The organism is Sphingomonas sp. CFBP 13733 (assembly GCF_014841795.1).
In the GTDB taxonomy this organism is placed as follows: Bacteria; Pseudomonadota; Alphaproteobacteria; order Sphingomonadales; family Sphingomonadaceae; genus Sphingomonas; species Sphingomonas aerolata.
On sequence record NZ_JACYUP010000003.1, the window covers coordinates 560,342 to 617,188 of the forward strand.

52 protein-coding genes and 1 tRNA gene (2 of these 53 only partly in view) are annotated in these 56,847 nt (G+C 67.4%); 22 read left to right on the top strand and 31 right to left on the bottom strand.

Translation table 11 applies throughout. From position 1 onward, the window contains the following. The 5 genes from dnaQ to IFT71_RS11280 form a co-directional block, all read right to left on the bottom strand. Positions 1-644: the 5' portion of a DNA polymerase III subunit epsilon gene (gene dnaQ / locus IFT71_RS11260; RefSeq protein WP_192069677.1), read on the bottom strand. Its footprint begins 49 nt before the window's first position; the window shows 644 of its 693 coding nt (coding positions 1-644); the start codon lies at positions 642-644; the stop codon falls past the left edge of the window. Between the two features lie 7 nt (positions 645-651). Beyond that, positions 652-1,239, bottom strand: a complete 588-nt coding sequence (gene coaE / locus IFT71_RS11265) for a dephospho-CoA kinase (protein ID WP_192140846.1) — start codon at positions 1,237-1,239, stop codon at positions 652-654. After that, positions 1,236-2,051, bottom strand: a complete 816-nt coding sequence (locus IFT71_RS11270; RefSeq protein ID WP_192140848.1) for a shikimate dehydrogenase family protein — start codon at positions 2,049-2,051, stop codon at positions 1,236-1,238. Before IFT71_RS11270 ends, coaE begins: the two co-directional genes overlap by 4 nt. A 127-nt stretch (positions 2,052-2,178) precedes the next feature. Continuing rightward, positions 2,179-2,772, bottom strand: coding sequence for a Maf family protein (locus tag IFT71_RS11275; protein ID WP_192140850.1), 594 nt, complete (start codon positions 2,770-2,772; stop codon positions 2,179-2,181). After that, the gene (locus IFT71_RS11280) at positions 2,769-3,584 is read right to left on the bottom strand and encodes a pyruvate, water dikinase regulatory protein (protein ID WP_031440906.1); all 816 of its coding nucleotides are present in this window, start codon (positions 3,582-3,584) and stop codon (positions 2,769-2,771) included. Before IFT71_RS11280 ends, IFT71_RS11275 begins: the two co-directional genes overlap by 4 nt. Before the next feature lie 349 nt (positions 3,585-3,933). Here IFT71_RS11280 and hemE point away from each other — a divergent pair, with 349 nt between their 5' ends. The 4 genes from hemE to IFT71_RS11300 all read left to right on the top strand — a co-directional run bounded on the left by hemE (position 3,934) and on the right by IFT71_RS11300 (position 7,907). Continuing rightward, positions 3,934-4,962 carry a uroporphyrinogen decarboxylase gene (gene hemE / locus IFT71_RS11285; RefSeq protein WP_192140852.1) on the top strand — a complete coding sequence of 343 codons (1,029 nt, stop codon included), beginning with the start codon at positions 3,934-3,936 and terminating at the stop codon, positions 4,960-4,962. Next, the gene (locus IFT71_RS11290; protein ID WP_031440904.1) at positions 4,959-5,420 is read left to right on the top strand and encodes a CopD family protein; all 462 of its coding nucleotides are present in this window, start codon (positions 4,959-4,961) and stop codon (positions 5,418-5,420) included. Before hemE ends, IFT71_RS11290 begins: the two co-directional genes overlap by 4 nt. 273 nt (positions 5,421-5,693) lie before the next feature. Then, complete coding sequence (gene rho / locus IFT71_RS11295) at positions 5,694-6,950, top strand: transcription termination factor Rho (RefSeq protein WP_031395107.1); 1,257 nt, start codon at positions 5,694-5,696, stop codon at positions 6,948-6,950. A 237-nt stretch (positions 6,951-7,187) separates the two neighbouring features. Continuing rightward, positions 7,188-7,907, top strand: a complete 720-nt coding sequence (locus IFT71_RS11300) for a TerC family protein (RefSeq protein ID WP_031395108.1) — start codon at positions 7,188-7,190, stop codon at positions 7,905-7,907. An 87-nt stretch (positions 7,908-7,994) separates the two neighbouring features. On the opposite strand, the gene IFT71_RS11305 is transcribed toward IFT71_RS11300, so the two are convergent. The 3 genes from IFT71_RS11305 to IFT71_RS11315 are packed head-to-tail and all read right to left on the bottom strand — an operon-like array spanning position 7,995 to position 9,366. Then, entirely contained in the window at positions 7,995-8,198 is a 204-nt protein-coding gene (locus tag IFT71_RS11305; RefSeq protein ID WP_192140854.1) for a hypothetical protein, read from the bottom strand. Continuing rightward, a complete protein-coding gene (locus IFT71_RS11310; protein ID WP_192140856.1) occupies positions 8,195-8,896 on the bottom strand; it encodes a dienelactone hydrolase family protein in 702 nt (233 codons plus the stop codon). The genes IFT71_RS11305 and IFT71_RS11310 overlap by 4 nt, the downstream gene beginning before the upstream one ends. Beyond that, on the bottom strand, positions 8,893-9,366 hold the full coding sequence (locus IFT71_RS11315) for a methylated-DNA--[protein]-cysteine S-methyltransferase (RefSeq protein WP_192141258.1): 474 nt from the start codon (positions 9,364-9,366) through the stop codon (positions 8,893-8,895). Before IFT71_RS11315 ends, IFT71_RS11310 begins: the two co-directional genes overlap by 4 nt. A gap of 56 nt (positions 9,367-9,422) precedes the next feature. Here IFT71_RS11315 and IFT71_RS11320 point away from each other — a divergent pair, with 56 nt between their 5' ends. Genes IFT71_RS11320 through IFT71_RS11345 form a run of 6 tightly spaced genes read left to right on the top strand, consistent with a single transcriptional unit; the run spans position 9,423 to position 15,174 of the window. Further along, entirely contained in the window at positions 9,423-9,677 is a 255-nt protein-coding gene (locus tag IFT71_RS11320) for a DUF6489 family protein (RefSeq protein WP_031440901.1), read from the top strand. Between the two features lie 8 nt (positions 9,678-9,685). Then, positions 9,686-10,966 (top strand): tRNA uridine-5-carboxymethylaminomethyl(34) synthesis GTPase MnmE, encoded by a 1,281-nt coding sequence (mnmE, locus tag IFT71_RS11325; RefSeq protein WP_192140858.1) that lies wholly within the window; start codon positions 9,686-9,688, stop codon positions 10,964-10,966. Between the two features lie 54 nt (positions 10,967-11,020). Further along, a complete protein-coding gene (gene mnmG / locus IFT71_RS11330; RefSeq protein ID WP_192140860.1) occupies positions 11,021-12,856 on the top strand; it encodes a tRNA uridine-5-carboxymethylaminomethyl(34) synthesis enzyme MnmG in 1,836 nt (611 codons plus the stop codon). Further along, positions 12,853-13,473: a 16S rRNA (guanine(527)-N(7))-methyltransferase RsmG gene (locus tag IFT71_RS11335; RefSeq protein ID WP_192140862.1), complete on the top strand. Its 621-nt coding sequence runs from the start codon at positions 12,853-12,855 to the stop codon at positions 13,471-13,473. Before mnmG ends, IFT71_RS11335 begins: the two co-directional genes overlap by 4 nt. Then, entirely contained in the window at positions 13,470-14,252 is a 783-nt protein-coding gene (locus IFT71_RS11340; RefSeq protein WP_031396158.1) for a ParA family protein, read from the top strand. Before IFT71_RS11335 ends, IFT71_RS11340 begins: the two co-directional genes overlap by 4 nt. Positions 14,253-14,262: 10 nt before the next feature. Next, positions 14,263-15,174: a ParB/RepB/Spo0J family partition protein gene (locus IFT71_RS11345; RefSeq protein WP_192140864.1), complete on the top strand. Its 912-nt coding sequence runs from the start codon at positions 14,263-14,265 to the stop codon at positions 15,172-15,174. Positions 15,175-15,245: 71 nt separating this feature from the next. Here the strand turns inward: IFT71_RS11345 and holA are convergent, their stop codons facing one another. Genes holA through IFT71_RS11365 form a run of 4 tightly spaced genes read right to left on the bottom strand, consistent with a single transcriptional unit; the run spans position 15,246 to position 19,732 of the window. Further along, positions 15,246-16,265, bottom strand: a complete 1,020-nt coding sequence (gene holA / locus IFT71_RS11350) for a DNA polymerase III subunit delta (RefSeq protein WP_192140866.1) — start codon at positions 16,263-16,265, stop codon at positions 15,246-15,248. After that, positions 16,262-16,780, bottom strand: a complete 519-nt coding sequence (lptE, locus tag IFT71_RS11355; protein WP_031396161.1) for an LPS assembly lipoprotein LptE — start codon at positions 16,778-16,780, stop codon at positions 16,262-16,264. The genes holA and lptE overlap by 4 nt, the downstream gene beginning before the upstream one ends. Then, on the bottom strand, positions 16,777-19,290 hold the full coding sequence (leuS, locus tag IFT71_RS11360) for a leucine--tRNA ligase (protein WP_192140873.1): 2,514 nt from the start codon (positions 19,288-19,290) through the stop codon (positions 16,777-16,779). Before leuS ends, lptE begins: the two co-directional genes overlap by 4 nt. A 10-nt stretch (positions 19,291-19,300) precedes the next feature. Further along, positions 19,301-19,732 carry a DUF3576 domain-containing protein gene (locus tag IFT71_RS11365; RefSeq protein WP_031396163.1) on the bottom strand — a complete coding sequence of 144 codons (432 nt, stop codon included), beginning with the start codon at positions 19,730-19,732 and terminating at the stop codon, positions 19,301-19,303. A 247-nt stretch (positions 19,733-19,979) separates the two neighbouring features. Here IFT71_RS11365 and IFT71_RS11370 point away from each other — a divergent pair, with 247 nt between their 5' ends. After that, on the top strand, positions 19,980-20,690 hold the full coding sequence (locus IFT71_RS11370; RefSeq protein WP_234387526.1) for a hypothetical protein: 711 nt from the start codon (positions 19,980-19,982) through the stop codon (positions 20,688-20,690). 43 nt (positions 20,691-20,733) lie between these two features. Here the strand turns inward: IFT71_RS11370 and IFT71_RS11375 are convergent, their stop codons facing one another. Further along, positions 20,734-21,246 (bottom strand): thiamine phosphate synthase, encoded by a 513-nt coding sequence (locus IFT71_RS11375; RefSeq protein WP_192140875.1) that lies wholly within the window; start codon positions 21,244-21,246, stop codon positions 20,734-20,736. 40 nt (positions 21,247-21,286) lie between these two features. Here IFT71_RS11375 and IFT71_RS11380 point away from each other — a divergent pair, with 40 nt between their 5' ends. Beyond that, entirely contained in the window at positions 21,287-21,967 is a 681-nt protein-coding gene (locus IFT71_RS11380; protein ID WP_192141259.1) for a YggS family pyridoxal phosphate-dependent enzyme, read from the top strand. Beyond that, positions 21,964-22,647 (top strand): HAD family hydrolase, encoded by a 684-nt coding sequence (locus tag IFT71_RS11385; RefSeq protein ID WP_192140877.1) that lies wholly within the window; start codon positions 21,964-21,966, stop codon positions 22,645-22,647. The genes IFT71_RS11380 and IFT71_RS11385 overlap by 4 nt, the downstream gene beginning before the upstream one ends. Here the strand turns inward: IFT71_RS11385 and IFT71_RS11390 are convergent. From IFT71_RS11390 to IFT71_RS11410, 5 genes are all read right to left on the bottom strand, one after another. After that, positions 22,644-23,156, bottom strand: a complete 513-nt coding sequence (locus IFT71_RS11390; RefSeq protein ID WP_192140879.1) for a YdcF family protein — start codon at positions 23,154-23,156, stop codon at positions 22,644-22,646. The genes IFT71_RS11385 and IFT71_RS11390 overlap by 4 nt on opposite strands. Then, a complete protein-coding gene (gene ribA / locus IFT71_RS11395; protein WP_244654872.1) occupies positions 23,153-24,208 on the bottom strand; it encodes a GTP cyclohydrolase II in 1,056 nt (351 codons plus the stop codon). The genes IFT71_RS11390 and ribA overlap by 4 nt, the downstream gene beginning before the upstream one ends. Further along, a complete protein-coding gene (locus IFT71_RS11400; protein ID WP_192140880.1) occupies positions 24,205-24,987 on the bottom strand; it encodes an exodeoxyribonuclease III in 783 nt (260 codons plus the stop codon). Before IFT71_RS11400 ends, ribA begins: the two co-directional genes overlap by 4 nt. A gap of 261 nt (positions 24,988-25,248) precedes the next feature. Beyond that, positions 25,249-25,869 carry a LolA family protein gene (locus IFT71_RS11405; protein WP_031395416.1) on the bottom strand — a complete coding sequence of 207 codons (621 nt, stop codon included), beginning with the start codon at positions 25,867-25,869 and terminating at the stop codon, positions 25,249-25,251. Positions 25,870-26,079: 210 nt separating this feature from the next. Then, complete coding sequence (locus IFT71_RS11410) at positions 26,080-28,395, bottom strand: DNA translocase FtsK (protein WP_056406624.1); 2,316 nt, start codon at positions 28,393-28,395, stop codon at positions 26,080-26,082. Positions 28,396-28,538: 143 nt separating this feature from the next. Here IFT71_RS11410 and IFT71_RS11415 point away from each other — a divergent pair, with 143 nt between their 5' ends. Next, a complete protein-coding gene (locus tag IFT71_RS11415) occupies positions 28,539-29,753 on the top strand; it encodes a UbiH/UbiF/VisC/COQ6 family ubiquinone biosynthesis hydroxylase (RefSeq protein WP_192140881.1) in 1,215 nt (404 codons plus the stop codon). Here IFT71_RS11415 and IFT71_RS11420 read toward each other — a convergent pair. The 7 genes from IFT71_RS11420 to IFT71_RS21455 all read right to left on the bottom strand — a co-directional run bounded on the left by IFT71_RS11420 (position 29,735) and on the right by IFT71_RS21455 (position 37,798). Then, on the bottom strand, positions 29,735-30,367 hold the full coding sequence (locus tag IFT71_RS11420; RefSeq protein ID WP_192140882.1) for a DUF2238 domain-containing protein: 633 nt from the start codon (positions 30,365-30,367) through the stop codon (positions 29,735-29,737). The two genes, IFT71_RS11415 and IFT71_RS11420, sit on opposite strands and share 19 nt — an antisense overlap. Then, the gene (locus tag IFT71_RS11425; protein ID WP_192140883.1) at positions 30,367-30,555 is read right to left on the bottom strand and encodes a Trm112 family protein; all 189 of its coding nucleotides are present in this window, start codon (positions 30,553-30,555) and stop codon (positions 30,367-30,369) included. Before IFT71_RS11425 ends, IFT71_RS11420 begins: the two co-directional genes overlap by 1 nt. Further along, positions 30,552-31,154 (bottom strand): LON peptidase substrate-binding domain-containing protein, encoded by a 603-nt coding sequence (locus tag IFT71_RS11430; protein WP_031395355.1) that lies wholly within the window; start codon positions 31,152-31,154, stop codon positions 30,552-30,554. The genes IFT71_RS11425 and IFT71_RS11430 overlap by 4 nt, the downstream gene beginning before the upstream one ends. Next, complete coding sequence (locus IFT71_RS11435; RefSeq protein WP_056673149.1) at positions 31,151-32,047, bottom strand: tetratricopeptide repeat protein; 897 nt, start codon at positions 32,045-32,047, stop codon at positions 31,151-31,153. The genes IFT71_RS11430 and IFT71_RS11435 overlap by 4 nt, the downstream gene beginning before the upstream one ends. Before the next feature lie 88 nt (positions 32,048-32,135). Next, on the bottom strand, positions 32,136-35,519 hold the full coding sequence (locus IFT71_RS11440) for an error-prone DNA polymerase (RefSeq protein WP_342212638.1): 3,384 nt from the start codon (positions 35,517-35,519) through the stop codon (positions 32,136-32,138). Positions 35,520-35,526: 7 nt separating this feature from the next. Continuing rightward, positions 35,527-37,032 carry a Y-family DNA polymerase gene (locus tag IFT71_RS11445; RefSeq protein WP_244654910.1) on the bottom strand — a complete coding sequence of 502 codons (1,506 nt, stop codon included), beginning with the start codon at positions 37,030-37,032 and terminating at the stop codon, positions 35,527-35,529. Further along, the gene (locus IFT71_RS21455; RefSeq protein WP_031395349.1) at positions 37,001-37,798 is read right to left on the bottom strand and encodes an ImuA family protein; all 798 of its coding nucleotides are present in this window, start codon (positions 37,796-37,798) and stop codon (positions 37,001-37,003) included. The genes IFT71_RS11445 and IFT71_RS21455 overlap by 32 nt, the downstream gene beginning before the upstream one ends. Before the next feature lie 163 nt (positions 37,799-37,961). Here IFT71_RS21455 and IFT71_RS11450 point away from each other — a divergent pair. After that, positions 37,962-38,036, top strand: a tRNA-Gly gene (locus IFT71_RS11450). 238 nt (positions 38,037-38,274) lie between these two features. Further along, entirely contained in the window at positions 38,275-39,786 is a 1,512-nt protein-coding gene (locus IFT71_RS11455) for a globin-coupled sensor protein (RefSeq protein ID WP_192141266.1), read from the top strand. Between the two features lie 54 nt (positions 39,787-39,840). Here IFT71_RS11455 and IFT71_RS11460 read toward each other — a convergent pair whose 3' ends face one another. Continuing rightward, on the bottom strand, positions 39,841-41,487 hold the full coding sequence (locus IFT71_RS11460; protein WP_192140884.1) for a uroporphyrinogen-III synthase: 1,647 nt from the start codon (positions 41,485-41,487) through the stop codon (positions 39,841-39,843). After that, positions 41,484-42,392 (bottom strand): hydroxymethylbilane synthase, encoded by a 909-nt coding sequence (gene hemC, locus IFT71_RS11465; protein WP_056406608.1) that lies wholly within the window; start codon positions 42,390-42,392, stop codon positions 41,484-41,486. Before hemC ends, IFT71_RS11460 begins: the two co-directional genes overlap by 4 nt. A gap of 75 nt (positions 42,393-42,467) precedes the next feature. Here hemC and tsaD point away from each other — a divergent pair, with 75 nt between their 5' ends. Continuing rightward, on the top strand, positions 42,468-43,496 hold the full coding sequence (gene tsaD, locus IFT71_RS11470) for a tRNA (adenosine(37)-N6)-threonylcarbamoyltransferase complex transferase subunit TsaD (RefSeq protein ID WP_192140886.1): 1,029 nt from the start codon (positions 42,468-42,470) through the stop codon (positions 43,494-43,496). After that, complete coding sequence (locus IFT71_RS11475) at positions 43,493-44,470, top strand: NAD(P)H-dependent glycerol-3-phosphate dehydrogenase (protein ID WP_192140888.1); 978 nt, start codon at positions 43,493-43,495, stop codon at positions 44,468-44,470. Before tsaD ends, IFT71_RS11475 begins: the two co-directional genes overlap by 4 nt. Before the next feature lie 45 nt (positions 44,471-44,515). Here IFT71_RS11475 and IFT71_RS11480 read toward each other — a convergent pair whose 3' ends face one another. Further along, positions 44,516-46,345, bottom strand: a complete 1,830-nt coding sequence (locus IFT71_RS11480) for an AsmA family protein (RefSeq protein ID WP_342212640.1) — start codon at positions 46,343-46,345, stop codon at positions 44,516-44,518. Positions 46,346-46,587: 242 nt separating this feature from the next. Further along, on the bottom strand, positions 46,588-46,746 hold the full coding sequence (locus IFT71_RS11485; RefSeq protein ID WP_081874308.1) for a DUF1674 domain-containing protein: 159 nt from the start codon (positions 46,744-46,746) through the stop codon (positions 46,588-46,590). A 102-nt stretch (positions 46,747-46,848) separates the two neighbouring features. On the opposite strand from IFT71_RS11485, the gene IFT71_RS11490 reads away from it, so the two are divergent. The 4 genes from IFT71_RS11490 to purH all read left to right on the top strand — a co-directional run bounded on the left by IFT71_RS11490 (position 46,849) and on the right by purH (position 52,447). Continuing rightward, positions 46,849-48,126, top strand: coding sequence for an RsmB/NOP family class I SAM-dependent RNA methyltransferase (locus IFT71_RS11490; RefSeq protein ID WP_192140893.1), 1,278 nt, complete (start codon positions 46,849-46,851; stop codon positions 48,124-48,126). Positions 48,127-48,199: 73 nt separating this feature from the next. Beyond that, positions 48,200-48,859 carry a ribulose-phosphate 3-epimerase gene (gene rpe, locus IFT71_RS11495; RefSeq protein ID WP_031396295.1) on the top strand — a complete coding sequence of 220 codons (660 nt, stop codon included), beginning with the start codon at positions 48,200-48,202 and terminating at the stop codon, positions 48,857-48,859. Between the two features lie 29 nt (positions 48,860-48,888). Continuing rightward, positions 48,889-50,592, top strand: coding sequence for a heparinase II/III family protein (locus IFT71_RS11500; protein WP_192141268.1), 1,704 nt, complete (start codon positions 48,889-48,891; stop codon positions 50,590-50,592). A gap of 292 nt (positions 50,593-50,884) precedes the next feature. Beyond that, entirely contained in the window at positions 50,885-52,447 is a 1,563-nt protein-coding gene (gene purH, locus IFT71_RS11505; RefSeq protein WP_192098125.1) for a bifunctional phosphoribosylaminoimidazolecarboxamide formyltransferase/IMP cyclohydrolase, read from the top strand. A gap of 33 nt (positions 52,448-52,480) precedes the next feature. Here purH and IFT71_RS11510 read toward each other — a convergent pair whose 3' ends face one another. After that, positions 52,481-53,998: a lipopolysaccharide biosynthesis protein gene (locus IFT71_RS11510; protein ID WP_107931126.1), complete on the bottom strand. Its 1,518-nt coding sequence runs from the start codon at positions 53,996-53,998 to the stop codon at positions 52,481-52,483. Positions 53,999-54,116: 118 nt separating this feature from the next. Next, positions 54,117-56,847, bottom strand: the 3' portion of a protein-coding gene (gene polA / locus IFT71_RS11515) for a DNA polymerase I (RefSeq protein ID WP_192140895.1). The gene runs 44 nt beyond the window's last position; only the last 2,731 of its 2,775 coding nucleotides appear in the window; the start codon falls outside the window, past its right edge; its stop codon occupies positions 54,117-54,119.

Sequence of the window (56,847 nt, forward strand, 5' to 3'; positions counted from 1 at the left end):
AACGCGGCATGGGCCGCAAGGTCTCCCTCGCTGACCGTGAAAACACGTGGTTGCCGAACGACACGAGGCGTCGGTGCGACGACCGGAGTCGCAGCGGTGACGGTCCGCTCGCTGAGCAGGCCGAGACCGATCTGGCGACCACCCAACAGCTCGACATAGACCTGCGCCAGAAGCTGCGCGTCGAGCAGCGCGCCGTGGAGAACGCGGTGACTCCGATCGATCCCGAACCGCGAACACAGTGCGTCAAGCGAGTGCTTCGCGCCCGGATGACGGCTGCGGGCGATCTGCAGCGTATCGATCATCCGGTTCAGGTGAATGATCGGCCGTCCGCATTTGACGAGTTCGCCGTTGAGAAACGAGAAATCGAAGCTCGCATTATGCGCGATCATCGGCGCATCGCCGACGAAATCGAGCAGGTCCGCCACGCCCTCGCCGAACCGCGGCTTGTCGGCGAGAAACGCCTGGCTCAGCCCGTGGACGTTGAACGCCTCGACCGGCATGTCACGTTCGGGATGGTAATAGGCGTGAAAGGTGCGCCCGGTCTCGACCCGGTTGACCATCTCGACACAGCCGATCTCGACCATGCGATCGCCACCGGAAAAGCTGAGGCCGGTAGTTTCGGTATCGAAGACGATCTCACGCATCCGGCTGTTATCGGCGCTCACGTCCCGTCACGCAAGCGATCACCGCACGAACCTGCGCGCGGGTTTCGTCGAAACTCGTGTCGGTGCGAATGACATGATCGGCACGCGCGCGTTTCTCGGAATCGGGTGTCTGGCGGGCGAGGATTGCGGCGAAACGCTCGGCTGTCATGCCGGGGCGGGCAAGCACGCGGGCCCGCTGGACATCGGCGGCGGCGGTCACGACGACGATGCAGTCAACGCGCGCGTCACCGCCGGTTTCGAACAACAGCGGCACGTCGAACACGACCAGTGCGCCGGCATGAGAATAGAGAAACGCCTGACGCTCCTCACCGACCGCGGGATGCACGATCGCCTCGAGACGGCGGATCGCGGCGTCGTCGCCGAACACCGCCGCACCCAATCTTGCGCGGTCGACGGCACCGTCATGGACAGTGCCGGGAAACGCGGCGCCGATCGGGTCGACGAGTCGGCCGCCGATACTCTGCAGCTTGTGGACCGTCGCATCGGCGTCGAAGACGGGGACGCCTTCCTCCGCGAACATCGCGGCGACCGCGGATTTGCCCATGCCGATCGATCCGGTAAGCCCGACGATCATGCGGTGAGCAGCGCGCGCAAGGCCTCGTCGCGGTCCCGCGGAGGTTCCACGTGGAACAAAATCTCGAACGCGACCGCCGCCTGGCCGATGAGCATTTCGAGCCCGTCGACGGTTTCGAGATCGCGCGCGCGGGCGGCCTTGAGCAGTCCGGTCTCGAGCGGCGAATAGACGATGTCATAGACGAGCGAGTCGGGATCGAGCGCGCCGAGATCGAGGTCGAGGGGCGGCTGACCGGCCATGCCGAGGATGCTCGCATTGACCAGCAGCCGCGACGGCGGGACCGCCGGACCGATCGGCAACGCCTGTCCCTTGAGCCCGAATGTCGACAGCAACGCCGCCGCCTTGAGGGGATTGCGGTTGAGGATCGTCACCGGACCGACGCCCATACGCGACAGCGCAAACAGGATCGCGCGCGCTGCGCCGCCCGCACCGATCACGGTGACGGGCTGGCCGGCGATATCGAGATCATCGATCGGCGCCCAGAACCCCGCAGCATCGGTATTCGTACCGATGCAGTCGCCGGTGGAGTTGCGGAAGACGGTATTGATCGCGCCGATCGAACCCCGGACGTCGCCGGGGTCGGACACGTGGTCGAGCGCCGCCAGCTTGTGCGGCATGGTGATATTGCACCCCCGCCATGCGGGATCGCTCTTTCGCTCAGCGAAATAGGCGGGAAGCTCTTCCGCGGTGACGTGCTTGTGCCGGTACTCAGCGTCGATCCCGAGCGCGTCGAGCCAGAAGCCGTGGATCAGTGGCGATTTCGATTGTGCGATCGGATCGCCGATCACTTCGGCATAGGGGCGAGGGGTCATTCAGAACTCCATAAGATCCCGGGGCTGGCTGGCCGGCGTTCGACGCCGCCCACCGCGCATCGATCGCGTGTAATCGATACCACCGGGATTGCCAGACGGACGCCGATCGCCGTCAGCGGCCCGCACGCTAAGCGGGGAGTGCACCGCGGGTCCGGAGAAAATCGAGCACGTTGAGCAGCGGCATGCCGAGCACGGTGAACTGGCTGCCGTCGATCTTCGTGAAGAGCTGTGCGCCCGGACCCTCGATCCGGTAACAGCCGACGCACCCCGCGATCGCGGGCCACTCGGCATCGAGATAGGTTTCGATGAACGCGTCGGACAGCGGCCGGACATGCATCCGCGCGCGTTCGACATGGCGCCACACCGGTCGGCCATTCTCCGCGATGACCGCCGCGCTCCACAGGTCATGATGCGTGCCCGACATCCGTCGCAGATGCGCGGCCGCGTCATCGCGATCGACCGGTTTGTCGAGGATCGTGCCGTCCTCCAGCGCGACGAGCGAGTCGCTGCCGAGGACGAGATGCCCCGGCATCCGCGTCGAGACCTTCGTTGCCTTGAGTTCGGCAAGCGCATCGGCCAGATCGCGCGGTGACAGCGCGACCAGGGCCGCCTTGGCCGCATCCTCGTCGACACCTGCAAAGGTCGCATCGAACGCGACGCCCGCCGCAGTGAGCATCGCGCGACGCGACGCACTCTGCGAGGCGAGGATCACGAGGCTCATGCCTCGGGCCGGCGCTGGTTGCACAGCGCGATGATCGCCGCCGCGGTTTCCTCGATCGACCGCCGTGTCACGTCGATCACCGGCCAGCCATTGTCCGCGAACATCCGCCGCGCAAAGGCGAGTTCGCGCATCACGGCCTCTTCCTCGACATAGGAGGTGTCCGGTGCCTGGTGCAGCGACAGCAGCCGGTTGCGGCGCACCTGGATCAGCCGGTCGGCGCTGGTCGTCAGCCCCACGATCAGCGGCTTCCGCAAGGCGTAGAGGATCTTCGGCGGCGGGCTTTCGACGACGATCGGGATATTGGCAGTCTTGTAGCCGCGATTGGCGAGGTAGATCGAGGTCGGCGTCTTCGACGAGCGCGAGACGCCGGCGAGGACGATGTCAGCCTCCTCCCATTCTTCCCACGCGATCCCGTCGTCATGCGCGATCGTCCACTGGATCGCGTCGACGCGCGCGAAATAGGCGGCGTCGAGGACGTGCTGACGACCCGGCCGCGCCTTGGCCTGCTGACCCAGCAGTCCTGACAGTGCATCGTTGACCGGATCGAGCGGCGCGACCGCGGGCAGCCCGAGTGCGAGGCAGCGTTGTTCGAGGATCCGCCGCGTCGCGGGGTTCACCAGCGTGAAGATCACTAGCCCGGGATTCTGCGCGACCTCCTGCAGGATGCGTTCGAGATGCGCCTCCGTGCGGACCATCGGCCAGAAATGGCGGACCGTCTCGACATCGTCATATTGCGCGAGCGCGGCCTTGGCGATGTTCTCCAGCGTCTCGCCCGTCGAGTCCGACAGCAGGTGAAGATGGAGCCGTATCATAGGTCGCATAGCCCTGCCGCGAGGGGCCATCGGGATGAATCTGTGGATAACATGCGGATAAGGGCTAGCGTAACTCATGCCTCCCGCCAAGCGGGCCGGTCGCTGTGGATAAGTCACCTTTTATCCACAAGGCCGCGCACAGCCCGAAAAGTTATCCACAGGCTGTGGGTTGCGGGAACGGTTGAATCGAATCAGCGCGTTTGTAAGGGTATCCAGAGGTCAAACTGTTGGCATTTCCGGGATCACCGCATAAGTCCCGTGATCAACCGCCCAACCACTGCAACAACCTCTTTCTTGAATCTTCTTATAGTAGAAGAAGGGTGCTCCGCTGACCGATCCGACCCCCAATATGCCGACTTTCAAGCCGCTTCTGGCGACATTGCGCGGCAACCGTCAGGCGACTCCGCCGCTGTGGTTGATGCGCCAGGCCGGGCGCTATCTTCCCGAATATCGCGCGCTCAGAGCGGAAAAGGGCGGGTTCCTCGCGCTCGCGACCGATCCCGAGGCCGCAGCCGAGGTGACGCTGCAACCGATCCGCCGGTTCGGCTTCGACGGCTCGATCCTGTTCTCGGACATCCTGATGATTCCCTGGGCGCTGGGGCAGGATCTGAGCTTCGGGGTGGGCGAGGGGCCGCGGCTCGAACCCGCGCTGGTCGATCATGCGCTCGATCGCCTGCAGTCGGTGCCGGAGCGGCTGGAGCCGGTCTACGAGACCGTCGCACGGGTCGCCGAGGCCTTGCCGGCCGAGACGACGTTCCTGGGCTTTGCGGGCTCTCCCTGGACGGTTGCGACCTATATGGTGGCGGGCAAGGGCAGCAAGGATCAGGGCGAGACGCGACGTTTCGCCTATCGCGATCCGGCGGCCTTCGGAGCGATCATCGACGCGATCGCCGACAACACTGTCGAGTATCTCGTCCGCCAGATCGAGGCAGGAGTCGATGCGGTCCAGTTGTTCGACAGCTGGTCGGGATCGCTGTCGCCCGCGCAGTTCGAACGCTGGGTGATTGCGCCGACCGCGCGGATCATCGACGAACTCCATGCGCGCTGCCCCGGCGTGCCGGTGATCGGCTTTCCGAAGGGGGCAGGGGGCAAGCTTCCCGCCTATGCGCGCGAGACGGGTGCCGATGCGATCGGGCTCGACGAGACGGTCGATCCGGTCTGGGCGCACGCGTCGCTGCCTGCCGACCTGCCGGTGCAGGGCAATCTCGATCCGCTCGCGCTGATCGCGGGCGGTGCGGACCTCGATGCGGCGATCGACCGGATTCTCGGGGCATTCGGTGATCGTCCGCACGTCTTCAATCTGGGGCACGGTATCCTGCCCGACACGCCGATCGCGCATGTCGAGCAACTGATCGCCCGCGTCAGGAGCACGACATGAGCGGTTTTCTCGGGGCGGCCTATGATTGGGTGAAGGCCGCACACCTGATCTTTGTGATCTTCTGGATGGCGGGGCTGTTCATGCTACCGCGCTATCTCGTCTATCATCAGGAAGCGCTGGCCGCGGGCAATGCAGCCGAGGCGGCGAGCTGGATCGAGCGCGAGGGCAAGATCCGGAAGATCATCCTGACGCCGGCGATGATCGTCGTCTGGGTGCTGGGACTCGCGCTCGCGCTCAACCTCGGGCTGGCGGACGGCGCGCCGGGGCTGGGGTGGCTGCATCTCAAGCTGCTGCTGGTGTTCCTGCTGACGGGCTATCATGGCTGGACGGTCGGCTACGCCAAGAAGCTCGCGGCGGGGAAGCCGACGCTGACGGGCAAGCAGTTGCGGATGCTCAATGAGATTCCTGCGCTGGCGGTGACGCTCATCGTCGTGCTGGTGATCGTCAAGCCGTTCTGACTCCCCACGTCATCCTGGACTTGATCCAGGATCCAGAGCGGCGGAGGACACCGTTTGTGGCTCTGGATCCTGGGTCGAGCCCCAGATGGCGGTCGAGGCGGTCGCCCCGTCACCGCTTGACTAACCGCCCCCCCAATTCTACCTCAATTCCCAGCACGGCCTCCTGGCGTCCTGCCCGGTCGTGTGGTCCTGCCTGTTCGGCTCGCCCAGTTCCGCTTTCCAGCGCACCCGCAGACCGAACCTGTTCCCGTTGATCGCTATCCGGAAATCCCCATGCATCTCAAAGACCTGAAGAAGAAGAAGCCCGCCGAGCTGGTCCAGCTGGCCGAGGAACTGGGGGTCGAGAGCGCCTCGACGCTGCGCAAGCAGGACCTGTTGTTCGCGATCCTGAAGGTGCAGGCAGACAATGGCGACCAGATCATGGGACTTGGCACGATCGAAGTGCTGCCCGATGGTTTCGGCTTCCTGCGCTCGCCCGAGTCCAACTATCTCGCCGGGCCCGACGATATCTATATCTCGCCGAACCAGGTGCGGAAGTTCGGCCTGCGTACCGGTGACACGGTCGAGGGCGAAATCCGCGGGCCGAAGGACGGCGAGCGCTATTTCTCGCTGGTGAAGCTAACGGCCGTCAATTTCGACGATCCCGACGTCGTCCGCCACCGCGTCAATTTCGACAATCTCACGCCGCTCTACCCCGAGAGCAAGCTGACGCTCGATCCCGCCGACCCGACCGTCAAGGACAAGTCGGCGCGTGTGATCGACATCGTGTCGCCGCAGGGCAAGGGCCAGCGCACGCTGATCGTCGCCCCGCCGCGCGTCGGTAAGACGGTCATGTTGCAGAACATGGCCAAGGCGATCACCGACAACCACCCTGAGGTGTTCCTGATCGTCCTGCTGATCGACGAGCGTCCCGAGGAAGTCACCGACATGCAGCGCAGCGTGAAGGGCGAGGTCGTCAGCTCGACGTTCGACGAACCCGCGCAGCGCCACGTCCAGGTCGCCGAGATGGTGATCGAAAAGGCCAAGCGCCTGGTCGAGCACAAGAAGGACGTGGTGATCCTGCTCGACTCGATCACGCGTCTGGGTCGTGCCTACAACACCGTCGTGCCGTCGTCGGGCAAGGTCCTGACCGGTGGTGTCGATGCAAACGCACTGCAGCGTCCGAAGCGCTTCTTCGGTGCGGCACGCAACATCGAGGAGGGCGGCTCGCTCTCGATTATCGCGACCGCGCTGATCGACACGGGCAGCCGCATGGACGAGGTGATCTTCGAGGAATTCAAGGGCACCGGCAACTCGGAAATCGTGCTCGACCGCAAGGTCGCGGACAAGCGCATCTTCCCGGCGCTCGACGTCGGCAAGTCGGGCACGCGCAAGGAAGAGCTGCTGGTCGACAAGGCCAAGCTCTCCAAGATGTGGGTGCTGCGTCGTATCCTCATGCAGATGGGCACGATCGACGCGATGGAGTTCCTGCTCGACAAGATGAAGGATTCGAAGACCAACGAGAATTTCTTCGACAGCATGAATCAATAACCGAGGGCGGCCTGCGCCAAGCTGGCGCAGGACTCGCACCGGTTCGGCCGGCGGGGCAGCGCCCCGACCGACGACATGGGCGAAGCCCATGTCCGGCCCAGTACACCGACCCAAAATGCGGCACGCGAGAGCAATGGCTTTCGTGTGCCGCTTTGCTATGAAACCCATTGAAATCCGCCATCTCCGCACGTCGGTGGTGGCCCGTCACCGGGAGCTGACATCTTGAGTATCATCGCCATGCTGGCCACCGCCGCATCGGGAGTAACCGGACCCGGTTCACCGCTGGAAATCTGGCAGCACATCGTCGCCGACTTCTCCAATCTCGGCGACCCGAAGGCGCTGGCCGCGTTCGGATCGGTCCTGATGATCGACCTCGTCCTTGCCGGCGACAATGCGATCGTCGTCGGCGCGCTCGCCGCGGGGCTTCCCGCCGACCAGCGCAAGAAGGTCATCCTGATCGGCATCGGTGCGGCGCTCGTCCTGCGCATCTTCTTCGCGCTGATCGTGACGTGGCTGATGGGGATCGTCGGGCTGATCTTCGCGGGCGGCCTGCTGCTGCTGTGGGTCAGCTGGAAGTTCTGGCGTGAAATCCGCGAGGGTGCACAGAATGCCGGCTCCGAGGAAATCGAGGGCGACGAACGCTCGGGGATCAAGTCGTCCAAGGGCTTTGCCAGCGCCGCCTGGGCGGTCGCGGTCGCCGACGTGTCGATGAGCCTCGACAACGTGCTCGCGGTTGCAGGCGCGGCGCGCGAGCATCCCGGCATCCTCGTCATCGGCCTGTTGCTGTCGGTCGCGATGATGGGTCTGGCGGCGAACTTCATCGCGCGGATCATCAACCGCTATCGCTGGATCGCCTATATCGGCCTGGCGGTGATCCTCGTGGTCGCGGTGAAGATGATCTACGAGGGCTGGACCGGTACCGGCGAAACGCTCGGGATCGTCTCGCTGCTCGGCTGATCGGGGCAGCGTCCGGATAAGAAAAAGGCCTCGCCGGGATCGTCCGGCGAGGCTTTTTTTTTGGCGAGGGGGGCGCGTTCGGAGGGATCAGCGGCGGATGATCTTGCCGTTGAACATCCCGGGAATGTCGACCTCGGCACCCTTGGCAAGATAGATCTTCCCGGTCACCATTCCTGAGACGCGCAGCCGGCAATTCAGACCCACGCGGACCTTTCCAGTGACCATCCCGCTAATGTCGGTATCCTCGATGATGTCGAGCGGGCCGGTCATCATGCCCGAAATCGTCTTCACCCCAGATGCTCGGCAAAGAATGCCGCGGTGCGTTCGTCCGCCAGCTTGGCCGATGCATCCGACCGGCGCTCGCCGAACTCGGTCGCGAAGCCGTGATCCTCGCCTGCATAATCGTAGATCGTGACCTTGGGGTGATCGTCGAGCCCGGCGTGCATCGCCGCCTGCGCGTCCTTGTCGACGAAATGATCCTCCTCGGGGACGTGGAGCAGCACGGGGTTTGCGACCGCGTGCTTCTCGCCAAGCAGCCCGTCGATCCCTACGCCGTAATAGCCGACGCTCGCATCGATGTCGGTGCGCGCCGCGGTCATGAAGGCGAGGCGGCCACCGAGGCAATAGCCGACCGCGCCGACCTTGGCGCCGTCACCAAGTTCGCCGCGCGCGGCGCGGATCGTCGCCTCGATATCGGCGATACCCTTGTCCTGGTCGAACTGGCCCATGAGTTCGAGCGCGCGATCGAATTCGGGCTTCACGTCCGGGTCGAGCTCGATGCCCGGCTCCAGCCGCCAGAACAGGTCAGGGGCGATCGCGAGATAGCCGGCCTCGGCGAGCGTGTCGCACTTGCGGCGGATGCCGGCATTCACGCCGAAGATCTCCTGGATCACGACGATCGCGGCCTTGGGCGTGCCGGCGGGGACCGCGCGATAGGCGGTGAAGCTGCCGTCGCCCGCGAGCGTCGGGATGGTGGTGGTGTTGGTCATAGCAATCCTCCTTGCGGCCGTTCGAGATCGAGCAGCCGGGATTTTGTGATCGGGCCTTGGCCTGCGGAATACGCACCAAGCCCGCCCCCGGCTCCGAGAATTCGGTGGCAGGGGACGACGATCGGAAACGGATTGCGCGCACAGGCCTGGCCGATCGCACGCGGGCTGGACCGGATCGCCTGCGCGAGATCGCCATAGCTGGCGGTCCGGCCGTAAGGGACCGCAACGATCGCCTGGCGCAGCGCGTCGCCGCGGGGCGTCAGCGATGGCGCGAGCGGAAGGTCGAAGACGGTGAGACGGCCGGCAAAATACGCGTCGAGCTGGCGAAGCGCTTCGCGGATCACCGGGTTCATGGTCGCCTCGACGATGCCGTCCCGGTCGATCGCGATCGCGTCGATCCGGTCGGTGCTGCCGGTCACGCGGATCAGCCCGATAGGCGTTGCGATCGAGGCGGCATCCCGCGCATACATTGCCACGCTATGCCGTGCCCCGCCGTGCGGCTCAAGCGCCACCGAAAGGGCCGTCCATGAAGATGAACATCGAAATCGAATGCACGCCCGAAGAGGCCCGCCGCGCGGTCGGCCTGCCCGACCTGACGCCGATCCATGACCGCTATGTCGCGATGATGATCGAGGCGATGCCCGGGCTCGGCGACGGGGCGATGCAGCCCGAGATGATCGAGACGATGATGCGCGGGTGGCAGCCGATGGGCGAGGCGGGGATGGCGTTCTGGAAACGGATGTTCGACGGCGCGACGCAGACGGGCAAAACGGGCGGTTGAGTAACAGAATGACGACGATCTTTGCGGTGTCGAGCGGGCGCCCGCCCGCGGCGATCGCGGTGGTGCGGATATCGGGCCCGGGGGCGTTTGCGGCAGCGGTCGCGCTCGCCGGGCCGCTTCCTGCCGCGCGGCATGCCAGTTTGCGTGCTCTGCGTGATGCCAGCGGGACGATGCTCGATCGCGCATTGGTGATCGTCTTTCCAGGCCCGACCACCGCGACGGGTGAGGATCTCGTCGAGCTCCACTGTCACGGGGGGCGGGCGGTCATCGCCGCGGTCGAACGCACGCTTACGGCGATGACCGGGTTACGACTGGCCGAGCCGGGCGAATTTACCCGCCGCGCGCTTGGTAACGGACGGATCGACCTGACCCAGGCCGAAGGGCTTGCGGATCTGCTCGAGGCCGAAACCGAGGCGCAGCGTGTTGCCGCGATCACCGCGACCGAGGGGCGGGTGAGCCAGGCGGTGCGCGGCTGGATGGACGCGGTCGCGATGCTGTCCGCACGGATCGAGGCGATGCTCGACTTTGCCGACGAGGATGACGTGACGAGCGATGCGGCGGCCTTCGACGCGGTGCTCGCCGATCTCGCAGCGCTGGCGGCTGAGATCGAGACGGTGGTGGCGAGCCCCCCGGTCGAGCGACTGAAAGACGGCCTTCGCGTCGTGATCGGCGGCCCCCCCAACAGCGGCAAATCGACCTTGCTCAATCTGATGGGGGAGCGCGATGCCGCGATCGTATCGCCGATCTCGGGGACAACGCGTGACCGCATTGATGTCCCTGTTATGCGCAACGGGGTCGCTTATGTCCTGACTGATACCGCGGGTCTGATCGATACGCTTGATCCGATCGAGGCGATCGGCGTTGCCCGGGCGGAGAGCGCGATGGCTACGGCGGACCTGCTGCTGTGGCTGGCTGACACGGCGCCGCCACGCGAGGATGCGATCTGGGTTCACGCCCGAGCCGATCTGCCGGGGCGGGACGGGGGCGTCCCGCCCGGTCGGATGATTGCCTTCTCGCAAAGCGATCAGGCATCGCTCGATCGGCTCTGGGCCATAGTTCATGATCGCGCAGTTGCTCTGCTTCCGTGCAATGACGATCTGGCGCTCAAGGCGGACCAGCGCCTACGCTGCGAGCGGGCTGCGGCGACACTGCGTGCGGCGGGCACGGACCCGCTAATCGTTGCGGAGCATCTTCGCGAAGCCCGCACCGGGCTCGCTGCGGTGCTGGGTCTCGACGCGACCGGAGAGATGCTCGACGCACTGTTCGGCCGGTTCTGCATCGGCAAATGATGTTCCACGTGGAACAACTTTGACGCGATCGTTGCGTCGCTCTACGGCGATTACATGTTCGATGTAGTGGTGGTTGGCGGTGGCCATGCCGGGACCGAAGCCGCAGCCGCGGCAGCGCGGAGGGGCGCGCGTACCGCGCTGGTGTCGTTCGACGCGCGCCAGATCGGCGCGATGTCATGCAACCCGGCGATAGGCGGGCTGGGCAAGGGCCATATGGTCCGCGAGGTCGATGCCTTTGACGGGCTGATCGGACGCGCTGCCGATGCCGCGGCGATCCATCACCGGATGCTCAATCGGAGCAAGGGATCCGCGGTCCAGGGGCCCAGGATCCAGGCGGACCGCCGGCTCTATGCGGCGGCGATCCAGGCACAGCTGGCGGCGACGCCGAACCTGTCGATCATCGCAGGCGAGGTCAGCGCGCTGCATCTGGACGGTGATCGCGTCGCGGGTGTCGTGCTCGCCGACGGCGCCGTGGTCGCCGCCCGTGCGGTGGTGCTGGCGACCGGAACGTTTCTGGGCGGGCGGATCTTCCGTGGCGACGACCGCGAGGAAGGGGGCCGGATCGGCGAGCGTGCGGCGAAGCCACTGGCGGACCAGCTCCGCGCGCGTGCGCTGCCCATGGCGCGGCTGAAGACCGGGACTCCGCCACGGCTCGACGGGCGGACGATCAACTGGGGCGCGCTTGCCGAGCAGCCCTCCGATCCCGAGCCATGGACGATGTCGCCGATGACGACCGACCGTATCCTGCCGCAGGTCGCCTGTGCGATCACGCGGACGACGGACGAGACGCATGCGATCATCCGCGCCGCGTTCCACCGATCGCCGCTGTTCACCGGCGCGATCGAGGCGGCGGGGCCGCGCTATTGTCCGTCGATCGAGGACAAGGTTTCCCGCTTCGGTGACCGCGACGGCCATCAGCTGTTCCTCGAACCCGAGGGTCTCGACGACCCAACGATCTATCCCAATGGTCTGTCGACGTCCTTGCCAGTCGAGGTGCAGGCGGCGATGCTCGCGAGCATTCCCGGGCTTGAGCGTGTCGTGATGACGATGCCGGGCTATGCCGTCGAATATGATTATATCGATCCGCGCGCGCTCGATACGCGGTTGGCGCTTCCCGCGATCGACGGCGTGTTCTGCGCCGGCCAGCTCAACGGGACCACCGGCTATGAAGAGGCGGCGGGGCAGGGGCTGGTCGCTGGCCTGAACGCGGCGGCGCATGCCTGTGATCTGGCACCGGTGATCCTCGACCGCGCGTCGAGCTATCTCGGCGTGATGATCGACGACCTTGTCCTGCAAGGCGTTACCGAGCCGTACCGGATGCTGACCGCGCGTGCCGAGTTCCGGCTGTCGCTGCGCGCGGACAATGCCGAGACGCGGCTGGGCGGGATTGCGGAGGTGGCGGGTTGCCTCGGCACCGCGCGGCTCGCCCATCAACGCGCGCGTGGCGAAGACCGGGCCCGGTTCCGATCCGCACTGCACGGCGAACGGACCGCGACGGAGATCGCGGATCAGGGCGTGGCGGTCGGCCGCGATGGCGCGCGGCGGACGGCGTTTGACTGGTTGCGCTTCGAGGGCGTGAAGCTCGCGCATGTCGCGCCTGATGCGGCGATCGGGATCCCGGCAGCGGTGGTCGACGAGGTCGTCGAGGATGCGCGCTACGCCCCCTATATCGAACGGCAGGCGCAGGAGGTCGCGCGGTTGCGGGCGGACGAGGCGATCCTGTTACCCCAGGATCTTGCCTATGATCGGGTCCCCGGTCTGTCGAACGAGATGATCGACCGATTGAGTGCGGCACGACCGCTCTCTCTGGCCGCTGCGGCACGCATCCGGGGCATCACGCCCGCGGCGCTGTCTGCGGTGCTTCTCCATACGAAACGAGTGCCGGCATGACCGAAGACGAAGCACGGACCTGGGTCCTCGAGCGGTTTGGCCCCGTCGCGACCGAGCGGGTTGCGGCGTTCGTCGCGATGGTCGTCGAGGAAGCCGCGCATCAGAATTTGATCGCGCCTTCGACGATCCCGACGATCTGGGAGCGGCACGTCGTCGACTCGCTTCAGCTGGTTGCACTCGCGGGCCCTGAAACAGATGCGATGCGCTGGCTCGACATCGGGACCGGAGGTGGATTTCCCGGCATGGTCGTTGCGCTGGTCCGCGACGGGCCGGTCGATCTTGTCGAACCACGCCGGCGTCGCGCGGACTTTCTCCAGCTTTGTGTCGCTAGGCTCGGGCTCGGCGAGCAGGTCCGGGTGCATCCGACCAAGGTCGAGTCCGTCACTGCAACGGCGCGGATCATTTCGGCGCGCGCCGTCGCCTCGCTCGAAAACCTTTTGCGTGGCGCGGCGCACTGCGCCACAACAGAGACGCGGTGGCTATTGCCTCGGGGGCGTCTCGATGAGGCAGAGATCACCGCGCTTCAGAAGCCTTGGCACTTTGTGTTCCACGTGGAACAAAGCGTCACGAACCCGGAGTCGTCTATCGTGGTTCTGGATCGAGTCCGCGCGCGATGATCACCATCGCGGTCGCCAATCAGAAGGGTGGGGTGGGCAAGACCACCAGTGCCATCAATCTCGCGACCGCATTGGCGGCGACGGGAATGCGGGTGCTGCTGGTCGATATCGACCCGCAGGGCAACGCCTCGACCGGTCTTGGCATCGGCCATGCGCAACGCGTCAAATCAAGCTATGACGTCCTCATCGGCGAAGCGACGATCGACCAGGCCGTGGTGCACAGCCGCGTGCCCCGGCTCGACGTGATCCCCGCGACGGTCGATCTGTCGGGGGCGGAAATCGAGCTCGTCGAATTCGATGCGCGGACGCATCGGCTCGATCGTGCGATGCAGGACTCGACCGGGCATTGGGATATCGCGCTGATCGATTGTCCGCCTTCGCTCGGGTTGCTGACGATCAATGCGATGGTTGCAGCGGATGCGCTGCTCGTGCCGCTCCAGTGCGAATTCTTCGCGCTCGAAGGCCTGTCGCAGTTGCTCAGCACGGTCGAGCGTATCCGTCAGCGGTTCAACCCCGGCCTGTCGATCCTCGGCGTCGCGCTGACAATGTATGACCGCCGCAACCGGCTAACCGATCAGGTCTCGGCGGATGTCCGCGCGGTGCTGGGCAAGGTCGTGTTCGAAACGGTCATACCGCGCAACGTACGGCTGTCGGAAGCGCCCAGTCACGGACTTCCGGCGCTGATCTACGACCATCGCTGCAGCGGATCGCAGGCGTATATCGCGCTTGCTCGCGAGATGATCGGTCGGCTTCCGGTATCGGCACGAGCAGCCGCGTGAGGGTATTGGCATGAGTGAAGGTACCAAGCGCGGCCGGCCGGGGCTCGGCCGCGGGCTGAACGCGCTGCTCGGCGAGATGGCCCGTGAGGCGCCGGTCAACGCCAGCGGCGACGCGCCGACCCATAGCGGCGTGCGCATGCTGCCGGTCAGTTCGCTGTCGCCGCATCCGGACCAGCCCCGCCGGCATTTCGACGAGGCTATGCTAAGCGAGCTTGCCGCCTCGATCGCGGCGCGCGGATTGATCCAGCCGATCATCGTGCGGCCGCACGGGCATGATTATCAGATCGTCGCGGGTGAGCGCCGTTGGCGCGCGGCGCAACGGGCGCGACTGCACGAGGTCCCGGTCGTCGTCCGCGACTTCGACGACGCCGAGACGCTCGAAATTGCGCTGATCGAGAATATCCAGCGCGAGGATCTCAACGCGATCGAGGAGGCGCAGGCCTATCAGCGCCTGGCGGCCGAATATGGCCATACGCAGGAGGTGCTGGCCAAGATCGTCCATAAGTCGCGCAGCCATGTCGCCAACCTGTTGCGGCTGCTCGAACTGCCTGCGCAGGTTCAGTCGCAGGTGGTCGAAGGATCGCTGTCGATGGGGCATGCGCGCGCGCTGCTCGGTTCGCCCGATGTCGAGACACTCGCCGACCAGGTGGTGGCGCGCGGGCTTTCGGTGCGCGAGACCGAAAAGCTGGCGCGTGATGCCAAGCCGGGCCGGACTCGGTCGGGCGGGGCTGCGGCGACCGCGGCGAACGAGGCGCGGATCCCCGATGCGGATATCGCAGCGCTCGAGCGGCAGCTGGCCGATCTGCTGGGTCTACAGGTGCGCGTTGCGCATAGTGAGACGGGCGGCACGCTGACGCTGAGTTATTCGACGCTCGATCAGCTCGACATGGTGTGCCAACGGCTGACGGGCGGGGCGATCTGAACGTTTGGGGCGGAGCGGTTAGCGTCCTCTCCTCCGGTAAGTCCGCCTGACGGGGAAGGCATTTACCCGCTTCAGTTTCTGCGCGCGATCGCCTGGGCAAGGGCGACGATGGCGGCATCCGCGACGACCCCGCCGGGATTGCCCGGGGCCATGATCGCACGTTCGGCGGTGCGGACGCGGGCGATGGCCGTAGCGAGCATCACCGGCGACCAGCGGCGGAGCGACTTGGCGGTCTGTGCCTCGTCGCGGAAGAAGACGCGGTGGCGCTTCATCACCGTATCGACGGACTCGCCGCGATCGATCTCGCCGCGCATCTCGGCGAGCGCGATCAGCCTGCGGACGAGTTGACGCAGCCACGGGATCGGCGAGGTGCCGGCTTCTTCCAGCCGCGCGAGTTCGGTCCCGAGATCGGCGACACGCCCCTCGATCGCCGCGTCGATCGCCTGACCCATCTCCGCCTCGCCGAGGTCCGCGCCGATCGCATCGAGCGCGGCGTGGTCGAGATCATGCGGTCGTTCGGCGCTTGCGTCGAGATACAGCGCGAGCTTGTCGATCTCGCGCGCGATGACCGCCCGGTCGCCACCGGTGGTCTCGACCAGGCGACGCGCGACGCCGGGGGCAGGGCGCAGGCCCTGTTCGCCCGCCATCGTGCTGGCGAGCCGCTCCGCATCGGCCGCGGTCGGCGCGTAGCAGGCGAACGCCATCGCGCGCTGCGATTCGAGTGCGAGCTTGACGATCTTCGCACTCGTCTTGACGCTGGGCGCGATCGCGACGACCGGGTTGCCCGCGCGATCGGCGTTCAACAGCGTGGTGAATGCATCGAGGCTTTCCTCGCCCGCCGACGCGACGCGGACGTGACGCGCGGTGGCGAAGAGCGACATGGCCGCCGCCTCGTCGGCGAGCCGCGAGGGATCCGATCTGAGCTGTGCGCCATCCAGATCGACGCGCTCCGCATCGGGCCCCATCGCCTTGGCGAGCGTGCGGGCGAGGTCGCTTGCGCCGGCCTCGTCTGGGCCGTGGAGGAGATAGAGACGGATATCGGGGCCGGGCCTGGCCAATGCGGCGCGGATCTGGTTGGCGCTGGCCTTCACGGGGCCGGCGTGGGGGCCGGCGGGGTCCGCTGCGCATAAAGCGCGATCCGCGCGACGATCTGATCCGCGACGATTCCCGACAGACGTTCCAGCGCGGTGTTTTCCGCGGCGATCGTCGCATATTCGGACCGGACGACATCGATGCCCGCGTCCGATCCCGCCGTCGCGTCGAGCAGGACGGTACCGTCGCCGATCCGGACGAGCTGATAGCGCGCGCGCAGGATTCGGCGTTCGCGCGACACGCTGTCGTCGCGACGGACGCCGAGGCCGTTGATCTGGTCCTCAAGCCGGATGTCGATCCGATACAGCGGCGCCGCGCCGTTCGACGGCAACCGGTCGCGCAGCGCGGTTGCCATCAGCCACCCGGACTTACCCTCGATCGGCGTGATCTCGACCTGACCGAGGGTGCCGGCAACCGCGCCGCTGCTGCCGCCCGAGTAGAGCGGATGCAGCCCGCAACCCGCCAGGCTGGTCGAGAGCAGCAGGGCTCCCGCAAGAAGCGCGTACCGCGTCATGCGACGATGTTCACGAGGCGGTCGGGCACGACGATCACTTTCCGGGGCGGCTTGCCCTCGAGCAGGCGGACGATCTTGTCGGAGGCGAGCGCGGCCGCCTCGACCTCATCCTTCGGCGCGCCCTTGGGGAAGACAAGCGTATCACGCAGCTTGCCGTTGACCTGCACCGCGATGGTGACCTCGTCATCGACCAGCAGCGCCGGATCGACTTCGGGCCACGCGGCGTCGGCGATCAGGCCATCGTTACCGGCGGTCGCCCAGGCTTCCTCGGCAACGTGCGGCACCATCGGGCTGACGAGCAGCAGCAACGTACGGATCGCCTGTTCGCGGTCGGCGGACGGCGATGCCTTCTCGATCGCGCTGCACAGGCTGTAGAGCCGTGCGACCGCCTTGTTGAACTGCAAGCCATTGATATCGCTCTCGATACCCACCGTGGTGCGATGGCACAGCTTGCGCAGAGCGATGTCGTCGCCCTCGGCCGTGGCGGCACCGTCGGCCTCGATCAGGCGCCAGAGACGCTGGACGAACCGCCACGCGCCTTCGATACCCGATTCACTCCAGGGAAGGTCGCGCTCGGGCGGCGAGTCGGAGAGCACGAACCAGCGCACCGCGTCGGCGCCATATTGGTCGACGATCGGCTCGGGATCGACGGTGTTCTTCTTCGACTTCGACATCTTCTCGACGCGACCGATGGTGATCGCGTCACCCGTCGCGATCTCGATGCCGTCGCGCACGTCGTCGGGGCCGAGCCAACGGCCGTCCGCGGACTTGTACGTTTCGTGCGTGACCATCCCCTGCGTGAACAGCCCAGCAAACGGCTCAGCGATGTCGAGCATGCCGATATGCTTCAGCGCGCGCGTCCAGAAGCGGGCGTAGAGCAGATGCAGGATCGCATGCTCGACGCCGCCAATATACTGGTTGACCGGCAGCCACTTCTCCGCGCCCGTCCGGTCGAACGGCTTGGCGTCCGGCTGGCTGGCGAAGCGGATGAAATACCACGATGAATCGACAAACGTGTCAAGCGTATCGGTCTCGCGTCGCGCATTCCCGCCACAGCTAGGGCAGGGGACGTTCTTCCACGTCGGATGGCGATCGAGCGGGTTGCCGGGAATGTCGAACGACACGTCCTCGGGCAGCACGATCGGCAGCTGGTCCTTGGGCACCGGCACCGCGCCGCACGCGTCGCAGTGGATGATCGGGATCGGCGTGCCCCAGTAACGCTGGCGGCTGACGCCCCAGTCGCGCAGGCGGAACACGGTCGTGCCCTTGCCCCAGCCTTCGCCCTCGGCGCGCTCGATCACGACGCGCTTGGCGTCCTCGATGTCCATGCCGTCGAGGAAGTGCGAGTTCACCAGAGCGCCCGCACCCGTCCAGGCGGTGTCGCCGACGAACACGGGGGCCTCGTCATCGCCTTCGGAGACGACGCGCTTGACGGGCAGATCGTATTTGCGCGCGAAATCGAGATCGCGCTGGTCATGTGCGGGGACGCCGAACACCGCGCCGGTGCCATATTCCATCAGCACGAAGTTCGCGATGTAGACCGGAAGCTCCCAGCTCTTGTCGAGCGGGTGCGTCGCGCGGATACCGGTGTCGAAGCCCAGCTTCTCCTGCGTGTCGAGTTCGGCCGCGGTGGTGCCGCCACGCTTGCAGAGTTCGATGAACGCAGCCGCATCGGTGTCCGTCTCGGCGATGGCGCGCGCGATCGGATGATCCGCAGCGACCGCGACGAAGCTCGACCCGAACATCGTGTCGGGACGCGTCGTGAACACCTCGACCGAGTCGATGCCGGTCGCATTGCCCGCCAGCGCGAACTTGAACTGCAGGCCCTGGCTGCGGCCGATCCAGTTCTCCTGCATCAGCTTGACCTTGTCGGGCCAGTGCTCGAGCGCGCCGAGCCCGTCGACCAGCTCGTCGGCGAAATCGGTGATCTTCAGGAACCACTGCGACAGCTTGCGCCGCTCGACCAGCGCGCCCGAGCGCCAGCCGCGCCCGTCGATCACCTGTTCGTTGGCGAGCACGGTCATGTCGACCGGATCCCAGTTGACCGCCGATTCCTTGCGGTAGACCAAGCCTGCCGCGAACAGGTCGAGGAATAGCGCCTGCTCATGCCCGTAATAGTCAGGCTCGCACGTCGCCAGTTCGCGCGTCCAGTCGAGCGCGAAGCCGAGGCGCTTCAGCTGCGCCTTCATCGTCGCGATGTTGGCGCGCGTCCAGTTGCCCGGATGCACGCCCTTTTCCATCGCCGCATTCTCGGCGGGCATGCCGAACGCGTCCCAGCCCATCGGATGGAGCACTTCCATGCCCTTCATCCGACGGAATCGCGCGAGCACGTCCCCCATCGTATAGTTCCGGACATGCCCCATGTGGATGCGCCCCGACGGATAGGGAAACATCTCGAGCACGTACGAGCGCGGCTTGGTCGAAGAATCGTCGGCGGCGAACGTGTTGCGTTCGTCCCAGACCTTCTGCCACGCCGCGTCCGCCTTCAACGCATTGAAACGCGACGCCATGATGTCGTCCTCAGCCCGCGATCGAGGCGCGACGCAGGTCGCGGGCCTTGGTCAGGATGATGTCCTCGAGCTTCTGCGTGGTCGCCGCCTGGACGGGTGCGGACACCCACTGGCCGTTGCGGTTGATCTCGCGCAGCGCCGCGACGCGGACGGCATCGGCGCGCAGGTCCTGGTCGAGGATCGATACCGTTACCTTCATCCGCTCGGCCGGGGTCTGCGGGTTGACGTACCAGTCGGTGACGATGACGCCGCCATTGGAGTCGGTCTGGAGCAGCGGCATGAAGCTCAGCGTGTCGAGCGTCGCGCGCCAGAGATAGCTGTTGACGCCGATCGTGGTGATCTTCGACGCGGCCAGATCGGCCTTGGGACGGGCGCTGCCGCCGCCGCACGCAACCAGCGGCAGAGCGGCGAGAACCACGAGGGCGGTACGCGGGCGGAACATCGGCATCATCCTGGCAATAGATCGTCGTCAGCCTCTACAGGGCGGGCCTGCTACCCGCAAGGATGGGGTGGGCGTCTGCAATTCGTCCGGCAACCGAGGCGGTCGACCTGTTCTGTGTGTCTGATGCAACACCTTTGGATAATCATTAGGTGCGGATAGCTGACGGGGATCGATCTGTGTTAGCTGCCGTTCAGCGAAGGAATCGTAACAAGATTCGTCTATAAAAGATTCGCAGGGAGTTGTTGTTTTGGTCGCCAAGCGCGTGATGGTCGGGATGTTCGCCGGAGTGGCTGCTGCCGCTGCGGTCTTCGTCGCGCCCGCGTTCGGCGCCTCCGAACAGCAGGTCCGCATCGCCAAGCGCCCGGCGCTGTCGGTGCGGGGCACGGGCGGCTTTACCCCATCGGCGGCGGATCCCCGGCTTGCGGCGCTGTTCGCGCGCGGCGGGTTCGATGCCGGTAGCTTCCGCTTCACCCCGGCCGAAACGCGTCGCGACAATCGCGCCGTCACCGTCGCTGTCCGCGCGCAGACCAACCGTGGTATCGATACCACGCGTCTCGCGACCAGCACCGCGCCGACCGTCGGATTGGCGCCGATCGCGTATAATCTGGGCATGTCGGTCGGCTGGAAGCGGTTTGCGGTGTCGGGCGATCTGGCACGCGTCGATCTGGCCGGGATGCCGGGCAGCCGGAGCTCCGCCGATGTGGCGGTCAGTTATGCGGGCAAGCGGTTTACGGGTAGCGTCAAGGCTGCGGCGGATCGTCCGCTCGCCAATACGCCGCGTCTCGTCGAGGATGCGCCGAGCTATTCGGTCGATCTTGGCGGATCCTATTCGCTGACGCGCAACATCGATGTGACCGCGGGCGTCCGCTATCGGTCGGACCGTGAGCGGTTTGTTCGGCTCGAGGACGATCGTCGCGACAGCCAAGCCGTCTATCTTGGGACCGCCTTCCGCTTCTGATCCGGGCGCAGCGTGACCGGCGATAAGCCGTGAACCGGCCCCATCACGTCCAAGCATCGATCGCTGCCCAGCCGTGAAAGCCCAGCATCCTGAGTCGCCGCGACCGTGCTGCCGTCATGCCGCCCAGTGCGATGATCGGCAGGCCGAGCCCGCGCGCTACCCGCAGCGCGGCTGCGGGACCGATTGCTGGCGCTCCCGGATGCGACCGCGTCGGATAGATCGGCGACACGAACAACGCGTCGGCACCGGCCCGCGCGCCGAGCATCGCCTCGCGCCGATCATGCGCGGGCCAGGTCCGCAGGCTCCCACCGCGGCCGGCGCCATGCACGCCGTCGATCCCGGCAAATCCGGGCCGTGCGACCACCACCAGCCGTCGTGCCAGCGCGATGCGGCGGATGCGCAGCGCCAGCGCCCGACGCTGCGCCGGGGGCGTCTGATAATGGCGGATCACGACCCCCGATCCGGGCGGAATACACTGCAGCGCGCGCCATAGCGCATCGCCCATCCGCTCGTCGGTCATCAGCCAGAGGCGCGGGACGGGGTTTCGGTGCGGCATCTTGCTGCCTATAGCGCCCCGCATGACAGACACGAACGGCATGACCGACGAAACCGACCGCGCGGAGCGCCTGGCCGAGATCCGCGCGCGAATCGCCAAGGCCGCCGAGATCGCCGGTCGCAAGCCCGAGGACGTCGCCTTGATCGCGGTGTCGAAGACGCATCCGGCGGCGGCGATCGAACCCCTGCTCGAACAGGGTCAGCGGATATTCGGCGAGAATCGCGTCCAGGAAGCGGCGGACAAATGGCCAGCGCTCAAGGCGCGGTACCCCGACGTCGTCCTGCACCTGATCGGGCAATTGCAGTCGAACAAGGCGGCGGACGCGGTCGCGCTGTTCGACTGCATCCATGTCGTCGATCGTCCGTCGCTGGTCACGGCGCTCGGCAAGGCGATGCGCGAGAGCGGACGGCGGCCCGACTGCTATCTCCAGGTGAATATCGGTGATGAGCCGCAAAAGGGCGGCTGTGCGATCGCCGACCTGCCCGCGCTGCTCGACGCGGCGCGTGCGGCCGACCTTCCGGTCGCGGGGCTGATGTGCCTGCCCCCAGCCGATGTCGAGCCCGCACCCTATTTCGCGCTGCTGGCAAAGCTTGCGCGCGATTGCGGGCTGTCGGGGCTGAGCATGGGCATGTCCGACGACTTCGAGACCGCGGTGACGATCGGCGCGACGCACGTCCGGATCGGCAGCGCGCTGTTCGGCGCGCGGGGGCATCGCGCATGACCGGCGCAGTCCGGTTCGACGCGCTGCTGTTCGATTTCGACGGTGTGCTGATCGACAGCGAGGCGCTCGGCAACCGGCATATCGCCGAATGGCTGACCGCCGCGGGGCATCCGATCACCCCGGAGGAGTCGATGGCGAACTTCATGGGGCTTGCCGGGCCGCAATTCGTCGACGCGATCGAGCGCTGGATCGACCGGCCGCTGCCCGAGTCGTTCTACGCGGCGCGCAAGGCGGAGGACGACCGCGTTATGGCCGCGGGTATCGAGGCGATCGCGGGTGCGGTCGCCTTCGTCCGCGCCTTGCCGGCCGATCTGCCCAAGGCGATCGTCTCGTCGAGCCCGACTCGCTGGATCGCGCGGCACCTCGACCATATCGGCCTGCGCGACGCGTTCGGCGATCATCTCTACAGCGGCCGCGAGCATGTCACGAACGGCAAGCCTGCGCCTGACCTCTATCTGTATGGGGCCGAACGGCTGGGCGTCGACATCGGCCGGACCGCGATCCTCGAGGATTCCCCGGTCGGCGCGACCGGCGCGGTGGCCTCGGGCGGCTATGTCATCGGACTGTCCGCGGGGTCGCATTGCGGGCCGGACCACGGCGCGCGGCTGAAGGCGATCGGCGTCGATGCGCTGGCCGACGATTTCGACGCGGTGGCGCGTGTCCTGCGAGACGGTGCCTAGGTCCGCCGCCTGCGCAGGATCGCGCCGACGCCCGCCACCAGGTCATAGGGGATCGCCGCAGCCTCGCGTGCGCGCATCTTGATCTGGTAGCGGCGGCTGCCGCCATGCGGGACGTGGATCGCGCTGGCGGGCATTCCCAGCATCGCAAACAACATGCGGATGCGGGGCTGGTGATAGCCGTCGGTGCAGATCATGCACTGGGCATAATGCCCCGCGCGGGCGAACCGGGTGGCTGCGACCACGCTCTGCAGTGTATCGAGACTGGCTTCGTCGAGATGGATCCGCGACCGATCGACCGTTTCCGCCAGCCGGTCGGCCATCACCGACGCCTCCGACGGACCATGACGGCCGATCGCCCCCGAACAGAACAGGTCCGCCTCGGTATAGCGTGCCGCCGCCGCTGCCGCGAACGCGATCCGTCGCTTGAGCGTCGGGCTCGGGCTGCCGTCCGCACGCACCGCGGCGCCGAACACGACGATCAGCCGCCGCGAGGGAGGTATATCGATCAAAGCTGATGCCCGGTGCGGTCGCGCTTGGTCGCAAGATAGCGGGCATTGTGCGGATTCGCGGGCAGCGCATGGGGAACGCGCTCCGCCACCGTCACACCAGTCGCTTCGAGTCCGGCGACCTTTGCCGGATTGTTGGTGAGCAACCGGACCTGGTTCTGGCCGAGCAGGCTCAGCATCCGCGCGGCAACACCGAAATCGCGTGCATCGATCGCAAAGCCCAGCCGGGTATTGGCGTCGACCGTGTCGAACCCCTGATCCTGCAGCGCATAGGCGCGCAGCTTGTTGACCAGGCCGATGCCGCGCCCCTCCTGACGCAGATAGAGCAATATGCCCCAGCCGCTGTGCTGGATCGCGTGGATTGCGGCGTGGAGCTGCGGCCCGCAGTCGCATTTGAGGCTGCCGAGCACGTCACCGGTCAGGCATTCGCTGTGCAGCCGGACGAGCGGGGCATCGCCATTCGGCTGCCCGATCAGGAGGGCGATGTGTTCGTCGGCGCTTTCCGGCGAACGGAAGGCGACGATCTCGGCATCCTCCGCACCCTCGACCGGCAGCCGCGCCCGCGTCGCGATGACGAGCCGGGTCGCATCCTCATGCGCCTCGATATCGGCGGCGGTCGCGGTCGCCTCGGGCGCCCCGCTGCCCAGGAAGAAGGCGGGCAACAGCCCGGCGATCCGTGCCAGCCTGAGCGCCGCCGCCGCGGCGTCAGGGTGCGGGACGGGCAGGGTGCGGAACGGACCCTTGAGCGGCGTCGCGAGGTCGAACTGCGGGTCGGCAAGCGCGGTCGCGGCAGGAAAATCGATCCAGGGCGCGCGATCGACCAGGACGGGGGCGGTCGGGTCGGCCGCCTCGAGCTGATTGGCGAGCTTCAGCGTCACCGCCCGTCCAGACGAGATCAGCACCCCGCCGGTCGCCGGTGGATCGAATGCCGCGAGCCGGTCCGCGTCCGCCGTCTCGACCGCGAGCAACGTCAGTCCGTCGATCGCGATCGGCCAGCCGCGGCGCAGGGCATCGACCGCGCGGGCCGCGGCGCGCGGATTGGGGCGATCGCTCAAAAGGCGAACTCGGTCAGGATCGGGATATGGTCGGAGGGCTTGAGCCAGCTGCGGCACGGCTCGAAGACGTGATGCGCGATCGCGGCCTCCGCGGCCGCGCCCGTCGCCCACATGTGATCGAGCCGCCGCCCGCGATCGGACGTCGCCCAGTCCTTCGCGCGGTAGCTCCACCAGGTGAACAGCCGCGCAGGGGCGGGATGGAAGCGGCGGCCGAGATCGACCCAGTTTCCCGCTGCCTGGAGCCGGGCCAGCGCCTCGACCTCGACCGGCGTATGGCTGACGACGTCGAGCAGCTGCTTGTGGCTCCAGACGTCCGCCTCAAGCGGCGCGATGTTGAAATCGCCGACCAGGATCGTCGGGCCGCTTAGCGTTTCCGACCAGCGCGTCATCCGCTCGAGAAAGTCGAGCTTCTGGCCGAATTTCGGATTGGCGTCGCGGTCGGGGACGTCGCCGCCAGCTGGAATGTACACATTCTCCAGCCGCACGCCGTTTTCGAGGCGCACGCCGACGTGGCGGGCTTCGCTGTTCGCTTGCCAGTCGAACCGGTCGTCGGCGACGATCGGCACCTTGCTCAGGATCGCGACGCCGTGATGCATCCGCTGGCCGTGGAGCACGATATGCTCATAGCCGAGCGCGCGGAACGTCTCGAAGGGGAAGTCGTCGTCGACGACCTTGGTTTCCTGGAGGCACAGGATGTCGGGCGCGGCTTCCTTCAGAAACTGCTCGACGATGGCGATCCGGAAGCGGACCGAGTTGATGTTCCAGGAGACGATTTTCACGCGTGCGATGTAGCGCCGCGTGGGGGTGGCGACAAGGATCGCGCGGCGGCGTGCCGATCAACGAAAAGACCCCCGCTCCGGGGGCGTGGAGCGAGGGCCGACTCAGCGTTCGTCACGCAGGCAGACAATGGGGACACCATCCGGGCAACAGGGGGAAAAATCCCGAATGCCCCACATCCGCGACTCAGCCCCTAGCGCCAGGAACCTGTCGCCGGGATGAATGAAACGACAATGCCGTTCATTTTCAGGAGGTGACCAGACTCACCGGGTCCGGCGCGGGTCGTTCCACCGGAAGGTGTTGTCGCTGACCGGTCCGCCGAATTTCTGCTTGGACAGGCGTATGGTGGTCCGGTTGTTCTGGCTGTCGAGCGCGACCCAGCCTTGCAGCATCAGCCCGCCGGGGGCGGCGGCATCGCGTGCGAAGACCAAGGTGATGCGGCCATATTCGGGATGCTTGGGGTCGTTCGCCTCGACCGAGACGACGCGGTTGTCATAGCCGGGCACCAGCTTGGCATAGCGCGTGATGTCGCGACTCGGGTCGAGCAGCACGCCGAGCGGCGAGTTCTTGATCGGCCAGCGCTGCACCTGCTTCACCGAATAGTCGATGAAGGTCAGCGCGCCGCCCTCGGCGACGATCAGGATCGGCACGCCCTTCTCATACTGAAACCGCAGCTTGCCCGGCTTCTTGAGCGTCAGCACGCCGGTCAGCACCTTGCCGTTGCGATCCGCCTGCGAAAAGTCGGCGGTCATCGTCGTGACCGATTGCAGGTGCTTCTGGACGGCGGCGAGGTCGCCGGTCGCCTGTGCGGCGATCGGCGACGGCACGGCGGCGACCGAGAGGGCGGCGATCGTCGCGATCACCGCGGGGCGGGTGTTGAACATCGAAATCTCCTTGGACGCCGGGCAATGCCGGGCCCGGCTTGAACGGGTTGTGAACTGGGATGCGTGAGGATCGGGTCATCGCCGCCAGAGCCTCCGTCATCCTGGGCCTGACCCGGGATCCAGCGCCGCATAGGCCGGGTCTTGGGGCTCTGGATCGCAGCCTTCGCTGGGATGACGGGCAGGGGTGTGCTGGACGCCCCCCTCAACCCCTCAGATCGCATGCCCTTCGGTATCGCGCAGGACCTCGCGGCGTCCGACATGATCGGGCCGGCCGACGATGCCGTCCTTTTCCATCCGCTCGATCAACCGTGCGGCCGAGTTGTAGCCGATCCGCAACTGCCGCTGCAGCCACGAGGTCGACGCCTTTTGCGATTCGCAGACCAGCTGGATGGCGTTGCGATATTGCTGGTCCTCCGCCGAATCCTCGCCGGTCGGGGAGCCTTCGAGCGTGAAGCCGTCCTCGGGCTCCTCGGTTACCGACGAGATGTAATCGGGCAGGCCCTGCGACCGCCAGTGATCCGCCACCAGCCGGACCTCGTCATCGCTGACGAACGGCCCGTGGACGCGGACGATGCCCTTGCCGCCGGGCATGTAGAGCATGTCGCCCTTGCCGAGCAGCTGTTCGGCGCCCTGTTCGCCGAGAATGGTGCGCGAATCGATCTTCGACGTGACGTGGAAGCTGATCCGCGTCGGCAGATTGGCCTTGATGACACCGGTGATGACGTCGACCGATGGCCGCTGAGTCGCCATGATCAGGTGGATGCCCGCCGCGCGCGCCTTCTGCGCCAATCGCTGGATGAGGAATTCGACCTCCTTGCCCGCGGTCATCATCAGGTCGGCCAGCTCGTCGACGATCACCACGATCTGCGGCAGCACGTCATATTCGAGCTTCTCCTCCTCGTACATCGGCGCGCCGGTGTCGGGGTGATAGCCGGTCTGCACCTTGCGCCCGAGCGGTTGCCCCTTCGCCTTGGCACCGCGCACCTTGTCATTGAAGCCGGCGAGGCTGCGCACGCCGACCGACGACATCTGGCGGTAGCGATCCTCCATCGTCTCGACCGCCCATTTCAGCGCGCGCACCGCCTTGGCGGGATCGGTGACGACCGGCGACAGCAGATGCGGGATGTCGTCGTACATGCTCAGCTCGAGCATCTTCGGATCGATCATGATCATTCGGCACTGGTTCGGCGTCAGCTTGTACAGCAGCGACAGGATCATGCTGTTGAGCCCGACCGACTTGCCCGACCCCGTCGTCCCGGCGACGAGCAGATGCGGCATCGGCGCGAGGTCGGCGATCACCGAATCGCCCGCGATGTTCTTGCCCAGGATGATCGGCAGCTGCGCGGCCTGATCCTCGAACGTCTGGCTGCCGACGAGCTCGTGCAGCGACACCGCCTCGCGCCGTGCATTGGGCAGTTCGATGCCGATCACATTGCGTCCCGGGATCACCGCGACGCGTGCGGAGATCGCCGACATGTTGCGCGCGATATCGTCGGCCAGTGCGATCACGCGGCTCGCCTTGATGCCGGGCGCGGGCTCGAGCTCGTACATCGTCACGACCGGGCCCGGCCGCACCTCGATGATCGATCCCTTGACGTGGAAATCGTCGAGCACATTCTCCAGCAGCCGCGCGTTGCGCTCGAGCCCGGCCTTGTCGACGACATTGCCCTGGCTCGGCGGCGACGGCGTCAGCAGGTCGACGCTCGGCAGCGTGTAATTGTCGCGCAGGTCGAGCTGGCGTTCCTTGGGTTTCGCCTGTGACGGCGCGTTCTGGCGGTCGGCGATGACGGGCGCGGGGCGTGGATCGGGTTCGGCGATCGCGCGCGGCTCGACGGGCTTGCGCGTCAGCGTCAGCGGCTCGTCCTCGTCGTCAGGCCCACCGACATAGCCGTCGGCCCCGTCATCATAGCCGAGCGCCGGGATCCGGTTGCGCCGGAAGCGCCACTTGCGCTCGCCCAGATCGATCTCGATGCTCTTGCCCCAGACGATCGCACCCGCGATCGCGGCGACCAGGCCGACGGCGCGCGCCGACCAGAGTTCGGCGACCGGCTGGCCCAGGAATCCAAGACCCCAATGCACCGCATTGGCGACCGACAGGCCGATGATGCCACCCCAGCCCGCGGGGAGTGCGAGCACCGACGCATCGGACACGAAGGCGAGCGCGCTGGCCATCAGCGCGACGCCGAGCGCCGCGCCGCGCAGCATCCGTGCCCAGCGTCCGACCGGCAGGTCCCGCCACAGCCGCATCGCAAGGATCGGCCCGACCGGCAGCAGCAGCGCGACGGCGGGGCCGAACAGCGACAGTGCGATATCGGCGAACCACGCGCCCGGCGGCCCGATCAGGTTGGCCGGATAGCCGCCCGACGCGGTGTTCAGCGCCGGATCGCTGGCATGATAGCTGGCCAGCGCCAGCGCCATCAGCAACGTCGCGACGAACAGCGCGATCGCGGCGATCAGCGCGCCGCTGCGCACCGCCCCCGCCTTTACCGTCTCACGCCATAAGGCTGGCTGCGCGCGGCTGGCCATGACCTCAAATCCTTCAATGTGCGAAAATCCGACTTTTCATCGCGCCGGGCGGGTCCGACGTCAAGGCGAGCACGCGACAACACGGGTTAAAGCGACCCCGGATCGGCGTTGGCAGCGGCGGGCGGGCGGGATAGAGCGGCAACATGGACACAGATGTACTCATCCTCGGTGGCGGGCTTGTCGGTGCGACGCTCGCCGTGGCGCTCGACGTGCACGGCATCTCGACGATCGTGATCGATCCGGCGGACCCCGCCGTCACGCTGGCGCCGGGTTTCGATGGCCGCGCCTCGGCGGTGGCGAGCGCGAGCCACCGGATGCTCGATGCGATCGGCGTCGGCGCGACGCTGGCCGGGCAGGGCTGTGCGATCCGCCAGATCCGGGTCAGCGACGGGCTGGAACCGGGCAAGCTCGATTTCGTCCCCGCCGCGGACGACGGCGCGCTGGGCACGATGTACGAGAACAAGCTGCTCCGTCACACGCTGTTCGATGCCGCGAGCGCGGCGGCGCATGTCGACCTGCGGATGATGACGCGCGCGACCGATCTCGACCGCAGCGCCGCGGGGGTGACCGCGACGCTCGATTCGGGCGCGGTAGTCCGCGCGCCGCTGGTCGTCGTCGCCGAAGGGCGCAAGTCGCCGACGCGCGAGGCGGCCGGGATCACGATGGCGCACTGGTCCTATGATCACACCGCGATCATCGCCGCCTTTCATCACGAACGCTCGCATGAGGACGTCGCCTACGAGATCTTCTACGCCAGCGGCCCGTTCGCGCTGCTGCCGCTGCCCGACGATGCGGAGGGGCATCGCTCGGCGATCGTGTGGACCGTCGACACGAAAAACGCCGCGGGCATGCTCAAGATGGGTGACCGCGCCTTCCTCGCCGAAGCGACCAAGCGCATGGGCGGCTTTCTCGGCGAGCTGTCGACGCTGACGCCGCGCTCTTCCTATCCGCTCGGCTTTCAGCACGCCGCCCGGATCACCGACGCGCGGCTCGCGCTGGTTGGCGATGCAGCGCACGGTATCCACCCGATTGCGGGACAGGGGCTCAATCTCGGCTTTCGCGATGTGGCGACGCTCGCCGAGGTGCTGGTCGAGGGCAAACGGCTCGGCCTCGACCTCGGCGATGCGGCGCTGCTCGCGCGCTACCAGCGCTGGCGCGGGCTCGACACGTTCATGACCGCGGCCGCGACCGACACGCTGACCCGGCTGTTCGGCATGCCCGGCAAGACCGCGAGCGCGGTGCGCCGCTTCGGCATCAGCGCGGTCAACGCGCTACCACCGCTCAAGGATCGCTTCATGGCAGAGGCGCGCGGCGAGAGCGGCGACCTGCCCAAGCTGCTTCAGGGCCTGACGATCTGACCATCACCCGTCCGCGCGATCTGGCGATCGTGCGGGCGGGACAGCAGCATGACGGCGAGTGCGGCGCCGACTAGGCACATCAGCATGTCCCACTGCGTATCCCAGGGGTCGCCCTGCGTACCGAGAAACGCGTCCGCGCCCTCGCCGAGCGAAACCGCCGCGCCGAATTCGATCAGTTCGTACAACGCGCTGATGGCGAGGCAACAGGCGAGGACGGTGATGGTCAGCAGCCGTGGCGAGGCGATATGCCGACCCCGGATCAACAGCTCGCGCAGCACAATCGCGGGGACGAAGCCCTGGATCAGGTGACCGAACCGATCATAGGGATTGCGCGCGAGATGCAGCCAGTCCTGCACCATGAAACCGACCGGGACGCGGGCATAGCTATAGGCGCCACCCAGCATCAGCACGAAGCCATGAAACGCGATCAAGAACAGCGCCAAAGGGGTGAAGGCGAACCGGTGACGCAGCGCCACCAGGATCGGAAAGGCGATCAGGACGGGCGCCACCTCCATCCACCAGGTGGCGCGGTCGAAGGGCGACCATCCCGATGCCGCGAGCCCGATGCTCCAGGCCGCCCCCAGAACGACGAGGCGGCGGTCGGGTTTCGACATCAGGCGGTTGCGGCACCATCGGTTGGCCGCGCCTCTTCGACCAGCATCACCGGCACGCCGTCGCGGATCGGATAGGCAAGGCCAGCCGCATCGGAGATCAGTTCCTGCGAGGCTTCGTCGTAGCGCAAGGGCGTGCGCGACACCGGACAGACGAGGCGTTCGAGCAGCCAGGGATCGAGCCCGCTCATTGCAGCGTCACCTGTTCGTCGCCGTCATGTCGCCCGAAGAACTGCATCAGCTGGATGATCAGTTCGGCACGCGTTTCGATGTCGGGAGCCTCGAGCAGCGCCTGCTTGGCGGCGGAATCAAACGGGGCGATCTGCGCGATGCCGTTGACCAGGCTCTCATCGTCGAGCCGCGCGACCGCGTCCCAGTCGACCGCATAGCCCTGCACGTCGGCAAAGCGACGCGATTCGAGTTCGAGCGACGAGCGCCGGCCGAGCGACAGCGTGTCGTCCTCGATCACCGGCAGCAGTTCTGCCTCGACCTGGCGGAAGGGCGTGGTGACATCGAGTTCGCGAACGATGCGGAACATCGCGACGCCCTCAAGCACGACATTGTACCGCCCGTCCTCCAGCGCCTCGACTTCGGCGATCTTGCCGACGCAGCCCAGTGCGTAGAGCTCTCCATCATCACCGCGCGGCTGGATCATGCCGATCCGCCGGTCGCGCGCCATCGCGTCGCTGATCATCGCCCGATAGCGCGGCTCGAACAGGTGCAACGGCAACTGCATGCCCGGGAACAGCAGCGCGCCGGGCAGGGGGAAGATGGAGAGCCGGGTCGTCATCCGAACAGGATCGCAGACAGGCGCCGCCGCTGTCCAGAGACCCAGGGATCCTCAAGGCCCACCACCTCGAACAATTTCAGCAGCTGCGTCCGCGCGGCGCTCTCGTTCCAGTCGCGATCCGCGGCGATGATGGCGAGGAAGCTGTCCGCGGCGGCATCGCGGTCGTTCGCCGCCATCTGGCCATTGGCGAGTGCGAAGCGTGCGGCCAGGTCGTCTGGTGCTGCCTCGACCGCGGCGATCAGCGGTGACAGGTCGGCGACCGGCGGCGCGGACTGGGCCAGCGCCAGCGCGGCCTGCGCGCGGTGGATCGCCGGATCCTTGGCGATCGCGGGGTCCAGATTCGCAAGCCAGTCCGCCGCCTCGTCGAGCTGCCCGGTCAGGACGAGCGCGCGGACGAAGCCGGCATGGACCGCGGGGTGCTCGGGCGCCATGTCGGCGATCTGGCGGAAGATACCGAGCGCGCGTTCCCCGTCGCCCTCGGCAAGGACCTCCTCACCCATCGCGATCAGCGGTTCGATGTCGGGGGCGTCGGTATTGGCCTCCGCTTCGATCGGCAGCTGCTTGAGCAACTGATCGAGGATCACGCGTAGCTGTGAATCGGTGCGTGCGCTGGTCATGTCGGCGACCAGCTGTCCCTGGTACATCGCATAGACGGTCGGGATCGACTTGATCTGGAATTGCGCGGCAATGAACTGGTTCTTGTCGGTATCGACCTTCGCCAGCACGACGCCCTTGTCCGCATAATCGGCGGCGACCTTTTCGAGCGTCGGCCCGAGCGCCTTGCACGGCCCGCACCATTCCGCCCAGAAGTCGATGATCACGAGTTTCGTCATCGACGGTTCGACGACATCGCGACGGAACGCCTCGACGGCGTCCTTCTCGGCAGGCGACATTCCAAGCGTGGCCAACATACACTCCCGTATTGAACTCTGCGCTATCTGGGGCGGCGGCGCGGTGATTGCCACCATCTTACCGACACTCTCAATGGAAGTCGCGCGACTTGGGCAGGACACGCACGTCGCGGGGATGCTGCGCGCGCGAGGGTTGCGACAGAGATGACCGTGAATCCGGACTGCGCGTCGGGGCGGAGCGGACCACTTCGTCCGCGCGGCACAGTGGCGCGTCGAGCGCATGGTCCTCGGACAGGAACCGGAGCATCGCGCTACGATCCTGGACGCGCGATGCGATCAGATGCGTGACACCCTCCTCGCTGCGCTGGATCACCCCTTCGAGAACCATCAGCCGCGAGGCCATCACGGCGCGGCGGTTCGCCTCGAAATCGCGCGCCCAGATCAGCCCGTTGGTGACGCCGGTCTCGTCCTCGATCGTCACAAAGATCGCATTGCCCTTGCCCGGACGCTGGCGGACGAGGACGATGCCCGCGACCCTGGCGCGCCGGCCGTCCCTGGTGGCACAGGCCTGCGCGCTCGACAGGATCCCCTCGGCGGCGAAGCGATCGCGCAGAAACGCCATCGGATGCGCCTTCAGCGACAGGCCGGTCGTCTGGTAATCGGCGGCGACCTGTTCGGACAGCGGCATCGCGGGAAGCTGTGCATCGGGTTCGACGCCCAGCTCGGGCACGTCGGCGGCGGCGAACAGCGCGAGCTGTTTGGGCGGGGTGCGGCGGACGTCCCACAGCGCCTCGCGGCGATCCTTGGCGAGCGAGCGGAACGCATCCGCATCGGCGAGCAGGTTCATCGCGCGCTGCGGCAGGTCGGCGCGGCGGGCAAGGTCCTCGATCCCGGTAAAGCGCGCGCGCGTGCGCGCCGCGACGAGATTGTGCGCCCATTCCGCGCGGAACCCGTCGACCTGCCTAAAGCCGAGGCGCAACGATTCCTGCCCGGCCGTGGTGCCGGCTTCGAGCCTATTGTCCCACAGGCTCGCATTCACATCGACGGGCAGCACGGTCACCCCGTGTTCGACCGCGTCGCGCACCAGTTGTGCCGGAGCGTAGAACCCCATGGGCTGCGAATTGAGCAGCGCGCAGGTGAACACCGCGGGGTGGAAGCATTTGATCCACGACGAGACATAGACCAGACGCGCGAACGACAGCGCGTGGCTTTCGGGAAAGCCGTAGGATCCGAACCCCTCAATCTGTTTGAAACAGCGTTCGGCGAACTCCGCCTCATAGCCACGGCGAACCATGCCGCCGATCAGCTTGGCCTGGAAGTTATCCATGCCGCCGACCTTTCGAAACGTCGCCATCGACTTGCGCAACTGGTTCGCTTCGCCCGGCGTGAACCCCGCCGCGACGATCGCCAGCTTCATCGCCTGTTCCTGGAACAGCGGCACGCCATAGGTGAAGCGGAGCAGCTGCTGGAGTTCGTCGGGCGGGCCGAAACGCGGGTGGGGCGAGGGGAAGTCGACCTTTTCCTTGCCGCTGCGGCGGCGGAGATAGGGATGGACCATGTCGCCCTCGATCGGTCCGGGGCGCACGATCGCGACCTGTACGACCAGATCATAGAGTTTGCGCGGACGCAGCCGCGGCAACATGTTGATCTGCGCGCGGCTTTCGACCTGGAACACGCCGATGCTGTCGCCCCTGCACAGCATGTCATAGACACGATCGTCCTCGGCGACGGCAATCGTGTCGAGCAGGTGATCGCCGTGGCCATGCTCGCGCATCAGGTCGAAGCTCTTGCGGATGCAGGTCAGCATGCCGAGCGCGAGGATATCGACCTTCATCAGCCCCAGCGCGTCGATATCATCCTTGTCCCATTCGATGAAGGTGCGGTCCACCATCGCACCGTTGTGGATCGGCACCATTTCGTCGAGCCGTCCCTGCGTCAGCACGAACCCGCCGACATGCTGCGACAGATGCCGCGGGAATTCGAGCAGCCGGTCGACCATCTCACGAAGCCGCGCGATCTCGGGATTGTCGGGATCGAACCCGGTTTCAGTGAAGCGGCGTTCGTCGAACCGGCTCGAAAAACTGCCCCAGACCGTGCTCGTCAGTTTCTGCGTCACGTCTTCGGTCAGGCCCAGCGCCTTGCCGACCTCGCGCACCGTGCTCTTGGGGCGATAATGGATGACCGTCGCAGCGATCGCCGCGCGGTCGCGGCCATAGCGACGATAGATATACTGCATCACCTCCTCGCGCCGCTCATGCTCGAAATCGACGTCGATATCGGGGGGCTCGTCGCGTTCGCTGGACACGAAGCGCGAGAAGAGCAGGTCGTATTTCATCGGATCGACCGAGGTGACGCCGAGCAGATAGCAGACCACCGAATTGGCCGCCGAGCCGCGCCCCTGACACAGGATCGGCGGGTCGCAGCTGCGCGCAAACCGGACGATGTCGGAGACGGTCAGGAAGTAATAGGCGTAGTTCTTCTCGCGGATCAGCGTGAACTCCTCATGGAGCAGCGCCAGCATCCTGTCGGGTACGCGGTCATCATAGCGTTCGAGCGCGGTCTGCCATACGAGATGCTCCAGCCAGTCCTGCGCCTCCCATCCCGGCGGAACAGGCTCATGCGGATATTCGTAGCGCAGGTCGTCGAGCGAGAACGCGATCCGCGCCATCAGGCGGGCGCTTTGCCCGACCGCATCGGGACGATCGCGGAACAGCCGCGCCATCTCGTCTGTGTCCTTCAGATGGCGTTCGCCATTGGCGGCGAGCAGGCGACCGGCCTTGTGGATGCTGGTGCCCTCGCGGATGCAGGTGACGATGTCGTGCAGGTCGCGATCGTCGGGATAGGCATAGAGCGCATCGGTGGTCGCGAGCACGGGTATGCCCGCGGCGTCGGCGAGCCCCGCCAGCCGTGCCAGCCGCCGCCGATCGCGTCCGCCGCGCGGCATCGTCACGCCGAGCCAGACACAGTCCGCCCCCAGCCGCTTCACCGCGTGGAGGACGCTCGACAGGTCGCGATCTCGGCGTTCGGGCAGCGTGTCACCGTCGGGCAGCGGCGAGACGGCCGTTGCGCCACGCGAGCTGCTCTCGGGCATCACCACCAGCATCATGTCGGCATGATGCGCGATCAGGTCGCCGAGCCCGAGGATGCAGCCGCCTTTTTCAGCGCGACGGTTGCCGACGGTGAGCAAACGGGTCAGGCGCCCCCAGCCACGCCGGGTCGAAGGATAGGCGACGATGTCGGGGGTCCCGTCCTCGAACACCAGCCGCGCCCCGACGATCAGCCGGAAGTCGATCGGCGGCAGCATCATCCCCAACAGTCCGTCTTTGGCCTTCTTCAACGCCTGGTGCGCGCGGACCACGCCGGCGACGGTATTGCGATCGGCGATGCCGATGCCGCCAAGGCCCAGCTCGACCGCGCGACCGACCATGGTTCCGGCATCGCTCGCGCCGTCGAGGAACGAGAAATTGGTCGCCGCGACGAGTTCGGCAAAGGCGGAATCGGAAAAGGCGGTCACGGCGCGGTCATGCGAAGACGCCGTGGAGATACCAGCGCGGGGTCTCGACCTCCGAATACAGGCCGTGCCGGAAGATCCAGAAGCGGCGGCCACGGCGATCCTCGACCCGGTAGTAATCGCGCGTCGGAATGTCCTGACGCCGCCACCATTCGCCTGCGATCCGTTCGGGGCCTTCGCTGTGCGCGACGTCGTGGACGGTGCGGCGCCAGCGGAACCGGTGCGGCGGACCGTCCGGAACCTCGGCCATCATCGATTCGATCGGGTGCGGCGGATCGAACAGATAGATCGGGCGCAGCGGCGGTTCGCCCGATTCGGGGGCGGACCACGGCGCCGGGCGTGCACTGACCGCGGCGGCATCCGCCGCCGGCAGCATCAGTTCGGCCTGTTCGGGAATATGGCTGTCACGCGCCGCGAACCGCCTTACCCGTGCCCGACCGAGCCGCGTGCCGAGCTGGTCGACCAGTTGCGCCACGTTCCGGTTCTGGCCGTCCCGGTCCTGGCCGTCTCCCTTCTGCCCGCCCTCCAGTTTCAGCTGAGTCGCATCCAGTCGTTCGGCGAGCGCGATGTCGAGGCGGATCAGGTCATAGCCGAAGCCGGGGTCGAGCGGGTCGGCGAGACTGTCGATCCGTTCGCGGAACAGCCGCATCAGCACGGCGACGTCGCGCGTCGGCTGGCCCGTCTCGATCCGCAACCGCTGGACAAGCCCATCGGCGCGAAACAGTCTCGCCTCCCAGCGCCTGCCACCCTCATGGCGTTCGGCGAGCTGGATCCCTGCCTCGGTCGCAAGCTCGGACAGGATCTCGAGCGCATAGTCGATCCGCGCGATCGGTTCGGCAAAGCGGCGTTCGACGCCGATCCTTGCGACCGTCTGCCGCGGCACGATCGGCCCTTTCACTGATCCGTCGAGCCTGCGGATCATCATTGCGGCGTCCTCGCCGAATCGCGCCGCGATCACGCTGAGCGGGCGTGCCATCACGTCGCCCACCGTCTTCAACCCGGCGCGCGACAAGGCGGTCGTCGCATCGTCGTCGAGGCCGAGGGCAGCGACCGGCAGGCGCTTCACCGCGCGACGTTCGTCGGGGGCAGGCGCCCCGGCGAATCGCGCGAGCGCCCGCGCGGTATCCGGCGTGTCGCCAAAGGCATGTCGCACCAGCAGGCCGCGGCGGGCCAGCCGTTCCTCGAGATCGGCGGCAAGCCGGCGCTCTCCCTCGAATTCATGGACGCAGCCCGCGATGTCGAGGATCAACCCGTCCGGGGCATCGAGCGCGACCGACGGGGTATAGCGCTGACATCCGTCCGCCAGCCGTTCGAGCCATTCGTGATCGGCATGCGGATCATGCTGATAGGTTTCGAGTCCGGGCACGCGCGCCCGCGCATCGGCAAGCGTTAGCCCGGGTTCGAGCCCGGCGCGAAGCGCTTCGCGGTCGAGCGACTTGAGCCGTACCCCGCCCGCAACCGTCTCGACGAACGCGATCGGTGCCTCAGCCCGTCCGACGAACAGATGGGGGCGCATCGTCCGCAGCCGCTCGATCGGCAACCATGGGAATACCAGCGCCAGATAGCGGCGCGGTATCGATGCCGGTTTCAATGTCGGGTTGGGGGAGGGCTTGTTCGAAGTCATACGCGTCACGATTCCACTCCACGCGCCAGCGCAGGCCGGCCTGGCCTCCGCGTCGACGCAGCAATTCGATATCGAAGGCCGGCTTGCCCGGGGCGTCCGCGTCCAGCGGTTGCGACCGGCACGATGTCACCTGCCATCGCGTCGCGGCGGCGCTGGGCACGGGGGCCGCATCGATCCTGAGGCTGAGGATGGTCACGCCCGAGGTTTCGGCGGCCAGCATCAGCCGACGCGTGGCCGTCAGGTCGATGCTCGCCGCCCGACCCCAGGATTCGATGACCAGTGTTCCCAGCCCCTGGCACCGTGCGGCATCCGCGGCGGTGCGCAACAGGCTGGCCTCGTCATCGACCAGCGCGAGCACCAGCGACGAGACGTCGAGCCCCATTTCCACCAGACCGCTCGCATGGAGCCGCCCGCCCTGGCGCTCGCTCGCCTCGGTGCGCAGCCACAATAGCGGCACCGCTCGCGCGGCGAGAGTCGTGGCGACCGCGAAACCCGCGGCGCTTGCCGAATCGTCGACCGACGCGAAGATCTCGTGCAGCTGAGCCTTGGCCATGCCTTCGGTCATCCAGGCCTCGACCGCCCGGCCATCGCGCTGCGATGGCAGGCCGGTCGTCGCAATCCGCTTGAGGCGGGCGATCAGGGCGGTCGAGTCGTTCACAGTTGTTCTTGTAATGTTCTATTGGGGGAGTCGCCAAGGACAATCTTCACGATGGTCGCTGCAAATTTTGCAAAGAAGGCGCTTGCCGGATCCGAAACCCCGGGCTAATAGCGCGCCTCACCCCGCCACCGTGTCGTTACTGACCGGCGGCACAGGCGCCAGAGCGGGCGTAGCTCAGGGGTAGAGCACAACCTTGCCAAGGTTGGGGTCGAGGGTTCGAATCCCTTCGCCCGCTCCAGTCGCTGCCTCGAACGGCAGCGGCTTTCGCCGATCGGGTGATTCCAAGTATCCTCATCAGACCATCAGATGCTGTCACGCCGTGCGTACGGCATGCTTGATCTATGTATGCCGGACGATGACGATTTGTAGAGGCGGACCTGACCGATAGCGGCGCTGCGTTGCTATAAATTGGTCATCTACCGCTATATTCGGAGCCGTCCGTGTCCGTTGATCAAGTTTCGTCGCGTCTCGCATTCATGGAAATGGGAGCCGATCAGCAGGCGACCGTCGCCGCCGTCCGGCCCTTGATCGAATCGCTGATTGGCGGCGCGCTCGACAAATTCTACGACCGGGTCCGCAATCAGCCCGAAACCTCGCCCTTCTTCCGCGATGCCGGCCACATGACTTCGGCCAAGTCGGCTCAGGCCACGCACTGGATGAACATCGCGCGAGGGCAGTTCGACGCGAGCTTCTATGACAGCGTACGGCGGATCGGGACCGTTCACGCGCGGATCGGGCTCGAGCCGCGATGGTATGTCGGCGCCTATGCGCTCGTTCTCGAAAATCTGCTTGAGGGGATCGGCCGCCACTACAGCCCCTGGCGGCGGCTGGTGAAGGGGCTCCGCCCGCCGAGCGCGACCGATGCCAGCATCGCGATCGTCAAGGCGGCGCTGCTCGACATGGAATTGTCGCTGTCGGTGTATTTCGAGGAAGCCCAGGTCGAACGCAACGCGGCGATCACGACCATGGGCAAGGCGCTGAACGCGCTCGCCGCCGGGGATCTGTCGACGACGCTGACGGGGCTCCCGGCCAGCTTCGCGCCGCTCGAGGACAGCTATAACGACGCGCTCAACCAGTTGCGCACCCTGATCGGCGCGGTGTCCGAAAGCGCCACCGCGATCCGCACCGGATCCAACGAGATCGCGCAGGCGTCGGAGGATCTTGCCCGCCGGACCGAGAGCAATGCCGCTTCTCTAGAGGAGACTGCCGCGTCGGTGACTCAGATGGATGGCCGGCTTCGCGCCTCCGTGACCGCGGCCGGCCAGACGGTCGAACGTGCCGATCAGGCGATCGCGACGGTCGGGGGCGGTCGTACGGTGGCGGATCTGGCGGTACAGGCGATGGGCCGCGTATCGGACAGCGCCAAGGGCATCGACAGCGTGATCGAGGGGCTGGACAAGATCGCCTTCCAGACGCGCGTCCTGGCGATGAACGCCGCGGTCGAGGCGGGAAGGGCCGGCGATGCGGGTCGCGGATTCGCGGTCGTGGCCGATCTGGTATCCGCGCTCGCCATGCGTGCGGAGGAAGAGGCCAAGCGCGCGCGCGATCAGCTGACGGTGACGCAGACCGACATCGTCACCGCGGTCGATGCGGTGACGAAGGTCGATGGCGCGCTCGCGGCGATATCGGACGACGTGGCGCAGGTTCACGCCCTGCTCGCCACCATGGCGCGGGACAATCAGGCCCAGTCGGTCGCGATCACCGAGATTTCCGCGACGATCGGGACGATGGACCAGACGACGCAGCAAAATGCCGCGATGGTGGAGGAAACGTCGGCGGCGGCGCGCAACCTAGCCGCCGAGGTGGGCACGCTGGCCGACCAGGCCCGACGGTTCCGCACCGGCGACTCCCGCGCTGGCAGACCGCCGGTCGCATCTCCGAAACAGGATTATGGCCAGCCCGAAAGCTATACGTCGCCGGTCAAGCCGCTGCCGCCAGCCGCAATCCCGGCGATGGTTCGCCACGAGGACGACTGGAACTCCTTCTGACGCCCGAAAGCGCCTATCGCAACAGGCTTCGGCCGGTCGCGATAGCGGGGTGTCTCAGGGGGCGGGTACGGCGACCGGCGCCTCGGTCTGCGTCGATGTCGCGACCGGTGGCAGCACCGGGGTGGTGACCACGATCGGGCTGGGCTGGGGCTGACCCGCCTGACCAATCAGCGCCGTATTTTCCAGTATATCCAGCGCCTTGCGCGCGACGATGTAGCGGCGGGCGGCGTCCATCCAGTTGCTCGCCTGCGTCGCGCCGGGCAGGCGCTCGACCTCGGCGCGGGCCGCCTCGACCTGGCCGGCCTCGAGCAGACGACGCGCCCGTGCAAGGCGGTCTGCCGGCATGGGCGAGGCCATGCTCTCCTCGCGCAGCACGATCAGGTTGCTGAATTCGCGCCGCACGGTCTGCAGCCAGCTGTCATTGGTCGTCCCGTTGGTGCTGGTGATCTGCGGCGCGATCGTATCGAGCCCCTGGCGCAGATCCTCGATGGTGACCGGCTGGTGCGCGGCCTGGATCACCGCGGCCGTGGCGCGCGGCTGGGCGCGCCCGAAGCGCAGCCGCAGCTGCTCCTCGATATAGCCCAGTCCGACCCCACGATCGATCGCCCGACGCGCGGCGAACGCGACCATCAGGCCTTCCGCGCGGGTCGCCTGACCCCCGGCTGCCATCGCGTCGCTCGACACGGCCGCGGTCCGGGCCTCGAGCGCGGTAAGCTGGCCGGCCAGCGTCGCCTCGCGCGTTGCCAGCATTGCGGTGTCGATCCGCGGCTGTTCGCCATTTGCGTTGAGCGGTTGCGCGGGGGTGAAATCGGGATTGCCCGATGCTGCCGCGGCCGTGGTCGATCCAGCGGTCGTCAGACCGGTGCGCTGACCAAACCATGGCATTGTTTTCAGCGCATAGCCCATCGCCACCGATCCGGCGATAAAAGCCAGTCCGATCACTATGATGATAACACCCAGGCGGGGGCCGCGTGCCCGGGGACGCTCGATCGGCACGTGGTCGCTCATGACGCGCTTATCCCCGCGACGCGCGTCAGGGTCAATCGCGCGCTTTGCGGCGATCGTGACGAGCGCATCGTCGGTGGGTGTCTCCGCCACGACCAGCGCGGCCCAGCCGCTGCCCGCGGCGTCGGCCGCGGCTTGGCTGATCGCAGCGATCGTGACGCGCGACCGGTCGACGCCGGCCTGTGCGACATGCTCGGCGAACGCACGCGCGGCGCGGGGCGAATGAATCAGCACGAGCAGGTTTTCGTGCCGAGGCAACACGCTATCGCCGATCCGCAGCGCCTCACTCGCATAGACGGTGCACGCGACGACGCCCGGGCCGGTCGGCCTGCGATCGCGGCCCGCCGGGTGGAACAGGCGGTCGAACCCGGATGCCCGCGCCGCGTCGATCGCGGCATCGACGTTGCCGGTGCCGGTCACCGCGACATTGAAACCGGCGCGCCGGGCGGCGGCGGCGGTGGCGTCGCCGACTGCGATCACCGGCAGCGCCTTGAGTGTGTCGGGCAGGGCGCCATGGCGAACCGCGTTCGCGCTGGTCAGCAGAACGGCATCGAACCCGCCAAGGTCGGGCGACGTCCAGGCAACGGGCACGACCGTGAACACCGGCATCGCCAGAGGCTCGAGCCCCAGTCCGCGAAGCTTGGCGCACGTGTCGGCATTGCCCGGTTCGGGGCGCAGCACGACGATACGGGTCATGCCGCGAACAGGCGCCGGACGCTGGCGGGGGCGCGGGTCAGCAGGTCGAGGGCGAGCGCGGTACCGAGATCTTCGTCGATCCCGCCTTCGATCGCGCCGGCGACGTCGCACGACCCGTCCTCGGCGATCAGTTCGCCGCGCAGCGTCAGCGTCTCGCCGGCGAGCGAGGCAAGGGCTGCGACCGGCGAATGGCAATCCGCCCCCAGCCGCGCGAGCAACGCGCGTTCAGTCCGGACGCACAGGCTGGTATCGGCGTGATCGATCGCCGCGACGATCGCATGGGCCGGCTTGCCGACCAAGGTCTCGATTCCGACCGCGCCCTGCGCCGGCGCGGGCAGCATGATGTCGGTGGGGATGGCATGACCGATCGCCGTGCGTCCAAGGCGATCGAGCCCGGCGGCGGCGAGCAGCGTCGCATCCATGTCCCCGGCCGCGACCCGCGCTAGCCGCGTATCGACGTTGCCGCGGATCAGCACGATGTCGAGATCGGGGCGCGATCGCAGCATCTGCGCGCGTCGCCGCGGCGAGCTGGTGCCGACGACAGCACCCTGGCGCAAGTCGGCAAGCGTTTCCGCGCCGATCAGCCGGTCGCGCACGTCCGCGCGCGGCAGCATCGCGGCGATCTGCAGGGTCTGCGGGCGAATCGTCTCGACATCCTTCATCGAATGCACGGCGCAATCGATCTCGCCGTCGTGCAGCGCGCGATCGAGTTCCTTCGTCCACAGCGCCTTGCCGCCGATCTCGGCGAGCGCGCGATCCTGCACACGGTCGCCCGTGGTACGGATCACGACGGTCTCGATCCGATCCGGGGACCAGCCATGCGCGGCGCACAAGGCGTCGCGCACCATGCCTGCCTGCGCGAGGGCGAGGGGCGAGCCGCGCGTGCCGAGCCGAAAACTAGTCATGACGCCTGCATGCAGAAACGCGGCGCGTTCGACAAGCGTGAGGACAAGCCTTGTCCGGCGCGATAGGGATATGGGATGATCATTCTGGGTATCGAATCCTCCTGCGACGAAACCGCCGCCGCGCTCGTCACCGCCGATCGACAGGTGCTGGCGCACCGGTTGCTCGGGCAGGAGGCGGCGCATGCGCCGTTCGGCGGGGTCGTGCCGGAGATCGCGGCACGCGCGCATGTCGAGGCGCTCGAGCCGCTGATCGTCGCGGCGCTGGCCGATGCGGGGCTCAAGCTGGCCGATGTCGATGCGATCGCCGCGACGGCCGGACCGGGGCTGATCGGTGGCGTCATGGTCGGGCTCGTCACCGGCAAGGCGCTCGCGCACGCCGCGGGCAAGCCGTTGATCGCGGTCAACCATCTGGAAGGCCATGCGCTGTCGCCGCGGCTGTCCGATCCCGATCTCGCTTTCCCCTATCTCCTGCTGCTCGTGTCGGGCGGGCATTGCCAGTTGCTGCTGGTCGAAGGGGTCGGCGCCTATCGACGACTCGCGACGACGATCGACGATGCGGCCGGTGAGGCGTTCGACAAGACCGCCAAGATTCTCGGCCTTGGCTTTCCCGGTGGCCCCGCGGTCGAGCGCGCCGCCGCGCTGGGTAATCCAAAGGCCGTGCCGCTGCCGCGCCCGCTCAAGGGTTCGGCCGAACCGCATTTCTCCTTTGCCGGTCTCAAGAGCGCGGTCGCGCGGGTCGTCGGGGACTATCCGCCGGAGGATATCGCCGCGTCGTTCCAGGCCGCGGTGGTCGATTGCCTGATCGACCGCACGACCAAGGCGCTGAACGGTCTGAGGGTCACACCCACCGCGCTGGTCGTCGCGGGCGGGGTCGCGGCGAACGGCGCGGTCCGCGGCGCGCTGCAGACGCTTGCCGCGACCCGCGGCCTGCGGTTCGTCGCGCCGCCGCTCTGGCTGTGCACGGACAATGCGGCGATGATCGCCTGGGCCGGGGCGGAGCGATTCGCCGCCGGACTGACCGATCCGCTCGATACCGCGGCCCGCCCGCGCTGGCCGCTCGATCCCGACGCCGAGGCGGTGCGCGGCGCAGGGGTGAAGGCATGAAGATCGGCGTCATCGGTGGCGGCGCCTGGGGCACCGCGCTGGCACAGGTCGCCGCGCATGAAGGCCGCGACGTCATCCTGTGGGCGCGCGAGCCGGCCGTCGTCGACTCGATCAACGCCACTCATGCGAACGCGCTGTTTCTCGCCGGCGTCGCGCTGTCGCCGACGATCCGCGCCACCGGTGATCTCGACGCGCTGGCGGACATGGACGCGATCCTCGTCGTCGCGCCGGCGCAGCATGTCGGCAGCGTGCTCGCCGCCGCGCCGGTCGGCGGCATCCCGCTGGTGCTGTGCGCCAAGGGGATCGAGGCGGGGAGCAAGCGGCTGGTCGGCGAGGTCGCGCGCGCGGTGCATCCCGACGCGCCGATCGCGGTGCTGTCGGGGCCGACCTTCGCGCATGAGGTGGCGGCGGGGCTGCCGACCGCGGTGACGCTCGCCTGCGAGGACGAGGCGCTTGGCGAGGCGCTCGCGACCCGGCTCGCGGCGCGGCATTTCCGGACCTATGCGTCGACCGACGTCGCGGGCGCGGAGATTGGCGGGGCGGTGAAGAACGTGCTCGCGATCGGCTGCGGCGTGGTCGAGGGCGCCGGGCTCGGCCAGAATGCGCGTGCGGCGCTGATTGCGCGCGGCTTTGCCGAGATGACGCGGTTCGGGCTCGCGCGCGGCGCCCGCGCGGAGACGCTCGCCGGGCTGTCGGGGCTCGGCGATCTCGTGCTCACCTGTTCCTCGACGAGTTCGCGCAATTTCTCGCTTGGCGTCGGGCTGGGGCGCGGCGAGGCCGCCGCCGCGTTGCTGGCTGATCGCCGCACGGTCGCGGAAGGCGCATTCACTGCCCCCGTGCTGCGCGAGGCCGCGCGCGACGCGGGCGTCGACATGCCGATCACCGAGGCGGTGTGCCGCCTGCTCGAAGGCGCCCCGGTCCGCGACGTGATCGGCGACCTCCTCGCGCGGCCGCTCAAGGACGAGGCGGGCTGACAGGAGGCGATTGCTTCATCCTCCCCCTGGCGGGGGAGGATCAGTCTAGCGCAGCACGCGCGCCGCGAGCCCCGAGCAATCCGCATCGCGCGCAGTCGGGCCCTGTTTTCCCGTGATCGCGCGGCCGATCGCCTTGAAGATGTTGCCGACCGACTTCACCTCGGGCGGGATCGTCACCGCCGGCCGCTCGATCGTGCCGGTCATATAGGCCGAGCCCGGCACGCGCAGCAGCGCATGCTGTTTCGGCGTGCCGCTCAGCCGGATGTTCAGTGTCTCGCCGGGAAACACCACGCTTCCCTGACCGCGCAACAGGCTGGCGGTCGTGTCGACGATCATCGGATCGATTCGACCATGGCCGCGCGTCACGTCGAGTTTCAGCACGACGCAGCGCAGCCCGGCGCGCTCGCCATCCTTCGCCAGCAGCGCGCGCGCCGCATCGAATCCCAAAGCCGCCGCGATTCCCTGCGGCAATTGCCCGTCACGCGCGACGAAACCGATCGTGCCGTTCGCATTGCCGACCGCTGCGCGGATCGTCGTGCCGGGCCCCCTCAGTCGTGCGCGCGCGCTGACATTGCCGCTGAAATCGCCGCCGCCGCCCGCGAGATCCTGCACGCTGCTGCCGCGCAGCCGCAGATTGATATCGACCATCGGCACCTTGCGGTCGCCGCGCTGGTCTACCGTCAGCTTCCCCTCGACCCGGCCATGCGGCAATCGCGCGTCGAGGTCGCTGAGCGTCAGCAACTGGTGGTCGATCGCCAGCACGCCCCTGGCGGACAGGATCGGCGACGCGCCCTTGGCGCTCACGATCCGCCCGATCCTGAACGCCATGCGCGCGTCGGTGGTGTCGATCTTGCCGATATCGATCCGCGTGTTGGGCACGAGCCGCGGGCCGATCGCACGCTCGAGCGCGGCACCCTTCGCCTTCCCCTCGTCCGACGCCGGATCGCCAAAATCAAACTGTCGCGACACGATCGCGCCGTCGACCTTGGTCCGGCCATCCTGCTTGTCGACGCTGACATGCCCGGTGAAATCGGACCGTCCGACCACGCCCTTCAACTGGGTGACGGTCCATTTGGGCTGGTCGTGGCGGACATGCGCGGAGAACGATACAGGTTGCGTGCGGAACAGCCCCGCCTCGATCACCGCGTCGATCAGCTTGAGGTCGGTCGCGCGCGCGGTGACGTCGAGCTCCATCGCGTCGGTGTCGAGCGGGTGGTCCATCCGGCCCTTCGCGGTGATCGAGAGCGCGTCGCCGTCGATCGTCGCGGTGAACGGCCAGGGCTTGCCCTGGAACCGCTCGACCGAAGGCCCCGCCACGGCGATCCGCACCGCCGCACCGCGGATCGTGCCGTTGCCGGCCGCGCGGATGCCGTGCACCGGATCGGAGGTGAAGCGTGCGGTGACGAACCGGTCCTGCTTGTCGTCGCGATAGGCGATCACGCTGTCGCTGATCGTCAGTCCGTCAAGGTCGGTCGAGCTCCCGCCGCCCTTCGGCTTGCCCGGGCGTTCCCAGTTGGTCCGGCCGTTCCTGTCGCGGACCAGCACAAGCCGCAGTCCGCGCGCCTTCACGTCGCGCGGCCCGAACGCACCTTTCAGCAACGCGAGCCCGGAAAACGTCGCTTCCGCCTCGCGCAACCGGACGAAATCGCCCGTTCCCGCCCATTCCGCCTGCGGAATACGAACGTCGGTGATGCGGATCGTGGGGTTGAACCCGAACGTGTCGACGCGCTCGATCCCGCCGATCGTCACCGGCCGGCCGAACCGCGCGGTAAGCTGCCGCTGGATCACCCCCTTGAGAGACCCCCAGGGGAAGGCGGCGAGCACGATCAACCCCAGCACGAGCACGCCAGCGACGACTATGCCGGTGATTTTCACCCAGCGTTTTGCGAAGAATCCCCTCATCCTACCGCGACGCGCCGCCGTGAAATACGTTCCGCCTGCGTCAGGACCGTTGCCGCAGATTTACCGACACAACCTCTGTCCTTCCCGCGCAGGCGGGAAGCCATAGGGGCGAAGCGTGCGGCCTCACCGCCGACAACCGGGAATATGGATCCCCGCCTGCGCGGGGATGACGGATGTGGAGCAGCGCTGGATCAGGCCTCGAAACGACGAAGCGATCAGAAGTCGATCGCCATGCCCTTCAGTTCCCAATCGCCATAGCGCGTCGGGTCGCGCGGTTCGGGGTCTTTGTCGGGCACGATCGGCTCGGGCTGTGGCACCGGTGTATCCTTTGACAGATAGGCGGGTGGCTTCACATGGTCGGGGCGCTGGCCCATCATGGCTCTCCGGATTGCGTGTTGGCGTCGTAACCGCCACATGGGGCGCGCCGTGCGACTTGCCAATGCAGCGCGCGGCACCCGAACGCGAAGGACCTTCTTATGCCCGACTACACCCACGCCCCCGAGCCGCTCGGCGTCCCGACCCGCCGCGCCGCGCTGCGCCTGCTCGACGCGGTGCTGCGCCGCGGGGAATCGCTCGAATCCGCGCTGCCCGCCGCGACCCGCGCGATCCATGGGCCCGATCGCGGGCTTGCGCATGCGATCGCCGCCGAGACGCTTCGGCGTCTCCCCGATCTCGACGCGATGATCGATTCGGTCACCAAGACCAATCTGCCCGACGATGCGAAGGCGCGGATGGCGCTGCGGATCGCGCTCGTCCAGGTGCTGATCCTCGGTACGCCGTCGCACGCCGCGATCTCGACTGTGCTGCCGCTGGTCGATGGCGGTCCGCGCAAGCTCGTCCACGGCGTGTTCGGGACGCTGTTTCGCGCCAACATGCTGCTGCCCGAGGTGCCCACGCTGCCCGCTCCGGTCGAGCTGCGCTGGGAAGCCGCATGGGGCGAGGAGATGGTCGACGATGCGGGCCGTGCGATCGCCGCACCGCCGCCGCTCGACCTGACGATCGCCGACCCCGCCGAGACCGAAGGCTGGCGCGAGAAGCTCGGCGGCGAGAGCTTCATGCCCGGGCATCTGCGGCTCGGCGATCACGCCTCGGTCCCCGACATGGAGGGCTTTGGCGACGGCGCCTGGTGGGTGCAGGACATTGCCGCCTCGCTTCCCGCGCGCTTGCTGGGCAAGGGGGAGGGCCATGTCCTCGATCTGTGCGCGGCGCCCGGCGGCAAGACGCTGCAGCTCGCTTCGGCGGGCTGGACCGTCACCTCGGTCGACAATTCGCAGAGCCGGATCAAGCGTCTGCGAGAGAATCTCTATCGCACGCATCTGAAGGCCGAGGTGGTGAACGCCGACCTTCTTGAATGGGCACCGACCGAGCCCGCCGACGCGATCCTCATCGACGCGCCGTGCAGTGCGACCGGCATCTTCCGTCGCCACCCCGACGTGCTCCACCGCGTCCGCCCCTCGATCATTGCCGAGACTGCGGCGCTGCAGGCGCGGATCTTCGCGCGCGCGGCCGACTGGGTAAAGCCCGGCGGCACGCTCGTCTACGCCACCTGCTCGCTCGAACCGTCGGAGGGCGAGGCGCAGCTCGACGCGTTCCTGTCTGCGCGCAGCGACTATTCGATCGTGCCGGTCGACCAGGCCGAGCTCCCCGCCGGGATCACGCCGACCGACACCGGTACCGTCCGCACGCTGCCGGGCATGCTCGCCGAACACGGCGGTTGCGACGGCTTCTTCATCACCCGTCTGAAGCGCGCCTGACCATTCCTCCCCCCGCTCGGGGGAGGATCGACAAACACTTCGCACCACGTAAATCCCCCGCTAGGACAAATTCATGCAACCCGTCCGCATCGCCCCCTCGATCCTGTCCGCCGACTTCGCCAAACTGGGTGAGGAGGTCCGCGCCATCGATGCGGCCGGCGCGGACTGGATCCATATCGACGTCATGGACGGGCATTTCGTGCCCAACATCTCGTTCGGCCCCGCGGTCATGAAGTCGGTGCGCGGCGTCACCGCCAAGCCGTTCGACGTCCATCTGATGATCGCCCCCGTCGATGCGTATCTCGATGCGTTCGCGGAGGCCGGCGCGGACTGCATCACCGTGCATTACGAGGCCAGCCCGCACATCCACCGCTCGCTCCAGCACATCAAGTCGCTCGGCAAGCGCGCGGGCGTCGTGATCTGCCCCGGTACGCCGGCGAAGATGCTCGATTACCTGCTCGACATGGTCGACCTCGTGCTCGTGATGAGCGTCAATCCCGGGTTTGGCGGGCAGAGCTTCATCCCCAGCCAGCTCAAGAAGATCACCGCGATCCGGACGATGATCGAGAAGAGCGGTCGCATGATCGATCTCGAGGTCGATGGCGGTGTCGACGCCGAATGGGCGAAGCGCTGCATCGATGCGGGTGCGGACGCGCTGGTCGCGGGGACGTCGGTGTTTCGCGGGGGGCCGGCACAGTATGCCGCCAACATCGCGGCATTGAGGGGCGATTGACCGACCAGCCCGATCCCGTGACCGATCCAATGCTCGACGGTATCGACGAAGGACGTCGCCTGATCCGGCTCGGCGGCGACAACGGGCTGTCGCTCGCCGACCGGCTGGCGGAGCGCTTTCACCGCCTGACCTGGCGTACGCCGCTCCATGCCTTGCGGCTCAAGGGGCGCTATCCGCTCAAGCTGATCGCAGTCCCCGAGGATCCGGTGCTCGGCGACATCCCGCGGGGCACGATGCTGCTCGAGGGCCTGCTGTCGTTCCGTGGCGAGGTGCGCGATATCGAGACGCTCGATCTGGCAAAGCCGTTGCCGGGTCCCTTTGCCGACTATTTTCACAGCTTTGCCTGGCTGCGCGACCTGTCGACCGTCGCAACCCGCGCGCGCGGGGCGCCGATCGCTGAATATCTCATGGGGCTGTGGCTGACCGCCTATGCCGACACGCCAGGCGGGATCGCGTGGCGGCCGGACCTCTGGGGCAGGCGGATCCTGTTCTGGACCGCGCATGCGCCGCTGATCCTGTCGTCGGCTGACCTAGTCTACCGCTCGAAGGTGCTGAACGCGCTCGCGCGGGGCGCGCTGCACCTCGATCGAAGCGCGGACAAGGTGCCCGCGGGCGCACCGCGGATCGCGGCATGGTGCGGCGTCGTCGCCGCCGGGCTGCTGATCCCGGGCGGTGACCCGCGTCGTGCGTTCGGCGAGGCCGGGCTGCTGCGCGCGCTCGGCACCGGGTTGTTCGACGATGGCGGTTCGGTCTCGCGCAGCCCGGCGATGCTGCTCGATTCGATCCAGCTTCTGACGCTGCTCCAGGACAGCTATCTGGCGCGCAACCTGGTCTTGCCCGAACCCGTCGCGACGACGCTCACCAGGATGGTCGCGGCACTGCTCGGCGTGACGCATGGCGATCTTGGGCTGTCGAGCTGGCAGGGCGGGGGCCCCGCAAGCGAGACCCAGGTCGCCGCGGTGATCGAGGCGAGTGGCGTCCGGACCCGGCCGCTTCGCCAGGCGCGCGACTGGGGCTATCAGCGACTGGCTGCGGCCTCCTCGGTGCTGATCGTCGACGCCGCGCCGCCACCCGTCGCACGCCTGGTCGAAGGCGGGTGCGCTTCGACGCTCGCGTTCGAATTCTCCGACGGCCCGGCGCGGCTTGTCGTCAATTGCGGCGGCGCACGGGCAGGAATCGCGCAATTGCCGCCGGCAATGGTCGAGGGCTTGCGGTCGACCGCGGCGCATTCGACGCTGACGATCGCCGACAGCAACTCGACTGCGATCCATGCCGACGGGACGCTCGGCCGCGGTGTCGCCGAAGTCGAGCTGAGCCGGCAGGAATCGGAGGCGGCGAGCCGGATCGAGGCGAGCCATGACGGCTATGTCCGGCGCTGGGGCTTTGTGCACCGCCGCCAGCTGATGCTGACCGGCGATGGCCGCGAATTGCGGGGCGAAGACGCGCTGTTGCCCAAGGGCAGCAAGCGGCGCCTGGGCCTTTCGCTGTTCGCGATCCGCTTCCATCTGGGCGCGGGGGTGCAGGTGTCGCCGACCGCGGACGGTCTGGGCGCGATCCTCCGCCTGCCGGGCGGCGCGATCTGGCAGTTCCGCTGCCGCGGCGGCGCGCTGGTGGTCGAGGACAGCGTCTGGATCGACGCGGACGGCCGCCCGGTCGCGACGCAGCAACTGATGATCACCGGCGAGGCCGCGGCGGGCGGCGCCAGCGTGAGCTGGGCACTGAAAAAGGCCTGACACTTTCTCCGGCAAGATCACGACCCAATGGTCTTTTCATTCCCAGACACTGCCACCTCCCCGGCGAAGGCCGGGGTCCAGTTGCGAGACGGCGCTGACAGGGGACAGCGCGTCGTTACGACGGCCTTTCCAACTGGACCCCGGCCTTCGCTGGGGAGGTGCTTCCTTTCGCGATGACTGGTCGAGACGCCACCTTCGAAGATCGCCGCGTTCCCGCACGCCCCCTGTTCCCCAACCCCAACCGACGCTAAGGCCCGCCGCACGGCGAAACCCGGATCACGAAAGACCTGTCATGACCAGCATCCCGATAAAGCGCGCACTCCTGTCCGTCTCCGACAAGACCGGGATCGTCGATCTCGGCACCGCGCTTGCGAGCCACGGTGTGGAACTGGTGTCGACCGGCGGTACCGCCACCGCGCTGCGTGCGGCAGGGCTGACGGTGCGCGACGTGTCGGAGCTGACCGGCTTTCCCGAGATGATGGACGGCCGCGTCAAGACGCTGCACCCGATGGTCCATGGCGGGCTGCTCGCGGTGCGCGACGATGCGGGGCATGCCGCGTCGATGGAGGAGCACCAGATCGGCGCGATCGACCTCGTCATCGTCAATCTCTACCCGTTCGAGGCGACCGTCGCGAAGGGCGCGGACCGCGACACCGTGATCGAGAATATCGACATTGGCGGTCCCAGCATGGTGCGCTCCGCCGCCAAGAACCACGCCTATGTCGCGATCGTCACCGATCCCGCAGACTATGCGCTGGTCGCGGGCGGCAGCACGACGCTCGACGACCGCAAGCGCCTCGCCGCCAAGGCGTTCGCGACCACCGCCGCCTATGACTCGGCGATCGCGACCTGGTTCGGCACGGTCGATCAGGGCGAGCAGTTTCCGGCCACGTTGCCGATCACGCTCAAGCGCGGCGATGCGCTCCGCTACGGCGAGAACCCGCACCAGTCGGCGGCCTTCTACACCGCGACCGACGGCGTCCGCGGCATCGGCCAGGCGCGCCAGGTGCAGGGCAAGGCGCTGAGCTACAACAATCTCAACGACGCGGACGCCGCGCTCGAGCTCGTCGCCGAGTTCCGTGACGCCGCTCCCTCGGTCGTCATCGTCAAGCATGCCAATCCGTGCGGCGTCGCGACCGCCGCGACGCTTGAGGAGGCCTATGCCGCGGCGTTCGCCTGCGACACCGTGTCGGCGTTCGGCGGGATCATCGCGGTCAACCGCCGTCTCGATGTCGAGACCGCGCGCGCGATCACCGGCATCTTCACCGAAGTCGTCGTCGCACCCGATGCCGATGAGGAGGCGATCGCACTGTTCGCCGCGAAGAAGAATCTGCGTCTGCTTCTGACCGGCGACCTGCCCGATGCGGCGCGCGCAGGGCTCACCGCCAAGTCGATCGCGGGTGGCTGGCTCGTCCAGGGGCGCGACAACGGCACGCCCGGCGAATTGCAGGTGGTGACGAAGCGCCAGCCCACGGCGCAGGAGCTCGCCGACTGCCGCTTCGCGTGGACCGTCGCCAAGCACACCAAGTCGAACGCGATCGTCTATGCCAAGGACGGCAGCACCGCGGGCATCGGTGCGGGGCAGATGAACCGCCTCGAATCCGCGCGCATCGCCGCGTGGAAGGCCAAGGATGCGGCGGACAAGGCGGGCTGGGCGACGCCGCGGACGATCGGCTCGGCGGTTGCCTCTGACGCGTTCTTCCCGTTTGCCGACGGGCTGCTCGCGGCGGTCGAGGCAGGCGCGACCGCGGTGATCCAGCCGGGCGGGTCGATCCGCGACGCCGACGTGATCGCGGCGGCGGACGAGGCGGGGCTGGCGATGGTGTTCACCGGGATGCGCCACTTCCGGCATTGATCGCCAGCGGCCCCCCGGCTTCGGGGGGCCGGATCAGCGGACCGGCGACCCGCTCCGCGGCAGCGTCGCTTCGCTGGGCTTGGGGGTCTTGGCGAACAGGGCGCGGTCGGCGGGCCCGAACGCCCATTTCCACAGGATGAAGAGATAGGTCGCGGCGATAGCCGGCTCGCCGACCGCGAGTTCGACCCATTCGAGCCGCTTAGGCAGCGCGGTAAAGCCCGCGCCCACGACGATCGCGGCAAGCGCCGCCCAGACCAGCGGCCAGCGCCACGGCGAGACGCTCGCGCCGAGCAGGCTTCCGAGCAGCCGCGACTTGATCACCGAGGTCAGCGCGACCGAGATCATGAGCGCGATCGCCGGTCCTGCGGCCTGATAGTTGACCGGATAGCCAAGCCGGCGGATCGCGAAGATCAGCGTGAAGCTGAGGCCGATCTGGAAGGCGAGCATTACCGCCGAGATCATCAGATTGCGGTGCCGCGCGATATAGACGAGCGCGGATTCGCTGACCGCGCCGCTCGAGGCGAGGAATTCGGCGGTCAGCAGGAAGGCGAGCGCGGCGGTGCCAGCGACGAATTGCGGCCCGACCACGCCCATTACCGCCTCGCCGGGGATCGAGCCCATCAGCGCGAGCCCGCCCTGCGCAGCCATGATCCAGAACGCGACCTGACGGACCTGGTTGGCGATCGCCGCGCGGTCGTTGATCGCCAGGCTCTGCGTGATGACGGGGCCGAGGATCGGGTCGAAGCTCGTCTTGAGCTTCTGCGGCAGGCTCGCGACCTGTTGCGCCATATAATAGATGCCGACGACCTTGGGCTCGAACATCACGCCGAGGATGAAGCGGTCGACGTTACGGCTGCCCCATTCGAGGATGTCCGCGCCCGCCAGCGGCACATTGGCACGGGCGAGCGCGTAGAGCGGGCGCAGATGCGGCGACCAGCCGCGCGGCAGCCCGTAGCTGCGCACGAACGGCACGAGGCTGGCGATCAGCGCCGCGGTCATCGACGCGACATAGCTCAGCACGAGCCCGTCGCGGATCGTGAAATAGGAGAAGGCCCAGGCGGCGATCGAGATCGTCCACGGCTCGACCACCGCGCGTGCGGTGACCGCGGCCTTGACGTTCAGTCGATAGGCGAGTGCCGCTAGGCTGACGTCGGACCAGGCGACCGCGACGATGATCAGCGGCAGGAACCGGTCGAGCCCGGTGATCGCCGTATTGGGGTACATGATCTCGGGGAAGGTGAAGAGCACCGCGCTCGCGATCAGCGACGCGACGAACGCCACCGCCATCGCATCCCACACGACATAGGCATGCGGCCGCTCGGTGCTGCTCAGCGCCTGCGCGAGACCGCGCTTGAGGCCGAGCGTCGCCAGCAGCGCGGCGAGTTCGACCACCACGACCGCGATCGCGAATCGGCCGACCAGGTCCGGGCCGTAGATGCGGCCCGCGATGAACAGGAACGGGATGCGCGCAGCGAGGCGGAGGACGAAGCCCGCAATGTTGGTCCGACCGCCCTTGGCGAGCGTGTCGATATCCTTGGTCGATTCGGTCACGGGCGGGCGCCGCTGGTGCGCCGCGCCGCGGCACGGCCGCGTCGTCGGTCGGAGCAAGCGCTCCGCCAGCCGCGCTTGTGCGAGTCAGCCGGGCGTGGCCGGCTGCCGCCCTGCGCGATCAATGCGCTGCGCCCCAGCTCAGGCCGGTGCCGATCTCGATCCCCAGCGGCACGTCGAGCGTCACCGCCGGCTCGGCCGCGGACGCCATCACACGTTCGATCACGGGCTTGGCCGCCTCGACATCGCCCTCGGGCAGTTCGAACACGAGTTCGTCGTGGACCTGGAGCAGCATGCGCACGTTCGGCAGCCCGGCTTCGAGCAGCGCCGGCCCCATCCGGACCATCGCGCGCTTGATGATGTCCGCGCTCGTCCCCTGGATCGGCGCGTTGATCGCGGCGCGCTCAGCGCCCTGGCGTTCGTGCTGGATCTTCGAGCGGATCCGCGGGAAATGCGTCTTGCGGCCGAACAACGTCGTCGTGAACCCGGTCGCGCGGACGCTTTCGGTGGTGTCGACGATGTAGCTCGAGATGCCGGGGAAGCGATCGAAATAGCGGTCGATCATCGCCTGCGCCTCGTCCGCGCTCACGTCGAGCCGGCCGGCGAGCCCCCAGCGGGAGATACCGTAGAGGATCGCGAAGTTGATCGTCTTGGCGCGGCCGCGCGTGTCGCGGTTGACCTCGCCGAACAGCTCCTGCGCGGTGAGGCTGTGGATGTCGTCGCCATTCGCGAACGCCTGCTTCAGCGCAGGTACGTTCGCCATATGCGCGGCCAGCCGCAGCTCGATCTGCGAGTAGTCGGCGGCGAGGATCACGTTCCCGGGCTCCGCCACGAACGCGTCGCGGATCTGGCGGCCGATCTCGGTGCGGATCGGGATGTTCTGCAGGTTCGGATCGGTCGACGACAGCCGTCCGGTTTGCGCGCCGGTGAGCGAGTAGGAGGTGTGGACGCGGCCCGTCGCGGGGTTGATCTGCGCTTGCAACGCATCGGTATAGGTGGATTTCAGCTTCGAGAGCTGGCGCCAGTCGAGCACCTTGCGCGCGATCACCGCGCCGGGCGAATCCTTGTCGGCGGCGATGCGCTCGAGTTCGGTGACGTCGGTCGAATAGACTCCGGACTTGCCCTTGCGGCCGCCCTTGATGCCCATCTTCTCGAACAACACGTCGCCCAATTGCTTGGGGCTGCCGATCGTGAACGGCGCGCCGGCGAGTGCGTGAATCTCGGTCTCGAGGCTCGCCATCTGCGCGGCGAACTCGGTCGACAATTTCGACAGTTTCGCCGCGTCGACCTTGATCCCGTGCATCTCCATCTGCGCGATGACGGGGACGAGCGGGCGGTCGACCATCTCGTAGACGCGGGTCGAACCCTCGGCGGGCAGGCGGCGCTTGAATCGCCGCCACAGGCGCAGCGTCACGTCCGCATCCTCGGCGGCGTAATGGGTCGCGGCCTTAAGGTCGATTTCGTTGAAGCTGCGCTGCGACTTGCCGGTGCCGACCACGTCCTTGAACGCGATGCAGGTGTGCGAAAGGTGCGTAGCCGCGAGTTCGTCCATGCCGTGGCCGTGAAGCCCGGCGTCGAGATCGAAGCTCATCAGGATCGTGTCGTCGAACGGCGCGATCGCCACGCCACCGGTCGCGGCATAGGCGCGGGCGAGGACGATCATGTCGTATTTCAGATTATGGCCGATCTTGAGGATGCTCGGATCCTCCAGCAGCGGTTTCATCTTCGCCAGCACGACCGCGCGGTCGATCTGGACCGGGTTTTCCGCCAACAGGTCCGTGCCGCCATGCGCGATAGGTACGTAGCAGGCGAGGTTCGGATGCAGCGCGAGGCTGATCCCGACCAGGTCGGCGCGCGTCGCGTCGATCCCGGTTGTCTCGGTGTCGATCGCGATCCAGCCCTGATGCTTTGCCAGCGTGATCCAGCGGTCGAGCGCCGCCTCGTCGACGACGGTCTCGTAATCGTCATGCTTGCACGGCTCGTCCGCGTCCATGTCCGCGACGACGGTCGACTCGGCGACCGGTGCTTCGGCGACGGCGGACAATTTGGCGATCAGCGACTTGAAGCCGTGATGATCGAGGAACGCGCGCAAGGGGGCGTCGGGGATGCCCTTGAGTTCGAGATCCTCGAGCGGCTCGGGCAGCGCGACGTCGCATCTGAGCGTGACCAGCACCTTCGACAGCCGCGCCATCTCGGCATGCTCGATCAGATTGTCGCGCAGCTTGCCCTTCTTCATCCCCTCGGCGGCGGCGAGCACCGATTCGAGATCGCCATGCTCGAGGATCAGCTTGGCGGCGGTCTTGGGGCCGACGCCGGGAACGCCCGGCACATTGTCGACGCTGTCGCCCATCAGCGCGAGCACGTCGCCGAGCTGCGATGGCGTGACGCCGTGGAATTTCTCCGCGACATGCTCCGCGCCCAGCCGGCGGTTGTTCATCGTGTCGTACATGTCGAGCCCGGGCTCGATCAGCTGCATCAGGTCCTTGTCCGACGAGACGATCGTGACCGACCAGCCCTGCGCCAGCGCGGCCTTCGAATAACAGGCGATGATGTCGTCGGCCTCGAGCCCCTCGGTCTCGATGCACGGCAGCGAGAAGGCGCGCGTTGCGTCGCGGATCATCGGGAACTGGGGGACGAGATCCTCGGGCGGGGGCGGACGCTGTGCCTTGTACTTGTCGTAGAGATCGTTGCGGAACGTCTTCGACGACTTGTCGAGAATGACCGCCATGTGCGTCGGGCCGTCGGCGGCGTGGACCTCATCGGCGAGCTTCCACAGCATCGTGGTATAGCCGTACACCGCGCCGACCGGCTCGCCATGCTTGTTGGTAAGCGGCGGCAGCCGGTGATAGGCG

Bases quoted from the DNA above. Each gene is read 5' to 3' on its own strand.
- IFT71_RS11270 (WP_192140848.1), bottom strand. From the start codon at position 2,051: ATGACCCCTCGCCCCTATGCCGAAGTGATCGGCGATCCGATCGCACAA.
- IFT71_RS11490 (WP_192140893.1), top strand. From the start codon at position 46,849: ATGCCCGACTACACCCACGCCCCCGAGCCGCTCGGCGTCCCGACCCGC.
- IFT71_RS11385 (WP_192140877.1), top strand. From the start codon at position 21,964: ATGACCGGCGCAGTCCGGTTCGACGCGCTGCTGTTCGATTTCGACGGT.
- IFT71_RS11345 (WP_192140864.1), top strand. From the start codon at position 14,263: ATGAGTGAAGGTACCAAGCGCGGCCGGCCGGGGCTCGGCCGCGGGCTG.
- IFT71_RS11310 (WP_192140856.1), bottom strand. From the start codon at position 8,896: ATGACCAACACCACCACCATCCCGACGCTCGCGGGCGACGGCAGCTTC.
- hemC (WP_056406608.1), bottom strand. From the start codon at position 42,392: ATGACTAGTTTTCGGCTCGGCACGCGCGGCTCGCCCCTCGCCCTCGCG.
- lptE (WP_031396161.1), bottom strand. From the start codon at position 16,780: ATGACGCGGTACGCGCTTCTTGCGGGAGCCCTGCTGCTCTCGACCAGC.
- IFT71_RS11455 (WP_192141266.1), top strand. From the start codon at position 38,275: ATGGAAATGGGAGCCGATCAGCAGGCGACCGTCGCCGCCGTCCGGCCC.
- leuS (WP_192140873.1), bottom strand. From the start codon at position 19,290: ATGGCGTCGCGTTTCAATGCGTTGAAGGCGGACGCGGCGTGGCAGAAG.
- hemE (WP_192140852.1), top strand. From the start codon at position 3,934: ATGCCGACTTTCAAGCCGCTTCTGGCGACATTGCGCGGCAACCGTCAG.
- coaE (WP_192140846.1), bottom strand. From the start codon at position 1,239: ATGATCGTCGGGCTTACCGGATCGATCGGCATGGGCAAATCCGCGGTC.
- IFT71_RS11485 (WP_081874308.1), bottom strand. From the start codon at position 46,746: ATGGGCCAGCGCCCCGACCATGTGAAGCCACCCGCCTATCTGTCAAAG.
- IFT71_RS11445 (WP_244654910.1), bottom strand. From the start codon at position 37,032: ATGCGCCCCCATCTGTTCGTCGGACGGGCTGAGGCACCGATCGCGTTC.
- IFT71_RS11280 (WP_031440906.1), bottom strand. From the start codon at position 3,584: ATGATACGGCTCCATCTTCACCTGCTGTCGGACTCGACGGGCGAGACG.
- rpe (WP_031396295.1), top strand. From the start codon at position 48,200: ATGCAACCCGTCCGCATCGCCCCCTCGATCCTGTCCGCCGACTTCGCC.
- IFT71_RS11315 (WP_192141258.1), bottom strand. From the start codon at position 9,366: ATGTATGCGCGGGATGCCGCCTCGATCGCAACGCCTATCGGGCTGATC.
- tsaD (WP_192140886.1), top strand. From the start codon at position 42,468: ATGATCATTCTGGGTATCGAATCCTCCTGCGACGAAACCGCCGCCGCG.
- IFT71_RS11320 (WP_031440901.1), top strand. From the start codon at position 9,423: ATGAAGATGAACATCGAAATCGAATGCACGCCCGAAGAGGCCCGCCGC.
- IFT71_RS11300 (WP_031395108.1), top strand. From the start codon at position 7,188: ATGCTGGCCACCGCCGCATCGGGAGTAACCGGACCCGGTTCACCGCTG.
- IFT71_RS11365 (WP_031396163.1), bottom strand. From the start codon at position 19,732: ATGTTCCGCCCGCGTACCGCCCTCGTGGTTCTCGCCGCTCTGCCGCTG.
- IFT71_RS11380 (WP_192141259.1), top strand. From the start codon at position 21,287: ATGACCGACGAAACCGACCGCGCGGAGCGCCTGGCCGAGATCCGCGCG.
- IFT71_RS11290 (WP_031440904.1), top strand. From the start codon at position 4,959: ATGAGCGGTTTTCTCGGGGCGGCCTATGATTGGGTGAAGGCCGCACAC.
- IFT71_RS11405 (WP_031395416.1), bottom strand. From the start codon at position 25,869: ATGTTCAACACCCGCCCCGCGGTGATCGCGACGATCGCCGCCCTCTCG.
- IFT71_RS11430 (WP_031395355.1), bottom strand. From the start codon at position 31,154: ATGACGACCCGGCTCTCCATCTTCCCCCTGCCCGGCGCGCTGCTGTTC.
- IFT71_RS11340 (WP_031396158.1), top strand. From the start codon at position 13,470: ATGATCACCATCGCGGTCGCCAATCAGAAGGGTGGGGTGGGCAAGACC.
- mnmG (WP_192140860.1), top strand. From the start codon at position 11,021: ATGTTCGATGTAGTGGTGGTTGGCGGTGGCCATGCCGGGACCGAAGCC.
- IFT71_RS11335 (WP_192140862.1), top strand. From the start codon at position 12,853: ATGACCGAAGACGAAGCACGGACCTGGGTCCTCGAGCGGTTTGGCCCC.
- IFT71_RS11375 (WP_192140875.1), bottom strand. From the start codon at position 21,246: ATGCCGCACCGAAACCCCGTCCCGCGCCTCTGGCTGATGACCGACGAG.
- IFT71_RS11420 (WP_192140882.1), bottom strand. From the start codon at position 30,367: ATGTCGAAACCCGACCGCCGCCTCGTCGTTCTGGGGGCGGCCTGGAGC.
- IFT71_RS11500 (WP_192141268.1), top strand. From the start codon at position 48,889: ATGCTCGACGGTATCGACGAAGGACGTCGCCTGATCCGGCTCGGCGGC.
- rho (WP_031395107.1), top strand. From the start codon at position 5,694: ATGCATCTCAAAGACCTGAAGAAGAAGAAGCCCGCCGAGCTGGTCCAG.
- IFT71_RS11415 (WP_192140881.1), top strand. From the start codon at position 28,539: ATGGACACAGATGTACTCATCCTCGGTGGCGGGCTTGTCGGTGCGACG.
- purH (WP_192098125.1), top strand. From the start codon at position 50,885: ATGACCAGCATCCCGATAAAGCGCGCACTCCTGTCCGTCTCCGACAAG.
- IFT71_RS11410 (WP_056406624.1), bottom strand. From the start codon at position 28,395: ATGGCCAGCCGCGCGCAGCCAGCCTTATGGCGTGAGACGGTAAAGGCG.
- IFT71_RS11425 (WP_192140883.1), bottom strand. From the start codon at position 30,555: ATGAGCGGGCTCGATCCCTGGCTGCTCGAACGCCTCGTCTGTCCGGTG.
- IFT71_RS11460 (WP_192140884.1), bottom strand. From the start codon at position 41,487: ATGACCCGTATCGTCGTGCTGCGCCCCGAACCGGGCAATGCCGACACG.
- IFT71_RS11435 (WP_056673149.1), bottom strand. From the start codon at position 32,047: ATGTCGCCTGCCGAGAAGGACGCCGTCGAGGCGTTCCGTCGCGATGTC.
- IFT71_RS11275 (WP_192140850.1), bottom strand. From the start codon at position 2,772: ATGAGCCTCGTGATCCTCGCCTCGCAGAGTGCGTCGCGTCGCGCGATG.
- IFT71_RS11475 (WP_192140888.1), top strand. From the start codon at position 43,493: ATGAAGATCGGCGTCATCGGTGGCGGCGCCTGGGGCACCGCGCTGGCA.
- mnmE (WP_192140858.1), top strand. From the start codon at position 9,686: ATGACGACGATCTTTGCGGTGTCGAGCGGGCGCCCGCCCGCGGCGATC.